We start from the raw sequence: 57,671 nt of genomic DNA on the forward strand, positions 1-57,671 counted from the left end.
ATGGAAAAACTTATAAATTATTATTGGCCTGGTAATATAAGAGAATTAGAGAACATAGTAGAATTAATTATAAATGCAGAAAGTCTTGAAATACTTGATGATATTAAGTATTGTAATAATAAAAAATTAGAAGATAATGTTGAAGAAGATATAGAAATACTTAATCTTGAGATTGTAGAGAAAAATCATATTGAAAAAGTATTAAATAAATTTGATGGGAATATATCTTCGGCTGCTAAGGTTCTTGGAATAGGAAGAAATACCCTATATAGAAAAATAAAGAAATATTCATTGTAACTATATAGAACAAAGTGTCAAAATGGAACAATGAAATGTTCTATTATAGAACAAAAGAATATAAATGACTTTCTAAATTTATATATTTAACTAACTGATAAAAAATTTAATTTATCTTTATATTTTAATATAGTGCTGTTTTTTTAGATATAGTACTGTTTAATAGCTATAGGTTATTAATTTTATAGAAAAAAATATAATCACTTTTAAAAATTCAATATTTTGGCATGTAATTTGCTATATATAATTATATATTAAATTTTTAAGGAGGATTTATTTATGTACGGTTATAATGGAAAAATTTTAAGAATTAATTTAACAAATAAGAAATGTACTTTTGAACCTTTAGATGAAGAAAAAGCTAAGAAATATATAGGATCTAGAGGACTTGGAGTTAAGACTTTATTAGAGGAAATAGATCCTAAAATAGATCCTTTATCTACGGAAAATAAACTTGTAATAGTTACAGGACCTATTACTGGAGCGCCTATGCCAACAAGTGGTAGATATATGGTAGTAACTAAGGCTCCTTTAACTGGTACTATTGGAATATCAAATTCAGGTGGAAGATGGGGAACAGAACTTAAAAATGCTGGATACGATATGATAATAGTTGAAGGAAAATCAGAAATACCTGTTTATGTAAATATAGAAGATGAAAAAATAGAAATAAAAGAAGCAAATCATTTATGGGGAAAAACTTCTCTAGATACCACTGAAGCTCTTTTAAGTGAAACAGATAAAAAATCAAAAGTTTTATGTATAGGTCCTGCAGGGGAGAAATTATCCCTTATGGCAGCTATTATGAATGATATAGATAGAGCGGCAGGTAGAGGTGGTGTTGGAGCTGTAATGGGGTCCAAAAATTTAAAAGCAATAGTTGTTAAAGGTACTGGAAAAGTTAATGTAACTGATGAAGAAAAAGCAAAAAAAGTATCTTTGGAAAAAGTTAAAAAATTAATGGCAGATCCTGTTGCCGGTGGTGGATTACCTAAATATGGTTCAGCCGTTTTAGTAAATATTATTAACGAAAATGGGGTTCATCCTGTTAGAAATTTCCAAAAATCTTATACAGATGAAGCGGATAAAATAAGTGGAGAAACACTTACAGAGGATTGTCTTGTAAGAAAAAATCCATGTTATAGATGTCCAATAGCTTGTGGAAGATGGGTAAAATTAGACGATGGTACAGAATGTGGTGGACCAGAATATGAAACTTTATGGTCTTTTGGATCAGATTGTGATGTATACGATTTAAATGCTATTAATGTAGCTAATATGCTTTGTAATGAATATGGATTAGATACAATTTCTGCTGGAGCTACTATTGCAGCTGCTATGGAATTGTATGAAAAAGGATATATAAAAGATGAGGACATAAAAGAAGATGGCTTATCCTTAAAGTGGGGAGATGCTGAAGCGGTTGTTGGATGGACAAAAAAGATGGGATTAAGAGAAGGTTTTGGAGACAAGATGGCAGATGGATCCTATAGATTATGTGAATCTTATGGTGTTCCAGAACTTTCTATGTCAGTAAAAAAACAAGAACTTCCAGCATATGACCCAAGAGGAATTCAAGGTCATGGTATAACTTATGCAGTTAATAATAGAGGTGGATGTCATATAAAAGGATATATGATAAGTCCAGAAATATTAGGTTACCCTGAAAAACTTGATAGATTCTCTTTAGAAGGAAAAGCAGCTTATGCTAGAATATTCCACGATTTAACAGCAGTAATAGATTCTTTAGGACTATGTGTATTTACAACTTTTGGGCTTGGTGTAGAAGATTATGTAGATATGTATAATGCAGTTGTAGGAGGAAAGTTACATGATGCAAAATCTATAATGGAAGCAGGAGATAGAATTTGGACATTAGAAAAAATATTTAACCTAAAGGCAGGTATAGATAGTTCTCATGATACTCTTCCAAAGAGATTACTTAAAGAACCTATTCCAGATGGACCTTCTAAAGGATATGTTCATAAACTAGATGAGTTACTTCCAGAATACTATTCAACAAGAGGTTGGGATGAAAATGGTGTACCAACAGAAGAAACATTAAAGAAATTAGGACTTGAAGAATATATATAAGCTAAAATAAAAATAAATATATTATAAATGAAAGTATATATAATATATTTATTTTAAATTAGCAAATTTATTAAAAAGCATATTTTTAATGATAAAGAAATAGAAAGACTTTCAAAATAAAAAAGAAGGTCTTTCTATTAGTATTTAAAAACCAAATAAGTTTTTATTTTATCTAGTTATCATAGGAGATATAAGAGGAGGTGATTTCTTGAAGATTGAAGTAAGATTATTTGCATATTTTAGAGAAGGTAGAAAGAAAAAATATTTTATGGAAATAGATGAAAAAATAGTTACTCCTAAAAGTATAATTGAAAGTTTGAATATAGAAGTAGAAGAGGTAGCCATACTTCTTATTAACGGAAGAGATGGAAAAGTAGATCAACTATTAAAAGATGGAGATATACTATCTATGTTTCCACCAGTAGGAGGGGGATAAATGTCTAGATATGATAGAAATATAAAGACTCTTTCTGTAGAGGAAAATGAAAAGCTTAAAGATTATAAGGTGTGTGTAGTTGGTTGTGGTGGTCTTGGTGGATATATAATTGAAATGATTGGTAGACTTGGAATAGGCCATATAACAGCAGTAGATGGAGATTATTTTAGTGAATCTAATTTAAATAGACAAATACTTAGTAATAATTTAAACTTAACAAAAAACAAGGCTGTGGAAGCTAAAAAAAGAATGGAAAAAGTAAATGATTTAATAAAAATAAATCCAATTGAAATTTTTATAAATAAGAATAATGTATTAGATATTCTAAAGGAACATGATTTGGTTATTGATGCTGTTGATAGTATAGAAACTAGATTTTTATTGCAAGATGCTTGTGAAAAACTTAAAATTCCTCTTATTCATGGTGCTATTGCAGGTTGGTATGGACAAGTAACAACAATATTTCCAGGAGATAGGACTTTAGATATTATCTATAAGAATAAAAGTGCTAAGGGGGTAGAACAAAGCCTTGGTAATCCTTCTTTTACACCAGCTTTAGTTGCATCTATAGAGGTAAGTGAAGCTCTAAAAGTTCTAATTAATAGAGGTGAAAATTTAAGAAGAAAAGTATTAATGATAGATTTATTATACCAAGATTTTGAGGTGTTAGATTTAAATCAATAACTTTAAAAAGAACCAGTTAACTACTGGTTCTTTTTAAAGTTATTGATTAAGTTTAATTTTAAATTTTAAATCTTCTCTAAATTCAATATTAGAAAAATCATTTGTATAAATATTATATTTTTTATTAGAATTTAATGGTTCAAAGCTTACTGTAAATTTATTAGGATTTTTTTCACTTCTTTTTAAGGACCTTTTTTTGTATTCAATGTTTTTTTCATTGTTATCTTTTATATAAAGTTCTTGTGCTTGAAAATAAGATGCTTTTCCAATTGCTTTAAAATTAATTGTTGTTTTGTTTTTATCTGTATTTATTTTTTCAATTATAAGTTTTCCCATTTTACCTTGAGGAAGTTCTATAGGCAATGTTTCATTTATAGGTCTGCTTATTTCTTTAGGTTTTTTAGTTTTTATAAGAAGAGGTTTTCCATCGCTTGAAACATATTCTACACTAGAAGGAATAATATTAACAGGAGCAATAGTCAAATATTTTGGAATATACTTTGAATTTTTATAATTCATATGAGTATTAAAGTTTTTATTGTTAAAACTTCCTCCTCCAAGACTTTTAGGTATAAGTTCTATCCCCTTATCATTATAAGCAATCCAGTAATCATATTTCCATATATCGTTTGCTGGTTTTTTACATTTGTTTTTAAAGATTCCACTAAGTGAAATATAAGTATCTATAGGTGAAAATACTACTTTATCTATATTTACAATACTATCCTCTAAATCTACTTTTGTATTTGGCTTAAATACAGTACTTTCTTTGCAAACCTCTTTTTTTGATGCAGTAAAAGCAAATTTCCATTTACCATGGACCTTACCAACTTCTGTGATATTTAAATCTATATTAAATTTATCACAATTTTTAGGAATTGAAGTATTTAGTTCTTCACTACCTATATAAGTATAGTCATCAATATAACTTCCACTACTAGTTCCTGAAGATGAGTTTTGAGCACCATTTATCTTTAAAAATCTACCTAGACCAAATACTTCTAAATCTTTTACATTTTTATCACTTTTTATTGTATAGCCTATAAGTATTTTTGAATCATCAGCAATAATTTCGTTTAAGGTAATAGATATTCCTTTATCGGTAACTTTTTTGTTTATTATTTTAGAATATTTAGTATAATTTGTATTAGTGCCCATTTTATCATTAAGTCGTTGTATTATAGATCCTAAAACTGGAATATTTTCTGCAAAAGCTGGAGAGGCTGTGCCAATTCCTATTAAAAGTATAAGTATAATAGCAGCTGCTGCAGATCCATATTTTAATATTTTAAATCTATTTTGACTTTTTATTTTTTTTCTTAAAGTCTTTTTTATCCTTTTCTTTTGAATGTCTGTTATATCTTCATCTATTTTATTGAATTCATTTTCATCTATTTTTATTTCGTTAAATAATTTAAATATATCTTTTTCATTTAAATTTATATTTTTCACTATAACATCTCCTCTTTTAAAAGTATAAGCTTTTCTTTTAGTAGTTTACGTCCTCTTGAAAGTCTTTTATCGATCATACTTCTATTTACTCCAAAGGTTTTTGCTATATTTTCTATGCCTTCATATAAAAAGTATCTTCTTATAAATATTTCTCTGTCTTTATCTTTCATCTCATTTATTGCATTTAAAAGTTCTTTTCTATTTTCTTTTGATATTATATTATTTTCTAGATTTTCTTTATCATATAAACTTAATTCATATTTATCTATAGATTCACAAGTACTTTCTTTGAAAAATTTTCTTTTATAGTCTATAGCTTTGTATTTAGCTATAGCAGAAATCCAATGCTTAAAATTACCTTTATTTTCATCAAAACTATCTATATTATTCCATACAGATAGGAATACATCATTTACGCATTCTTCTATGTTATGGGAATGAAAGCTTGAAGTTAATATACTATGTGTAATTTTAAATATTAAATTACTATAGTTATCAACTATAAAATCTAACCCCTTTGTATTTTTATTTTTTATTTGCTTTATAAAATTATTTTTGCCGTTATCCATCTTTGTCCTCCTTAAGAAGCTTCTCATAATATAATACGAAGGGTTATTTCATTTTCTGACAATAAACTTTTGTATATAAAAAATATATATAATTATATCAAAAAAATAAAACACCTTAATTCAAAATTATTTGAACTAAGGTGTTTTATTTAAACTGATAAATTATTAATCTCTATATTGAGATAATTGATCGCATGCTGAGTTTAATGAACTCATAGCTTCTTGAATTTTAGTTTTATTATCTTGTTTTTCTACTGAAGTCATTGCTTGTTGTAATGAATTAATAGCATTTTTTGCATCTGACATACTTTGGTCAACATATTGTTTTGCTCTTCCCATAATAAAAACCTCCTTGATTGAATGTTACAATAGTAGTATGGTTTTTATTTTAAAATATATACCTTTAAAATAGATTAATTATAATAACATTATTTTATAATTTCATGTTATGAACTTGATTTTGAACAGAAAGATATTTATACAATTTTTGTAATGATATTTTCAATTTCTGTAATATGATTGCGTAAACTTATTAAATCTTCATCTTCAAGATGAGATATTTTTTGGCTTAAAGAATCTCTAACAGATAGTTCTTGTTTTTTTATGAATTTTTTTCCGTTATCAGTTAGTTCTATTCTAAGAATTCTTCTATCATTACTATCTTCATATCTTCTAATTAAAGATTCGGAAGTTAGTTTTTCAATTATTGGGGTCATGTTAGGTTTTGATATCATAAGTTTCTTTGCTGTTTCTGAAATATAAGATGAACCATTTTTATGGAGAAAAAACATAACTTTGGCATGTGATGGTGGTACAGAAAGATTTTTCATCATTTCATCTAAATTAAAAATCTTTTTATGTAAACTTAATAACAAATTATAGAGTTCTTTAGATGTATCATTTACTTGACTTTTTTTCATATTTATCCTCCTTAAGATAAATTACTATTAAATCTTATTTATAAAAAAGTTACAATATATACATAACTATCATATAAAGAAATAATGATGTTTTTTATTTTATAGTAAGCCTTAGATTTTAATACTATATATAATATATTTATTACCTACAATCTTAAATTTTAGTATAGAAGCTTAGAATAACTTATTTAAGTAAAATTATATGCGGCTTCTTTTTCCAATTCTATTATAAAATATTTAAATCCTTAATACAATAGAAAAAGTTATTGACATATAATTTTTATTAAAATATAATGGTTATGAATTTATAATTATTTTATTTTTATAAACAAAAAATAGTTATAATTAAATTGCAAATATTATAAGGAGTGTAAAGTTAATATGCTATTTAGATAATTAATGAATGGAGAGATGGTTTAAGATGTCAAAATTAATGAAATACTTAAAGCCTTTTGTTTTTTCTATAGTGGTGATTATAGGGCTTTTATTTGTTCAAGCCATATGTAACTTATCATTACCAGACTATATGTCTAATATAGTTAATGTAGGAATTCAACAAGGTGGAATAGAAAATGCAGTTCCCACTGTTATTAGAAAAAGTGAATTTGAAAAGCTTAAGTTATTTATGAATGATAATGATGTAAAGAAAGTAGAAGATAATTATATACTTTTAGATAAAGAAAAGCTTTCTAAAGAGAAATATGATGATTATGTAAAAGATTATCCTAATCTTTCAAAAGAAAAGATTTATAAATTAGATACTAAGGATAAAGATACAATTGAAGAACTTAATAGTATTTTAGGAAAACCTATATTAGTTGTTGAAACAATTGAAAAAGGTGATGCATCTAAATTTATGCCTTCCTTGTCAAAGGGAAATATGGAAGAAGGAAAAGAAACACATAAAGATAAAAATTTAAGTGCTAAAAATGTAAGTTTAAGTAAAAATAAAATTTCTAATGAAAATGGAAAAATTGTTCAAGATAAAAATAGCGCCTCTAAAAAAAATCAAATGATAGCTAATAATAAAAAAGCTATAGAGGCTAATACAAAGAATACAGATCCATTTTTAATGTTTTCTAAAATGCCTAAAAAGCAATTTGATTCTATAAAAAATAGTATTAATGATAAGTTTAAAGAGATGCCAGAAAGTATGGTTACACAATCAGCTATTGCTTTTTTAAATAAAGAGTATAAAACTATTGGCATAGATACAGATAAACTTCAAACAAATTATATACTGGTTTCAGGCGGTAAAATGCTAGGTTTAGCTTTTATAAGTATGATAGCTACAGTTATAGTTACTTTAATAGCTTCAAAAGTTGCAGCAGCATTTTCACAAGATCTTAGAGATAGGTTATTTAAGAAAGTAACGAGATTTTCTAATTCAGAATTTGATAAATTTTCAACAGCTTCTTTAATTACAAGAAGTACAAATGATATACAACAAGTTCAAATGTTTATGGTAATGCTACTTAGAATAGTATTTTATGCACCTATATTAGGAATAGGTGGAATTATAAAAGTTCTTAATACAGATACATCAATGACATGGATTATAGGTGTTGCTGTTATATCTATACTAACTTTAGTTATTGGATTATTTAGTGTTGCTATACCTAAATTTAAAAAGATTCAAAAGCTTGTTGATAAAGTAAATCTTATAACAAGAGAATCTTTAATAGGAATGTTAGTCATTCGTGCATTTAATACTCAAAAGCATGAAGAGAAAAGATTTGAAAAAGCTAATCAAGATTTAACTAAAACAAATTTATTTATAAGTCGTTTAATGGTAACAATGATGCCAATGATGATACTTATTATGAATTTAATAACTATTTTAATTGTTTGGGTAGGAGCACATCAAGTTGATGCAGGAAATATACAAGTTGGAAATATGATGGCCTTTATGCAATATACAATGCAGATAATAATGGCATTTTTAATGATATCTATAGTATCAATTATTCTTCCTAGAGCTTCTGTATCAGCACAACGTATAGCAGAAGTTTTAAATACAGAAATAACTGTTAAAGATGCAGATGATCCTAAAGTGTTCCCTACAAATAAAAAGGGATATATTGAATTTAAAGATGTATCATTTAAATATCCAGGAGCAGAAGAAGATATACTTTCAAATATATCTTTTACAGCTAAACCAGGAGAAACTACAGCATTTATAGGAAGTACTGGCAGTGGTAAATCTACTTTAATTAATTTAATACCTAGATTTTATGATGCAACTGATGGACAAATTTTAATAGATGATGTTGATATTAAAGAAGTTTCTCAAAAAGATTTAAGATCTAAAATAGGGTATGCTCCTCAAAAGGGAATCTTATTTTCAGGAACTGTAGAAAGTAATATAAAATATGGAAATGAAAATTTAAATGAAGAGGAAATAGAAAATATAGCAGAAATTTCTCAAGCTATGGAATTTATAAATTCTAAAGAGGAGAAATTTAAGACAGAAATATCTCAAGGTGGTAATAATGTTTCAGGAGGACAAAAACAAAGACTATCTATTGCTCGTGCTATTGCTAAAAAACCTGAAATATATATATTTGACGATAGTTTTTCAGCACTTGATTTTAAAACAGATGCAGCTCTTAGAAAGGCGTTAAAAAGTGAAACATTAGAGAGTACAGTTTTAATAGTTGCACAAAGAATAAGTACAATAATGAATGCGGATAAAATAATCGTACTTGAAGAAGGTAAAATGGTAGGTGTAGGTACACACAAAGAACTTATTAAAAATTGTGAAGTTTATAAACAAATTGCTTTATCACAATTTTCAAAGGAGGAAATTTTAGCATGAGCCATAAAAAAGTAGAGCAGAAAAGACATGGTGGATTTGGCGGAGGCCCTATGGGTGGAATGAAAAACGTTGAAAAAGCTAAAGACTTTAAAGGTACTATGAAAAAATTAGGCTCTTACCTAAAAGGTTATAAAATAGCTATAGTAAGTGTAATTATATTTGCAATAGGAAGTGCCGCTTTTTCTATAGTAGGTCCTAAAATTTTAGGTAAAGCTACTACAAAGATATTTGAAGGATTAGTAAGTAAAGTAATGAGAGTAAAAGGTGCTGGAATTGACTTTGAATATATAGGTAATATAGCAATTTGGCTTTTAGTCTTATATGCAGTAAGTGCATTACTATCTTTTATACAAGGATATATAATTTCAGGAGTAGCACAAGATGTATCTTATAAATTCAGAAAAGAAATTGATGAAAAAATAAATAGAATGCCTCTTAAATATTTTGATAAGCAGAGCTATGGAGATGTATTATCAAGAGTTACAAATGATGTAGATACTGTAAGTCAAACTTTAAATCAAAGTATGTCACAGATGATAACTTCAGTTGTTACCATTATAGGTGTTCTTATAATGATGTTATCTATAAGTGTAACTATGACTTTAGTTGCAGTGCTTATACTTCCAGTGTCAATGGCTCTTATAATGGCTGTAATTAAGAAATCACAAAAATATTTTAAATCTCAACAAAAATATTTAGGAAGTATAAATGGTCATGTAGAAGAAGTATATGGTGGACATAATATAGTAAAAGCTTTTAATAGAGAAGATGAAGTTATAGAGAAATTCGAAGAATATAACGATACTTTATATTCTTCAGCTTGGAAATCACAGTTTTTATCTGGTATGATGATGCCTATTATGACTTTTATAGGAAATATTGGATATGTAGGAGTTTCAATACTTGGTGGTTGGCTTGCAATAAAGAAAACTATTGAAGTTGGAGATATATTGTCTTTTATACAATATGTTAGAAATTTTACTCAACCTATAGCTCAAGTTGCTCAAATAACTAATGTACTTCAATCAACAGCAGCTGCCGCAGAAAGAGTTTTTGAATTTTTAGAAGAAGAAGAAGAAATAGCTGACCCAGAAAATCCAGTGAAACTTGAAAAAGTAAATGGAGAAGTTAACTTTGAAAATGTTCATTTTGGTTATGATGAAGATAAAATTATAATAAATGATTTTTCAGCTCATGTTAAACCAGGACAAAAGATAGCTATTGTAGGACCAACAGGGGCTGGTAAAACAACTATGATTAAGCTTTTAATGCGTTTTTACGATGTTAATAGTGGAGATATAACTATAGATCACCATAGCATAAAAGATTTTACAAGAGAAAATCTTAGAAGTATGTTTGGAATGGTACTTCAAGATACATGGTTATTTAATGGTCCAGTAATAGAAAATATTCGTTATGGTAAATTAGACGCTACAGATGAAGAAGTAATTAAAGCTGCTAAAGCAGCTCATGCTCATCATTTTGTAAAAGCTTTACCAAATGGATATAATATGGAGTTAAACGAAGAATCAAGTAATATATCACAGGGACAAAAGCAACTATTGACAATTGCTCGTGCAATTTTATCTGATCCTAAGATATTAATACTTGATGAGGCAACAAGTTCTGTTGATACTCGTACAGAAATTCTTATTCAAAAGGCAATGGAAAACTTAATGGAAGGAAGAACAAGTTTTATTATTGCTCATAGACTGTCAACAATAAAAAATGCAGATTTAATACTAGTTATGAAAGATGGAGATATTGTAGAACAAGGAACCCACAGAGAATTGCTTGAAGCAAAAGGATTTTACCATTCTTTATATAACAGTCAATTTGAAACTGCAGATGCATCATAGATAGAAAAATAAAATTATGTCTAAGTATATAGCCTTAAAAGTTTTTAACTTTTAAGGCTATATTTTTGTTTGGATTTAAAGTTTTATATTTATTTATGTTTTACTTTATAAGTTTATATAATTTAAATAAATTTATAAATTTTTAGCTAAGTAAAATATTTTTATTTTATATTTTATTAACTAATGTAAAACCACTTATATACTAATGAGTACCGTTTATTTATAAAGTATTGTTTAATTTTTATATAGATACTAATATATACATATACAAAATAAATAAGCAGAGAAGGTGAGATTAAATGAATGTTGAAATTATAATAAAATCAGAACTTAAAGAGCCCCAGGTAGTTATATATACAAATGAGGTTACCGATGAAATACAAAATATAGCTCATAGAATTTCTAGTTTTCAAAATAAAGTACTTACAGGAACTAAAAACAAAAAAGTGTTTTTAATTAAAAATGAGGATATATATTGTTTTTATAGTGAAAATCAAAAGATATATGCTAAAACCGATAAGGACAATTTAGAAGTGAAATTAAGGCTTTATGAGATAGAAAAAATATATGAAGGTACTTCTTTTATTAGAATATCTAAATCATGTATAGTAAACATTGATAAAGTAAAAAGCTTAGATATATCATATGCAGGAACTATAGAAATAATATTTAAAAATGGATATAAAGAGTTTGTTTCAAGACGTTTTATATCTAAAATAAAAAAATATTTAGGAATTTAAGAGGTGATTTTATGTTATTTAAAAAATCAATTTTAAGAGGTTTTCTAGGAATTCCAATAGGAGTTTTTATAAGTACAACAATATCTATTATATATTCTTTAGCTTTTGGAGAAATTATGGCTATTCCTTATGGAATGGAAAGTTCTAATTCTCTAACAGTATATATAGCTCAGTATTTTGTAAGTATAATTATAGGTTTTGTTTTTTCTGCTTCTTCAGTTATATTTGAAATAGATGAATGGAGCCTTTTAAAGCAAACAGTGGTACATTTTTTTATTACAACTTTAGTATTCTTTCCATGTTCTATAAAAGTAGGGTGGATAGATGTAAATCCAATGTCAATATTGATTTATATAGGAGTATTTATATTTATTTATTTATTAGTTTGGATAAGTATATATTTTACCTGGAAATCAAAAATAAAAAAATTGAATAACAAGCTAGAAGAAAGACAATAAGGAAATAAAAAGCATCCCATAAAGTATTATATATGTACTTTAAGGGGTGCAGTTTAACAATGAAAAAGCATCCTATTTATAGGCAGTTGCAGCTACTTCTATTTTACAATCTTTTGGTAAAGAGCTTACACCGATACAAGTTCTTACTGCTTTACAGTTTTGAAATTCTTCATTAAAGGCTTTGTTAACTTCATCTAAGTTTTCTAGTTCAGTTAAGTATAATTCAACTTTAATAAGGTTTTCTACAGCATATCCAGCGTCATTAAGTATATGAGTTATGTTTTTAAATACGTACTTTGCTTGAGTTTTTATATCATCATTTATAGGCTCTGTTGTATTTAAATAAAAAGGTAATTGACCGGATATATATAAATGTCTATCAACTTCTAAAGCTTGAGAATAATCTGCTAAAGGCTTAGGTGATTTTTCAGTTAAATATATTTTACTCATAACCATTACTCCTTAAATATTTGTTGATTTATAATAAACCTAAAAGTTTATTTATACACTTATTTTAGGAATTAAATGAATAAAATATACAGGGATTTATAAAGTTTGTTTAAATGTTTTTTAGTATTAAGATATAAAAAAAGTCACTAACTTTAAAATAAGTTAGTGACTTTACTATAAAATTTTAAAATATTGATTTTATCAGTATAAGAAATCCTAACAAGACTATAGGAATTCCAATAATTGAGCCGATAATTGTAAGAGTAATACATAATCCTAATATCATCAGAACTAATCCTAAGCCTATTCCAATTAAGCTTCCAGTTATACTTAGTATAAAACTTATCAACATAAAAATTAGCTTAAAAGGTAATAAAAGCAATTTCATTATTTAAACTCCTTTAAATAATAGTTATTAGAATAAATTTGAAAAGAAATTTCCAATTCCATTCCATAATTTTTTCAAAAATCCTTGAGTTTCATCAGATTTAATAAATTTATCTAATTTTTGTCCCATTGAATTTAGTTGGTCCTTTAATTGATCAATATTTAAATCTAATTTACTTATATTATTCATTAAATCAGTAAGTTTATTAATATCTTGGTCATCAAGGTTGTAATTATAATTGTTAGTTACTTTTTTTACTATTTTCTCAGTTTCTTTTTTAGTTTCTGGTTTTTTCTCTACCACTTCTTTTTTTACTTCATTTACAAGACCTGCTGCTTTATCTTTACCTATTTTATCACCTAAGTTTCCTGTTACTACAATTTCTTCATTTGCGGCTTTCTTTTTATCTTCATCTATTTTTTCACCACTTTTAGTATTTTCAAAAGCTTTAAGTATTCCAGTTAATGCAGCTGTTCCAGATACTCTAAAAGGTGCAGCTGCTTTTACATTAGCATTTTTTATACCAGCAGTAATAAGAGCATTTTTTATCATATTCTCATTAACCCAATATATATTATGAAGAGTTACATTAAGACCACCTTTATCAGTAGGTTCTACATAAGAACAGGATATAGATTTTGATCCTAGTTGACTTTTAGATGCCACTTTACCTAAATATTTAAATTCTTCTTCTATGGTTACTTTTTCAATATTTGCTTCATTTTTATTTACATTAAAATATTTAAGCATGTCTTCTTTTTGTTTTTCATTTAAATTCCCACCTAGTGTAACAGTTTTAAATGCATCAGCATGAGCAATATTTCCAAGTGGTGATATTAACATACCTGCTGTAAGTAGTGAAATCATAAGTTTACTTGCTATTTTTTTAAAGTTCATATTCAAATCTCCTTTGTCCTACCTTAATTAGTAATATTTTATATATTATACTACATTTTAATACATAATATAATTATACTTATAATTATAAACTATTTAAAGTGGATAAGATGTAACAAAACATTATAATTATATTAAAATTTGCTTACAAAAATATTAATATAAAGTGAAAAATAAAAATTTTAATAGAAAAAATAGAGGATATATGAATTAAAGAAATAAATTTATAAATAGGTGGCAAAATAATAATATTATTTGTATTTATAAAGGGGTGTAATATGTGAAAGATGATAATATAAAAGTTATTCCTTTAGGAGGATTAGGACAAATAGGTAAAAATATTACAGCATTTCAATATAAAGATGAAATTATAGTTATAGATTGCGGCATATCATTTCCAGATGAAGAAATGTATGGAGTAGATTTAGTTATACCAGATGTAAGTTATTTAGTTAAAAATAAAGAGAAGGTAAAAGGATTTTTTTTAACTCATGGACATGAAGATCACATAGGAGCACTACCATACATATTGAAGCAAATTAACGTTCCAGTTTATGGAACTAGGTTAACTTTAGGATTGGTAGAAAATAAATTAGAAGAACACAAAATAAAATGTGAGTTAAATACAGTAGAAGCAGGGGATAAAATAGATTTAGAAAATTTTCAGGTTGAATTTATAAGAAATACCCATAGTATAGCGGATTCTTGTTCAATTGCTATTCATACAGAGGAAGGTATAATACTTCATACAGGAGATTTTAAGATAGATTATACTCCTATAGATGGATTGGTTATGGATTTAGAACGTATTTCTGAATTAGGTAGTGAAGGTATATTATTACTTATGGCAGATAGTACAAATGTAAATCGTCCAGGGCATACTATGCCAGAAAAAAATATAGGAAAGACCTTTGATAGAATATTTTCTAAAGCGGTAGGAAGAGTAATTGTAGCTACATTTGCATCTAATATTCACAGAATGCAGCAAATAGCAGATTCTTCTATTAAATATGGAAGAAAGATAACTTTTAGTGGAAGAAGCATGGAAAACATGTCTAAAGTAGCTATGGAGTTAGGATATCTTAATATACCAGAAGAACATGTTATAACACTTGATGAAATAAATAATTACAATAATGAAAACGTAACAATTATAACTACAGGAAGTCAAGGAGAATCAATGGCAGGACTTTCTAGGATAGCTTTTTCTAATCACAGAAAAATTAAAATTGAACCTAAGGATTTATTTATAATATCTGCATCTCCTATACCAGGCAATGGTAAACTTATTGCTAAAGTAATAAATGAATTGTTTAAAAAAGGTGCAGAAGTTATATACGAAGATTTAGAAGAAGTTCATGTATCTGGGCATGCCTATGAAGAAGAGTTAGAGCTTATTCATACTTTAGCTCACCCTAAGTTTTTTATGCCAGTCCATGGAGAATACAGACATTTAAAACACCATGCAGATTTAGCCTGCAGGCTTGGAATGGATAGAAAAAACGTATTTATTTTGGAAACAGGTAACGTTTTAGAAATTTCTAAAAATAGTGCTAGAATAAATGGAAAAGTTAGAACTGGGGATATATTTGTAGATGGATTAGGTGTAGGAGATGTAGGAAATATTGTGCTAAGAGATAGAAGGCATTTAGCTCAAGATGGAATGGTAACAATAGTAGTTACCTTAGAAAAACAATCTTATAGTATTATAGCAGGACCAGATGTTATAACTAGAGGGTTTGTTTATGCTAAACAGTCAGAAGAGTTAATAGGTGAAGTGAAAAAATTAGTAGAAGAAGAATTAAATAAGTGTTTAGAGAAAGAAATTATAGAATGGAATGTATTAAAATCTAATATAAAAAAGACTATAGAAAGATTTTTATATAATAAGATTAAAAGAAGGCCTGTAGTATTACCTATAATAATGGAAATTTAGTTTATATATAAAGTATATTATAATAAATAATTAGTCAATTGGTATGACAGTTTATTTTGTGAATTATTTTTTAGTGCCTATTAATAGAAACCCTATTAGTATATTTAAGTAGTTGTTTTTTAAAGAATAAACTTCTTATCTTTGACTTTTTATTTATTTTTATATTATTAAATTAAAAGTATTCTTGATTTTTCTATATATATACTTTATTATTGTTTCAGTGTACTAAATTAATATATGAAATATTTTATATAGTTTTATATTAAAAACAACTAATGATAAAGAGGTATATAAAAAATGAGGTGATAAATATGTCTAAAATTGCAGGGAAAGGATGTGACATCCTAGTTCCTTTTAATGAAAGAAAGCCGCTTGAAGAAATAGAACGAAGTATTACTAAAAAATATAGAAAATATATATGGACAAAATTTGTTAAGGCTATAAAAAATTATGAATTAGTAAAAGATGGAGATAAGATTGCAGTAGCGGTTTCAGGCGGAAAAGATAGTTTACTTATGGCTAAATTATTTCAACAATTAAAAAGAACTAGACAAATAAGTTTTGAATTAGAATTTTTAGTAGCAGACCCAGGGTATCATGAAGATATTAAAAAACTTCTTATTGATAATTGTGAGTATTTAAACATTTCAATTAAAATTTTCGATTCTAAGATATTTGAGGTAGTAGACAAAATAGCAAAAGATTATCCTTGTTATATGTGTGCAAAGATGAGAAGGGGTGCTCTTTATTCAAAAGCCCAAGAATTAGGGTGCAATAAACTTGCACTAGGTCATCATTTTAATGATGTCATTGAAACTACAATGCTTAATGTTTTATACTCTGGTAATTTTAAAACTATGATGCCTAAACTAAAATCTAAAAATTTTAAGGGGCTTGAACTTATAAGACCGATGTATTACATAGAAGAAAAATCTATTAAAAAATTTATACAAAATGCTGGAATATGGCCATTAAATTGTGCTTGTATGGTAGCTGCTAAAAAAATTGGAAATAAGAGATATGAGATTAAAGATTTAATTGAAGAATTAAAGAAAAATTTTAAAGATGTAGATAAATCTATTTTTAAGGCTGCTGAAAATGTTAATATGGAAGCTATATTAGGTTGGGAAGAAGATGGAAAAAAACATTCTTTTTTAGATTACTTTGATGAAGATTAGTACTACTATATTTATAATGAACGATTAAATTTTATAAATACTATAGTTTAAGGACAAAAGCATATGTTTTTATGTAACATATGCTTTTTAAATTTTAAATATAGGATTTATAAATCATAGCCTAGTTTTTTAGCTCTATAATAACAGGAGACTAAGGCAGCTACATCGTATCTGGCATCATGAAAATCTACATCATCGCATCCAAATAATCTTTTAGCACCTTTTAAAACAGTATTTTTATCTATCTTTAAAAAATCCATTGTTTCTTCTAATCTTGGCTTTTTTATTCTTCCACCTCTTCCTTTAGCTTGTACTATAGGTTTAAAATATTCCATAGTACAAAAGAACTTTTGTGGGTTCCAATTACAGTTAGATAACCTATCAAATTCTGCTTTAACAAATTTTTTATCAAATTTTACATTATGAGCTACAAACATGCTATCTTTTAAATCTTCTTTTACTTCTAAATATATATCTTTAAAAGTTTGTCCTTTAGATAATAGCTTTAATCTATCTACACTAAAACCATGAACAGCTTCTGCAGAAGGTTCTACGTAATCTGTATGTAAAAAGAAATTTTTACTAGAGCACACTCTTTCTCTTCCAGAAGTATCTATATCACATATACAGTATGTAAGTTGTATAATTTCTCCTGGATTTAATCCAGTAGTTTCTGTATCTATGAAAACTTTCTTCATAATTTAGTCCTCCTTATTTTGTATTATATGTTATATAAGTTATATTTTATTTAAAATAGTACATCATATAAATATACATATTTATTCTATCATTATATTATATTTTTCAATAATATGTCTATTGTAGATTTAAAATAGTGAAATCTATAGAATTTGATGAAATTTTTTGTAAATATTATATTAATGTGATATAATATAAATATTAACATTAATAATGTAAGTTAATATATTAGGAGGCCTATTAATGAAAACAGGAACAGTTAAGTGGTTTAATTCTGAAAAAGGATACGGATTTATCCAAGTTGAAGGAGAAAATGATGTATTCGTACATTATACAGCAATTCAAAGTGATGCTGCAAGAAAGAACCTTGAAGAGGGTGAAAAAGTACAGTTTGAAGTAGAAAAAGGACCTAAAGGACTTCAAGCAGTTAATGTTGTAAAAATGTAATAAACTTTGTATTATGTAAAATTTAAATATATTAAGAAATTTTACCACCTTCCAAAAGGTGGTTTTTTATGTAAGTAATTTCAGTTTTGAAATTTATAATAAAAGGGAGGCTATTCATAATGAAAAAAGTTTATAAAATGAAAAGAACTCTTTCAATAAAGAGTTTTATTTCACAGTTTGGTAAGAGTTTCTCTGAACATATGAAAGATAGACTATCAGATTTAGAAGTACGTTCTGTTTTAACAAGAAAAGATGTTAAAAATCAATTTGATTTAAAACATGTAGAGCATATTAAATATGATGAAACTACTGACAGTGGATCATCTTCAGAGAAAGAATATTCCTATGGACAATTCATAGTAGAAGATGAAGTCTTATATTTTTCAGAAAAATGTTTAGAAGACAAACAAGTAAAAGAATCACCAATAGTAGAAACTATATATAATAATTTAAGTGGTGATGATATGATTTCTCTAGAAGAACCTTTTGAATGCTGTGCAAAAAAAGTAGATGATAGCAATATAGATTACATTGTAGATACTATATTAACAGTATTTCCAGATGTATCACAAAAATATTTAGATATAGTAAAGGATATGACTTATAGAGCTAAAAATAAAAAGGATAATTATTTCTTTACTCATTAATTTAAATATAGTGTAGCTACTGTATAGTTAATATTAACATTAGTTCACATTAAAAATAACACCTATAATTTTATAGGTGTTATTTTTCGTTATTTATTTAATCTTTTTTTACATTTTATTAAGTAAGTCAGAAGCTTTTATTAAATCTCCTGTCATAGCATCTCTAAAGCTGTCACTCATATTAATTAACCAATTGTTATCTTTTTCATTTTTAGATAGCTTTATTTCTATTTCTTTTGAAATAGTTTTTACTTTAGGATCTTTAATATGTTTTATTAAAGCATTTGCAAAAATAGTTTCAGCATCATTTTTTTTATCATTGGAGCTATTCATTATAGTTGGTATAGCTTCTTTAATTGATATTTTTGTTAAAGCTACTGAATCTGGAGCAGTTACTTTAACTTTAGCTGTAGCGGTATCACCTTCTACTTTTGAAGATAAGATTTCACACTTAGCTTTTGATAAAAGTTCTAAAGTTGTATTATTTACATTATTTTTCTTAGTAAATTCATCTATAGAACCGGCATCTTTTAAATAAATTGAAGCAGTTTTAAGATCTTTTTTCTCCATTGCAGTAAAGAACGATTTTATACTTTCATCTGGTTTAGGATATGAAGAGCCACATCCTACAAAAGATAATGTTAATAAAAATAATAATGATATAATTGTAATATTTTTTAAGTGTTTCATTTTTATGTTTCATCCCCCATATAATGTATTTGTAAACAAATATATTATATACTGATATGCTTTTAAAGTAAAGTAAAAAGACATAATATGATGTTTTATGCAAAATAACATTGATATATAGAATTATATGAAATTTTTTGTAATTAAATGTTTAATATTATATAAGATAGAAGAAAATAAAGATGGTAAATTTCATAAATATTAATACCATTAAGATTAAAAAAATTAATTTGTTTTTTAATTGTATGATTTTTAGGAAGAGTAAGTGTATAAATTATACTATGTTTAAAAACATTTTCTTAATAATAAAATATAAAGTTATAATTTATTTCATGTATTTTAAATTTAAAGGAAAAAAGCTACTTTTTAAAGTAGCTTTTTTCCTTTAATAATTTATATTAGTTTTTATTTTCATTTGTTTTATTAAATTTGTCAATAGCCTTTCTTAAGTTTCCAGTAAGGGCATTTTCTAAATTTTCATCTTTTATGATTAACCAGTCGTTATTTTTTTTATTTTTAATTAAAGATATTTCAGTTTCATTAGAAGCAAGTTTTACTTTAGGATCGTTAATATGTTTTTTTATAGAATTAATTATGTCTTCATAATTTTCATCTATTAATGCTTTACTATCAAAGGATTTTTTTACAAGAGTAGGCATTAAATCGTACATAGCTTTAGTTACAATATCCATAGAGTCAGGAGTAGTTATTTTAACTTTAACTTTAGCTTTATCTCCTTCAGTAGTGGAGGATAAAATTTTATAGCTTAGTTTAGATAAAAAATCATTAGAGGCATCTATTAAATATTTATCTTTAGTATACTTTTTAAAATCATCTCCGTTTTTTACATATGTTAGTGATTTTTCAAAATCTTTATTTTGCATTGCAGTAAAAAAAGACTTAACAGTTTCTTCTGCTTTAGGATAAGATTGTTCTTTAGTAGATTCTTTGTTTTCTATTTTTTTAGGTGTGGATTTACATGCTGATAATGATAAAGATAGAATAAGAGTAACTATCATAAGTAAAATACTAAATTTCTTTTTAGAATGGTTCATTTAAATTCCTCCTAATTTACAAATATAGCTATATATTAATTATATAAACCCTTTATATATATGTAAAGAATCTTTGTAACATTATATAAATATCTTTTTATGTAAAAGGATCTTTAATTATAAATAGTATAAATAATTATTATTAAATTTATTAGTAATTTTACTACTAAATATTGATTTTTGCAAAGATATTTATTAAGGAGTTATTAAAGTTACATAAATATAATTATGTAATTAATATTAAATGTAAATTAAAATATAATTTAATTAAAAAGTTATATCCAATATTTAATTGAAAGAATTAAATAAAGTATTATATATGTAATATAGAATCTCTTTTTATTAAAATAAAAGGATAGCAAACTTTGCCATCCTTTTCTATATTTCTATATTCTAAATAATTTTAAATAATAAATAAATCCTAGTGTTAAGGGATATTTTATTTATATAAGTGTAGAGAGTAAATATAATACTAAATTTATTTTATATATAATATTATTATTTTGAATTTTTTTGATTATTAATTTTTTCAGCTAATTCATTTAAATATTCCCATCTTTCATAGAGAGTTTCTAAATTTTCTTCTAATTCTTTTTTCTTTTCTAATAGTTCTTCAAGTTTTAGGTAGTCGCTTCCAGATTCTGCGATTTGTTCTTCTATTTTTTCTACTTCACTTTCAGTTTGTGAAATTACTTCATCTATTTTTTCATATTCTAGCTTTTCTTTATAAGAAAATTTTAAAGAAGAAGTGTTTTTTCCAGTGTTTTTCTTTTTTTGTACAGTTTTATTTAAGTCTGATTTATTATTTGAACTTTTTAATTTCGTAGATTCATTATATTTATCAATATATTCAGTATAATTTCCAACATGAGTTTTTATAACTCCATTTCCTTTGAAAACTAATAATTTTTCACAAGTTTTATCAAGAAAATATCTATCATGAGATACTGAAATTACAGTTCCAGAAAAGTTTTCTATATAATCTTCAAGTATAGTTAATGTTTCTATATCAAGATCATTAGTAGGTTCGTCTAATATAAGTACATTTGGACTTTCCATAAGAATTTTTAGTAATTGAAGTCTTTTTCTTTCACCGCCGGATAGTTTGGATATAAATGTCCATTGCATTTCTTTGGTAAATAGAAATTGTTCTAACATAGAACTAGCACTTATAAGTTTATCATCTGCACTTTTTATGAATTCTGCTGTTTCTTTTATGTATTCAATTACTCTCATTGATTCATCTAATTCTTCATTTTCCTGAGAAAAATAGCCTATTTTAACTGTATCACCAATATTTACTTCACCAGAATCAGCTTTTATCTTTCCAATTATAATATTTAATAAGGTAGACTTACCAATACCATTAGATCCTATTATACCAATTCGATCATAGGGTGATATTATAAAATCAAAATTATTTAATATAATTTTATTTTTATAAGTTTTAACTAGGGAGTCTATTTCTATTACTTTTTTACCAAGTCTAGTGGAACCTGTTGAAATCTCCACTTTATCAGTTGAAAGATCTTTTTTAGAATTTTTTATATCTTCAAATCTTTTAATCCTAGCTTTTTGTTTTGTACTTCTAGCCTTACATCCTCTTTTTATCCATGCAAGTTCACGTCTAAAAAGATTTTTACGTTTACTTTCTTCAGATTTTTCTCTTTCTTCTCTTTCTGCTTTTTTTTCTAAAAAAATACTATAGTTACCTGTATAAGTGTATAAGTTACCTTTATGCAGTTCTATGGTTTTATTAGTTACTCTGTCTAAGAAGTATCTATCATGAGTAATCATTAATAGAGCTCCTTTTCTATTGTTTAAATATTCTTCAAGCCAGGAAACAGTTTCATTATCTATATGGTTTGTAGGTTCATCTAAAATTAATAGATTACAAGGCTTTATAAGAGCAGAACCTAAAGCTATTCTTTTTTTCTGTCCACCAGATAAGTTTCCTACTTTTTCATTAAAATTATTAATTCCAAGTTTAGTTAATATTATTTTAGCTTCATGTTCTAAGTTCCATATATCAAAAGTATCCATTTTTGTAGTAAGTTTTAATAATTTTTCTTGGAGCTTAGTATTTGTAGGATTTTCTTCTATAGATTTTAAAGTTGATTCATAATCTCTTAAAGTTTTCATAGTTTCTGAATTGCCTTTAAAAACTTGTTCTATAACTGTAGCATTGTTGTCAAATTTTGTGTTTTGAGATAAATAACTTAAAGATAAATCATTAGAAGTTATAATATTACCTTTATCAAAGCTTTCAATTCCAGCTACTATTTTTAGTAGGGTAGATTTTCCAGTACCATTTACACCAATTATACCTATTTTTTCAGAACTATCTATATTAAGATTAGCATCTTTTAATAAAATTTTTTCTCCATAAGTTTTACATATATTTTCAAGACAAATTAAATTCATATTGTTATAATTCCTTTCTGCAAATATTGTTAAGTTTAACTATTAATAAAAATTATATCATATTTTAAAAATTATTTATTATATATAGCAAAATTATATATTATCTAATGTATATTGAAATAAATAATTAGTTATAATAGTAGCTTTTTTAAATTATTCTTTTGTTCAAATCTATTTATAATTAAATATTAGTACAGTTTAAGTCAGCTCATTCTATAAAAATAATATGTGAATTATTTTTATAGTATAGTGAAAAAATAACGTAAACAGTATGTTTTGATTGAGATTATAGGGAATAAATGAAATTTTTCATTCAAAAATATAAAAACATGAATAAATATAATGAATATATAGACATTTGAAGAAAATCTATTATAAGTAGTAATAAAAGAGAAAGTAAATTATCAAATTATTAAATTTTACTATAGATAAGGTTATATGTAGTAATTATAGTCGGTTGATAATAATGGTAATAAGTGTTACCATGGCCTTGTAATTGGGAGGATAGTGTAATTCAAAGTTAATTTCATTTATACTGTTTTAAACAAAAATTAATATAAAAAGAGGTATGATTATGAATAAACTTAATATAACAGAGACAGTATTAAGGGATGGAAATCAGTCTCTTATTGCTACCAGACTAAAAATTGAAGATATGATGCCTATATTAGATGTAATGGATAAAGTTGGGTATAATTCTATGGAAGTATGGGGTGGAGCTACTTTTGATACTTGTCTTAGATATTTAAATGAAGATCCATGGGAGAGGCTTAGAAAGATCAGAAAAAAGGTGAAAAATACTAAGCTCCAAATGCTTTTAAGAGGTCAAAACATATTAGGCTATAAGCATTATCCAGATGATATAGTAGAGAAATTTATTAAAAAATCAGTTGAAAACGGTATAGATATAATCCGTACATTTGATGCTTTAAATGACCCTAGAAATTTAAAGACGTCAATTGATGCAATAAAAAAATCAGGAGCCCATTGTCAATGTGCTATTTCTTATACCACAAGTAAAATTCATAATATTGAATACTATACAAATTTAATAAAAGAGCTAGAAAAAATGGGAGCAGATTCTATATGCATAAAAGATATGGCAGGAATATTACTTCCAGACATAGCTTATAATTTAATATCTAAAGTAAAAGAAAAGATAAATATACCAATACAACTTCATACTCATTGTACTAGTGGAATAGCAGCTATGACCTATATGAAAGCAATAGAAGCAGGAGTAGATGTTGTAGACACAGCTATATCTCCATTCTCCGGAGGAACATCACAACCGCCAACAGAATCCTTAGCATTAGCAATGGAAAATACTAATAGACCTACAGGGTTAAACATCAGTTATTTAAGTGAAATAGCAGAATATTTTAAAGATATAAAGAAAAAATATATAAGTAGGGGGCTTTTAAATTCAAAAATTATGGAAGTTCAGCCTAAAACCTTAACTTATCAAGTACCAGGTGGAATGCTTTCTAATCTTTTGTCACAGCTTAAAACTCAAAATGCAGAAGATAAATTTGAAGAAGTTTTAAAAGAGATTCCAAGTGTACGAGAAGACTTAGGATATCCGCCACTTGTAACACCACTTAGTCAAATGGTAGGTACTCAGTCAGTATTTAATGTTTTAACTGGAGTGAGATATAAAGTGATTCCTAAGGAAATAAAAGATTATGTTAGAGGTCTTTATGGAAAGTCACCAGCTCCTATAGATGAAAATATAAGAGAAAAAATAATAGGAAAAGATAAAGTTATAACAGTTAGGCCAGCAGATTTAATTGAACCAGGTTTTGATAAAGCCAAAAAAGAGTGCGAAAGTTTTTGTAATAGTGAAGAAGATGTACTGTCTTATGTATTATTTCCAGTTGTAGCTAAAGCGTTTTTAGAAAAGAAAAATGTAGATTATAGGTGCATAGATGTAATAACTTAATTATAGCATATGAAATATTTTGTTATGCTAGTTAAAAAGGAGAAGAAATATATGTTTAATGACAATATAACTATTCTACAAGCTCTAAATATTAGTGGAATATGCATTATAATAGTTTTTTCTATATTAATATTTATTGCACTTGTATTAAATTGCTTTAAGTTTGTATTCAAAAAAGAGAGCACTAATAATGAATTTAATAATAATAGTTTTATAAGTGAAAATAATATTAATGAAAAACAAAGTACAAATGATAAAACTATAGATATTAAAAATTTAAAAGATGAAGAAGATATTGTTGCAGTAATTTCTGCAGTTGTAAAGGCGAGTAAAGATAAAGAGAATTCTAAGATTAGAGTTAAAAGCTTAAAAAGAATAAAATAGGTTAATCTTTATGTATCTGATTAAAAAGATTATATAGGAGAGGATTATATGGAAAAATATAAGATTAAATTAAATGAAAGAATATATGAAGTTGAAGTAGAAGAGGTTTTAGATGAGAATGAAGAATGTAGTACAACAAGTGACTTTGAAGAAGAAAAAGTAAGTAGTTCAAAAGTAAAAAATAATGTTGAAAAGAAACCAAAAGATAAAATAGAAAATGAGGAAACTATAAGTGCTCCTATGCCTGGAGATATAGTAGATGTAAAAGTAAGAGAAGGAGAAAAGATAAAAAAAGGCGAAGTTCTTATGATTTTAGAAGCTATGAAAATGGAAAATGAAATAGTATCTCCTACAGATGGAAATGTATCTAGAATTAATGTTAACAAAGGTGATTCTGTAAATTTAGGAGATAGACTTGTTTTAATACAATAGAATAGATTCAGGAGGAAGTAGCATGCTTGAAATACTAAATACTTTTTTTAAAAATTCAGGTTTTTCAGCTTTAACCTATAAACAAGTAATAATGATAGTAATATCTTGTATATTTTTATATTTAGCTATAAAGAAAAAGTACGAACCTTATTTACTATTACCAATAGCTTTTGGAATGCTTCTTGTTAATTTACCTTTAAATGGACTTATGGAAAAAAACGGATTACTTCATTATCTATATTATGGAGTAGATTTAGGAATTTATCCACCACTTATATTTTTATGCGTAGGTGCAAGTACTGATTTTGGTCCACTTATTGCTAATCCTAAAAGTTTGCTTTTAGGAGCGGCAGCACAATTTGGTATATTTTTCGCGTTTATAGGTGCAATTTTATTAGGATTTAAGGGACCAGCAGCAGCATCTATTGGAATAATAGGGGGAGCAGACGGACCAACAGCTATATATTTAACTTCAAAACTAGCACCAAAATTATTAGGACCAATAGCTCTAGCGGCTTATTCATATATGGCACTGGTTCCAATAATTCAACCACCAATAATAAGACTTTTAACTACAGAAAAAGAAAGAAAAATAAAAATGACACAATTAAGAGATGTTTCTAAGAAAGAAAAAATAATATTTCCAATTGTAGTTACAATACTTGTTATATTATTATTACCATCTTGTGCAGCTTTAATTGGAATGCTTATGCTTGGAAATTTAATAAAGGAATCCGGTGTAGTTCCAAGACTTACTGATACTGCTACTAATTCATTAATGTATATAATAACTATTTTACTTGGAATTACAGTAGGAGCTAAAGCAAATGCAGAAACATTTTTAACATTAAGTACTATAAAGATAGTTATATTAGGCTTATTGGCTTTCTCTTTTGGAACAACCTTTGGAGTTTTATTTGGTAGAATAATGTGTAAAGTTACAAAAGGTAAAATTAATCCTATAATAGGAGCAGCTGGAGTGTCAGCAGTCCCTATGGCAGCTAGAGTAGTACAAAAGGAAGGGCAAAGAGCTAATCCTTCAAACTTCTTATTAATGCATGCTATGGGTCCTAATGTAGCAGGAGTAATAGGATCTGCTGTAGTTGCAGGAATACTTTTAAATTTGTTTTAAATTAATAAAATAAAAACAAGTTATCACTTAATTTTAGTGATAACTTGTTTTTACTTTATGGGAAATAGTTAGATGTTAATTAATTGAATGTTATATACTTAAATGGTATAATATGCATATTATTTAATTGTATTAGAATAATATTAGCTTTAGTATTGAAGAGAAATATTTATGTCATTAAGATTCTTACATTTATCTGATATACATTTTAACTTTGAAAATTATGATAGTAAAAGAATTACAAAATTACTATTGAAGTATTTAAAAGAAAATTTTTGAATATTGGATATAGCATATTGAAATAAAAGTTTTATATGATATACAATTTATTTTGTTTGAAAAAGGTGATTTTTGAATACAGTAACATAAGAATTGAAATATTGGGGAGGACAATTTTATAATGAAAGAATTTATTTTGTGTTCTGATTGTTTTTTTGATCAAGGGTTAAAACTTGATTCTTTCTACTTAGGAGTAGATGATAATAATATTTGTCCAAATTGCAGGTCAAGAAAAGGGAAAAAATTAGATAAAAAGACATTGTTACAGCTTGTTGATCGTTTTTTTGTAAGGGGGACTATTATTAAACCTGAATATGGTGCTTATCCTATTATTCAATTTAATGAATATCAAAATACATCAATTAAAGTTTCTAATGGGTTGAAGAAGGATATAGAATTAATTGAAAAAATATTAAAAATAGGATTTTTTTATTATGGACCACGATTATGGATGACTGGAGAAATAGAGCCATTAAAATTGTTACAGAACAATTTAGAAAGAGAAGGTATTATTAAAAGAATTATTAAGGAATATCCTGATAAATTAATAAAAGCTGGAGAGATATTTTATCGTTTGAGAAAGAAACCTAACCAGCCTTCAAAATTTCATGAATATGATAGTCCTCCAGATAAGTCTTGTGGAAATGGTAGATTAGATTCAAAGGTATTACCAATATTATATGGGTCTAAGGATTTACAAGTATGTATTCATGAATGTAGAGTAACAATTGAAGATGAATTATATATAGCAACTCTTTCTCCGACAAGAAATCTTAAGTTATTAGATTTAACAGAATTATTAAATGAAGAAAGTACTGAGTTTGAAAGTTTAGATATGGCAATTCATATGTTATTTTTGGCAGGTAAGCACTCATATGAAATATCACGAGACATTGCTTTACATGTTTTTAGCGCTGGATATGATGGAATAATTTATCCTTCATATTTTAGTTTAGTGAGAACAGGGTCAAGACTTATAGAAACTGTATATGGTATTTCAATACGAAAACTTCCAGATGTAAAAAACTATGCAAAATCACAAACAATACAAAATATTGCATTGTTTGGAAGACCAATAAAAAATGGAGATGTTTCAGTAAAATGCATAAATCGATTAGTTTTAAATACAGTAAATTATGATGTTAATTTTGGTCCTGTAGAATACTAAAAATGACATATAATAATTGTTTAATGCTTATTTAGTATTTAAATATAGTTTAATCGTATAGTTTAGTAAACAAGAGTAAATATATTGATTATATATGTAGTATAAATAATTATAATAAAAGGTGGTAATCTTAATGAAGAGCACCCCATTAAGTAGACAGAGTTAAAAAGACTGTTGTAAAATCTACTTAGTGGGGTGATTTTATGTCTAAAAAAACTAAAACATACTCTTTAGAAACTAAATTAAAAGCTGTGAAAATGTATTTAGAGGATGGTATTGGAAGTACTACAATTGTCAAAGAGCTACAGTTATCTGATGAAAACCGTGTGTTACTATGGGTTAAAAGATTTCGGGAATTTGGAGAAGAGGGACTCAAAGAACAACGTGGAAAGTATAAAGGGGCTAATAAGGGAAGCCCAAGAAAACAAGAGTTAACCCTTGAGCAAGAGAATGAAAAACTTAGAGCTGAGGTTGAATATCTAAAAAAATTGCTGCAAATAGGAAGGTTGTGATAAAAACCAAAGATAAGTATAAAATCATACTACAGTTGACACAGACTTATTCAGTTAAATTACTTTGTGAAATTTCTCAGGTATCAAGAAGTGGATACTATAAGTGGATTAGCCGAAAGGCTTTGCCTAATAAAGATTATTAAATTGAAGCAAAAATACTAAATGTCTATACTAAATCTAAAAAAGTTTATGGATATAGATGTATTAAAATCGCCCTTAAACGGACTTTTGGACTTAATGTGAATCATAAGAAAGTTATAAGATTAATGAAAAAACTTAATATAAAATCAGTTATTAGAAGAAAGAAATTTAAATATATTAATCCCCTAAATTTATTAGATCAAGGAAAAATTGAACAAAACTTGATCAATAGAGACTTTAAAGCAGCCACAGTCAACGAAAAATGGGTTACAGATATAACATATTTATATTATGGTCCTACTCGTAAGATGATGTATTTATCAGCACTTATGGACCTCTATAATAACGAAATTATTTCTTATAAATTAGATATGGTTTTTGTTGAAGAAACTCTTTATGAAGCTTTTAAGAGAAATAAAAAAGTATAACTTAAGCAATTTAATCATTCACAGTTACCAAGGCTGTCATTATAAATTACACATATACAAAAAAATTCTACAAGAAAATGATATTATACAAAGTATGTCTAGAAAAGGAAATTGTTATGATAATGCTTGTATTGAAAATTTTTTCGGTCATTTAAAATGTGAATTAGTTTATCAAACTTATTTTCATACAAAAGAAGATTTAATCAATGCAATAGAAGTATACATTTATTGGTGTAACAATGAAAGATTTCAACATAAATTAAATAACCGCACACCAATTGAATTTAGGTGTACGGCTTAGTAAAAGACAGCTTTTTTTATAATGTCTACTTAATTGGGTTCAGTTCATAAGGTTTACCACCTTTTATTATAATTATTTTATAGTATTTAAGTTAATACTGTAGTTTCCGTTTGGACTGCCAGTTCTATAAACTAATAAATAATATTTACCTGGTTTTAAAGTACATGTATTTTCTAATTTATCACCTTTTTTATTTGCATAGGTTACTCTTGTTGTTTTATCAGCTCCATATAAAATCCAATTAACTTTTAAGTTGTCTAAGTTATCTAAACTTATTTTTACATTTTTATTTGATTTTACATCAAATGAATAAATATCTTTATTATCTCCTTTAGTTAAATTACCATCTATAATATTCTTATCTAATAAAACATTATTAGCTTTTTCAAAAGAGTCATTTGGTTCTTTTTCATATTTTATAACAGGAAGATCTTTGTCAGGTCTTTCTATGTTCCCAGATACTTTTAAAGTATATTTACTAAGGTTTGGAGAATTATTATAAACTGTTAAATAATAATCACCAGCTTCTTTAATATCTACAGTTTTTTTATTGTACTGTGAAGACTTTATAGAATCATAATTAAAGTGTTTATTTAAGTCTTTTGAATTATATATTACCCAGTTAATCTTATCATTAGATAAATTATTTATTGATATATTTATTTTTGAAGGGTCTTTAACTTTAAAACAATATACATCTTTAGAGTCAGTTTTGTTATTTACAGTAGCATTAACTACAGTATTTGAAAGGGATATTTCATTAGCATCTTTAAAGTCATTATTAGGTTCTTGTTCAGTTATTTTTTTAGATATATTTTCTTTAACTTCAATATTACAAGTTTTTTCATTAAATCCTTTTCTATTGTCTATTACTTTTAAAGTTACTTTATATTTACCAGGAATTTTATATGTGTGATTAGGATTAGCTTCACTACTTTTTGTGCCATCTCCAAAATCCCATAGGTATGATGTTATTTTACCATCAGGATCTTTTGAACCATTACTTGAAAAACTAACTTCTTTATCCTCATAGATATTAGAAGGAGCAGTTAAATTAGCTGTTGGCAATTTATTTGGTACGAAATTTTTTATACCTTGTTTACCATGGAATACTACATTAAATTTAACTTTTTTAGTTACAGGGTCAACTTTATAGTCTGTAAAATAGCAATTAATTGTTTTATAACCTTTCCAATCTAATTTAGATAAATCATTTAGTATATCATTACATTTTTTATTCATTTCTTTCCAATCAATATTTTCTCCTTTAGAAGTAGCTCCTTCAAAGGATTGTTTTACAGTAAATGTATCAAAAAAGTCAGATTTACCTGTAGATGTAGAGGTAGTTTTAAATTTAGATATAGAAGAAATATCTTTATTTATATCTGATATATTTTTATATGAATATTCTTTTAGATAGTTATCTGATACTAAAGGTGTTGTTAAGTTATCATAATTACTAGCTAATTTCTCCATATGATTACTGTAATTTCTAGATAAGTTCAAATTACTTCCTAATTCATTCATATATTTGTCATATCCAGCAGCGTCGTTATTTCTTACATATTTAGTTATGTTTAATAAAGTATCTAAATCATTATTATATAAATAGTCATAAAGAGCAAAACTATATTTGTAAAATTCAAAATTACCAGGAGCATATTTTGAATGTAAAGTTTTATTTAAAGTGAATCTAGGAGTACTTCTTAATCCATCTACCATAGATTTTCTTGATAAAACGTTTTGAGTCCTAGTAGATCCTGCGAAAAATTCTGCACCACCTTCATCATACCAAGTTAATCTATCATTATTGTATAATGGGTTTTGAGTGAAGCTTCCAGGGACTACATAGCGTCCTTGAAGATAATGAGTATATTCGTGTCTGAAAAGTTCTTCTAATGTATATCTACTTTGAGCCTTAGTTCTTTCATAAGTAAAGAAAGAACCTGTTTCTTCTATATACATACCACCATTATTAGTATCATAATTAAATACTAATGAGTTTATTTTTTGATAATCATCAGGGCAATTATAAAGATACATTGTTAGTGTATCATCAGGATTCCCTTTTTCTATAGCTTTGTCATTTCCAAAGACTCTAAAGAACTGTGAACGAACTTCACGAGAAGCAAAATACAATCTTTGAATCTTTTCTTTTGTTACTTTATTGCCAGCTCTAATTACCATTTTTCCGTTATCAAATTTATAAGTGTTTGGTAAATATCTATTTATGGTATCTTTCTTTAATTGATCAAAATTAACAGAATTTCCTTCTGCATCTATTCCTTTAAAAGAATCATTAATTCTTTTGGCAGCTTCAAAATAGGGTTTTGATTCTTTAGAATGATTTTTTAAAACTTTAGTTAAAATCTTTAAAGGGCGGTCTTTTGGAGTACAAACTTTCTTTAATCTAGAAACTTCATAGATAGCTCTATTTATAAGCCAAACGTTATCATTACTATAACCTTTTACTAAAGAAAGTTTTTCTAATCTGTCGAAATATGAGTTTATTTTTCCATACCAAGGAGAATTTTTAGGATTTTCAGTGTAATTATCACATAAGTAGCTTTGAATATCATATCCTACACCATCCATAATTTTAAAAAGGGCATTGTTTTTACTTTTAGAATTTTTGTATTTATCATAATTAGATATATATTGATCAAAAATTTTATTAAAACCGTTAACAATTGTACTATCACAGGAAGCATTACCAATAAGCATGCCTATGGAAGTAACTACATTATCTTGCTTTTCAGTTCCTAATTTGAAATATAAATTGTTTTGAGCAGCTTTTATAGCAGGCATACATTTTGAATGAAAACTTCTTTCATTTAGATATTTTAATTGAGAATTGTTATATCCTAAGTAAAAACCAGCTCTAAGTACTTCAACTAAAGTAGGAATTCCTTCATCATTAGTATCTGTGAATTTGTATGAACTCTTATAAAGTTCATCTATTATAGCTTGTACACGATCTTTGTTATTAAAAAAAGCATAGGAATCTTGAGAATATTCAAATAGTCCCTCTATGTCTCTCCAACTACAATCTTTTATTAAAGATACTAGGTTATTATAACTTAATGAGTTTAAATATCTAAATGTATATTTTTTAGAGTTTTCTTTTGTTTGTTTTTGTGAAATAGATGTTATGTTTTTTGCAGGCCCTTTAACTAACTCCTTTGCAAAAACTAAGTTAGTGCTAGTAGTTAACATAGCTATTAAAGTAGTAGTGGAAACAATTTTTTTAAGTTTTTTTGTCGCAAAATAACTTTTACCTTTTTTCAATACATTACCTCCCTAAATTTTGATAAAATACTAAATATTCATAAAATGTTAAATATTTATATATAGATTATAGATTATTTTCAGTATATTATCAATTATTTATATATTTAGAAAATATATAATATTTTGTATATTATCGTTGTAAAATAAATTAAATTATTGTTTTTAGTCTAAAATTTCAGCTAAAAAGAATAAAATTTATCATATATGTGCAATATATGTATATAAAAATATATAGAGGATGATTTTATGCCATATAGAGATGGAAAATTAGTATTTGAAGATGAACTAATAAAAAAGAGAAAAAAAGATAAAACTAAAGCTGATAGAAATAAAAAAGAAAACAAAAATAAATAAAAACTTTAGTAGTAACTTATAATATTTAAAATAATTTTATTTTAAAGGAGAAATGATATATGTCAAAATCAGATAGAAAAGAAAAAGGAATAGGATCATTTATATTAAGACTTGTTTTAGTATCTGTAATATTAACTATAACATCATATTTAACACCAGGATTTAGTATAACAGGTTTATGGATGATATTGTTAGCTGGTGTTGTTATAATAGTTATTGATTATTTTGTAGAGTCAGTTATGAAAGTAGATGCATCTCCTTTTGGAAGAGGTTTTAAAGGATTTGTAATAGCTGCTATTATATTATATTTAACTCAATTTATAGTTCCAACTATGCATGTTTCTGTAATGGGAGCTATTATAGCAGCAGTAGTTATAGGAATATTAGATGCTATAATTCCAGGTAGATTTATGTAAATATTAAATAATAGGTAATTTTTTAGAGAAACAGAATAGTATAATAAAGAGAGAGTCTTTCCTATAGGAAGTTACTGATTTAAAAGAGATCAGAGTTTACCTAAAAGTTAAGACTCTTTCTATTATTTAATTTGTTTTTTTATTTAAAAGAAATAATGTTAGATTTAACAACATAAAATAATATAAAGATATCCATTATATATGAATTTATTGGGGGATGTTTAAATGAAGATAGGTATAGATATGGGGCATACTTTAGTTGGACCGGATTATGGTGAAGTAGGTTATAAGAATGAGTTTACATTAACTAGAGATTTAGGTAATGTAGTTATTAATGAATTAAAAAGGCTAGGAAATACTGTAATAAATTGTACTGTAAATCAATCTAATTCTATAGAAAAATCCTTATCAGATAGGGTAGATAAGGCTAATTCTAATGATATAGATATATTTGTATCTATTCATTTTAATGTGGGATCAGAAAATGGATCACAAATATATACTCTTAATGGCTCAAAATTTCCAGAGGCTAATAATGTTTTAAATAGATTAGTTTCTTTAGGGTTTAGAAATAAAGGGATAAAAGATGGTAGTGATTTGTATTTACTTAAAAATATAAAAAGTAAATCTATGATTATAGAAGTTGCTTTTTTAGACAGTAAAGAAGATATGTCAAGATATAATAATTATGGGCCTATGATAATTGGAAAGGCTATAGCTAAGGGATTAACATTTAAATAAAAATAAATAATATAGGATAATAAAAAACTGCAGTTGTTAGAAGGAGATATAATTCTAATAACTGCAGTTTTTAAATTAAAAAAATATATAAATTTAGTTCATAATCTATTTTATAAAATATGATAATATATTTTTGTTTAAAATTAAAGTTAAATAGTTAATGTAAATAAATACCAAAGTTAAGGTTAAGTATATTAAATATATAAAATACTAATTAACATAGTTTTCATAAAAAACCATATGTAAGACTAATTCCCAGTGTTTTAATATTTAATATAAAAACCCTCTTTTTTATACTCAAAGGGGAGGGATAAAAATGTCAGAAATAAAAGAAATAATCAAAAACATTGAGCATCTTAGGAAACATATGGACAGCCTTATAAAAGAAGGTAAAGACTTATTAGATCCAGAAGTTATAGTAGCAAGTCAACAACTTGATGCTATATTAAACAAGTACAATAAGTTATTAAATGAAAAATTAGAAAAGTAAATTTTAATTTTTGGGGAGAGCTTAGAAACTCTCCTTTTTTTTAAATATTAAACGTTTAAGTAGTAATTTTATAATAAACTATTATAAAATTAAGTATTTATCAAATATAGATATTATAATAGGTAGTCTTATTTACATAAATATAATTATGTAAACATAATCAAATGTAAACTAAACATAAGTTTTATTTAAATTTTAAAATATATAAAATAATAGGAAACTCAGATTCATTCTTCATCTGACTAAATAAATCAATTTTGTTAATTAAAAGTAGAAAAGATACTAGTAATCATATAGTTAGATGTTTTTATATAATGTCTTAAAAAGTGTATAAAAACCTTAATTGTCATATAAAGCGAATATATATAAGTTTCATATTGTATTTAAGAAAATGTCATTATTTTATATGAAAAACCCCTAACAATACTTAAGATTGTAGAGGTTTTGTTTTACTTAATATATGATTTTTAAAAGTCTAAATCTAGAATTTATAAATTATTATTGTGTAATTTCACATAGTATTCTTATTTATTAACCTACTTATTTTTAACATAATAAATTTATTTAAGTTAAAATTGTCTTATTAATGAAAAATAGCATATAACAAGATTTGAACTTATTACATAAATAATACTTAGCCGATTCCTCCATAAATTGATCCTAAAATGATTATAACAAAAGTTGTAGGTACAAAAATATATTTACCAAATTTCATAAACCAAATACCAAGTTTATGGTTTGCTCCTAAATTTACTTGATCTAATGTTTTAAATGGATCTAGTATATAAAAGAATATAAATGCTACTATTAAAGCACCTATTGGAGACAATATTATAGTAATAAAGTTAGTAAAACTATTAAAAAAAGAACTATTAATTGCAAGTGGAATAGCTAAAACAAATGCTGCAATAGCAGTTATAAAGGCAGTTTTTTTTCTATTCCAATTAGTAATGTTCATAAGAGCTTCAACAGGTCCTTCAAGCATTGCAATAGAAGAGGAGATTGAAGCAAATATTATTCCTAAGAAAAACAATACACTTAAAAGTTGTCCAAATTTCATTGTTTGAAATATGCTAGGTACAGTAACAAATAAAAGTGCAGGGCCAGCTGAAGGTTTAAATCCTAATGCAAATACAGCAGGTATAATCATAAATGCTGCTAAAAGTGCACTTAAAGTGTCAAATAAAGCTGTGTTCATTGCGCTATTAGGTATATCAAAGCTTTTATCAGTATAGCTACCATATAAAACCATACAACATCCAGTTAAAGAAACTGTAAAAAAAGCCTGTCCTAAAGCCATAACCCATGTTTTAGGTTTTAATAAATAAGACCAATCAGGAATAAGAAGATATTTTACACCTTCTATAGAATTAGGAAGGCTTAAAGATTTAATTATTAAAGCTATAAAAATAATAAACAATAAAGGAATAATAATCTTATTTATTTTTTCTATACCTTTAGACACACCAAAGCTAACTATAAGTAGAGTTATTAATACAGCAAGAAATTGCCAAAATACAGTGCTTTTGCTACTAGTAAATTGAGCAAAATAGTTTGCTGTATCAATACTAGTAATTTTACCAGTCACACTTATATAAAAATATTTTAATACCCAACCAATAACAACTGTATAAAACATAAATATACCTGTAAGAGCTAGTGTTGGAAGGATAGATATAATAGAGCCACCTTTTAGATTTTTTTCTTTTAAAACTTTTTTTATAGATACCATAGATCCGATTTTAAATTGTCTACCAAAAGTAAATTCAGTTATTAAACCTACTATTCCAAGTAATATTACAAATAGAAAATAAGGAATTAAAAATGCTGCACCTCCATTTTCACCAAGTTTGTAAGGAAACATCCATATGTTTCCTAAGCCGATAGCGGCACCAACGCAAGAAAGGATGAAGCCTACCTTGCTAGAAAATAATTCTCTTTTTTTTGATTTTGTCATTTGATTTACCTCCTATGTAAGTGAATTATTAAAAGTCCTATATTTCTAGAAAAACCATTAAGTTAGCTAGGAAATATATGATTTTTAAATCTTAAATGTATAAATATATAATTATATAAATAAAAGAAGCCTCATAGTTCTTACTATAAGACCTCTAAACATAGAAGAAAGCCTCATAGTATTATCTATGAGGCTTATTATTTCGTTGATAAAAACTTTAGCCATCATAGATACAAAACACAAACTTGGTGTTTGGTTTGTATCTATGATAAATATCTATACAATAGACACAAACCTATCTAAAAAAGCTAAAGAAAAAGCTAGTATTTAATTTTAAGTTAGAAAGGCTTGCTTTTAAATTCATAATAAAATCTCCTTGAAATAATTTATGTTTATCATAATAGCATCATATGGATTTATTGTCAATAATTAATTTAAATTTTAAATTTAGTTATATTACTTTTTCCTGTTACCGTCTTCGTCAAAATTTCTTTTTAAGGCCTTTTCCGTTGGAATTATAGATATAACTAAGAAAACAGTTTGAATACAACAAACTATTCCTCCCAAAATTCCTACAGAATTTTTATCTTTTCCAATTATAAATAACATTGGTATAAGAGAAAGAGGAAGCATAATCCATCCTATAGTTACCCATAGCTTTCCAGAGTATTTGTGAGCAAATTCCCAAGTGTCTTTGTTTTTCATAGACATTTTTGTTCTATATCCAAAAACTCCATTGATTTCTTTCGGCGGATTTTTTATAAATAGTTTGCCGAATATAATCATTGTAAAGGGAATTAATAAGCTACAAATCATCATAAAAACCCAAAATCCCATCTTTACCACTCCTTTAGTAAAAGGTTATGTTGTTATATTATATAATTATAATATAAACATTAATAATTATAGTATATCATTCTAATTAATTTTTTTATGATAAATTTTATGGTCTGTAAATAAAATGGTTATGTAATTAAATTGTATAATTAAAAAACTTATAAATTTTATACAATAAGTTGTACTTAATTATTAGTATTGTAAAAGGATTTTTTATGAGTAATGTTTGTAAGTTATATATTATAAAATTAAAAACCTATGTAAAGCACTTGAATATAAGGCCTTACATAGTTTTTTGAAAATCTCATAATTATAATTTAGATTTAGTTTTTTTTATTTTTTCTATGAATAGTTTAGCTTTTTCTGTTATATCTTTTTTAGATCCATTAGTTAAAAAGCTACCTACACCAACAGCTATACAACCGTTTTCTATCCACTCAGTAACATTATCTAAATTAACACCTCCAGTGGGCATTATAATAGTTTGAGGAAGAGGGCCTTTTATAGATTTAATAAATGAGGGGCCAAATATGCCACCAGGGAAAAGCTTTATAACATCAGTTCCAGCTTCCATTGCTTTTATTATTTCATTTATTGTCATACAACCAGCCATATAAGGTATTTGATATCTATTACATAACTTAGCTGTTTCTAAATCAAAACTAGGGCTTACTATATATTTAGCTCCAGAAAGTATTGCAATTCTAGCAGTTTCACTATCAAGTATAGTACCAGCACCAATTAATATAGTATCATTGAATTCATTATCTAAATCTTCTATTATTTTGTGAGCTTTTGGGATTGTAAAAGTTATTTCTATAGAAGATATTCCACCATTTATACAGGCACTAGTAATTTCTATAGCTTTCTTTGAGTTTTCAGCTCTAATTACAGCTACTATACCGGTATTTTCAATTTGCTTTAAAACTTCATATTTTTTCATTAGAATCCTCCCATGATAAATTAGTTTACACTGTAAATTTAAAAAATTATTTTAAACTTATATTAATTATAAAAACAATAAATAATTTAATCAATAGAAAATTTAAAATATTCTGAAAAGATAGCATGGTTTAATTTTCAAGTAAAAAAAATACAAAAATAATGTTATTATTTATAATATAAAGATACAATACATTTCTTTACTTGTAATCACTAAGTTATAGATAAAAACATAGAAACTCTTTTCATAATCTATATTCAACCATAGTATTTTAATAAATAATATAAAAAATGATAGTAAGTTATTGTAAGGATTAATCACTGTATTTAGTAAATCTATTATGATTTTAAAGGTTACTTTTTAGTATTTTTGAATACAAAGATAGCCCTTTATTTATTATTCAGAAAATTCTAAAATTATTATAAAGGAGGATTTAAGTTGATACAGATAGGATATAAAGAACTTCAAATAGTTGAAATTCTATTAGAAAAAAAGGATACATTAATTCTTGAAGAAATAGCTAAAAATTTAAATCTTTCACAAAGAGCTATAAAATATTCTCTAATGAATTTGATTAATTTTTTAAAAGAAAACAAATTAGGAAAATGTATTAGATATAATAATGAAAATATTACATTAAAGGATCAACAAGGGAAAGTCATTAAACTTTTAAAAAACTTAACTAGAAACCAGTATTATTTGTCTAGGGATGAAAGGATTGAAATATTACATTTTAAATACCTTTTAGATAAAGATTTAACTTTAGATGAAATAGCTAAATTTTTAAAAGTTAGTAGAAGTACCATAAAACAAGATATTCATATATTTAGAAGTATACTTGATGAATACGATTTAACTTTAGTTTCAGTAGCAAAGTTAGGATTAAAAGTATATGGAAAGGAAGAAGATATAAGAAAAGTATTACTAGAAATTATATATGCAAATGTAAATTTAAATTTTATAGATAACCAAGAAAATATAGGAGCTTTATCTTTCAATCCTTTTATGAAAAACATAATTGATAAAATAGTGAGTAAAAGTCCTATAAAAAAATTAAATTGTATAGTAAGAAGTTATGAAAAAGAGTTTTCTCAAATTGTAAGTGATGAAGTTTATAAAATAGTATTAATATATTTGATAATACTTTATAACAGAAATCTAAATGGATTTAAAATAGGTAGACACTTAGAGTTTGGAAAGATTATAAATATAGACGTTAAGAAGTTTTTTAAAGATAAATTTAAAGAAAAATTAAATATGGATGTTGACTTAATTGAATTTAGTGACCTTGGAAGCTGTTTAATATCTAAAGAAGAAAGGAAATATGGCTATAAAACTAAATGTGAATTTATAGGTTTAAGTATTTTAAGTCATAGGATGATAATGAATATTGTAAAGAACAATATTACAGCTAAAAACGTTATCTGGGCTAACGAAGAGGTAAAAAGAAGTATGGATGTTTTTTATAGACATTTTTATTTAGCTGTTGAAAGAACAGAAAACAGAATATTAATAAAAAATCCAGTGTTAAATGAAATAAAAAAAATTAATTTAAAACTTTTTGAAGATATAAAAGAAGGATCAAAAGAGATAGAAAAGTATATAGGTGAAAAATTTAGTGAGGATGAAATTGCATATTTTACAATACTTATAACAAACATTATTGAAAAAATAGAACAGTTAAATAATAAGGTTAGAAATGTTGTTATAGTCTGTGGTATGGGCAATGGTACATCAAGAATAATAGAAGAAAAAATTTATAAAAATTTTGAAGTAAATATAAAACATGTACTTTCCCATCGTATGTTAAATTCATTAAAAGATAAAGAAGATATTGACCTAATAATATCTACAGTACCTTTAAAAAATGATGGATTTGTTAAAACAATATATGTAAATCCTTTGCTTACAGCAAAAGATATTAAAAATCTTAAAAATGCTGGTGTTAAAGAAAAAAATCCTATAAATATAAATTCAGTAATAGAAACAATTAATAAATACAGTGATATAAATGATGAGGAAAAATTAAAGAAAGAACTTTCAGACAAATTTTCATGTTCTTATAGTTATGATGAAAAAGAAGATAAAAAAAGAATTTATAATCTGTTATCTAAAGATAGAATTTCATTTGAAAAAGATATTTTAGATTGGGAAGAGGCTATAAGAAAATCAGGAGAATTACTTTTAAAAGATAACTGTATAGATGAAAGTTATATTGATAGAATGATTAAAATTGTAAAGAAATACCATGGATATGTAACAATTGGTGAAGGCATAGCAATCCCCCATGCTGAAAACAAAGATGATGTATATAAAACAGCAATGAGTTTATTAAGATTAGATAGTCCTGTGATATTTAATAATGGTAAAAAAGTTAATACCATAATTTCATTTTGTAGTATAGATGGAATAGAGCATATAGCTGCATTAATTGATTTATTAGATTTAGTTGAAAAGAAGAAATTTATTAAGCATATTAATATGTTTAAAGAAGCTGAAGAGCTTTATGAATATATAAGAAATTTTAACAATCTGAAAGGAGATACACTATGAGCATGATAGATTTAAAAAGAATTGAATTGAGTGTTGATTGTAAAAATCCTGAAGAGGCTATTAAAATGGCTGGTAAGCTTCTACTATATGATGATTTTATTAAGGAAAGTTATATAAAAGGAGCTATTGAAAACTTTAGAAAAAATGGAGCTTATTTTGTAATAGCGCCAGGCATTGCTATTCCTCATTCAAGACCTGAAGATGGAGTAAATAAAACAGGAATTTCATTAGTAGTATTAAAAAATCCATTGGAATTTGGAAACAAAATAAACGATCCAGTAAAAATTATAATATTTTTGGCTACTAAGGGAAATGATGAACATGTTAAGTATATAAGTAGGCTAGCAAGAATATTTGGAGAAGAAGAAAATATTAGCATAATACTGAATGCAAAATTAAAAAAAGAAATTATTCAAATATTTGAATAAATTGAAAACTATAAACTTTCATTATAAATTTATAAAAATAAATTTAAATGTTCTTAGTAAGTGAATAGTTTTTGAAAAATAAATATCCTTATTTTAACTTATATTTCTAAAAATTATATTAGGTAAAAAGGCTAAAAATAATAGTATGTACCGCTGTTTTAAAGATAATAAAAACTTTATTTAAAAGGAGGATGTAAGAAATGAAAATTTTAACTGTATGTGGATTAGGAATGGGGACAAGCTTAATTTTAAGGATGAATGTTGAAGAAGTTATAAAGGAAGCAGGGAAAAATTATGAAGTAGAACACAGTGATGTATCAGCAGCTACAACAATGCCTTGTGATTATATAGCAACTACTAGCGAACTTGCAGAAGTATTAAAAGAAACTGGTAAGAAAATAATTATAATTAATAATTATTTTGATAAAAAAGAAATAGAAAAACAACTAGGGGAGGCAGGTATTATTTAAAATAAAAATTATTTTATAAGGAGGTAATAGTTATGACTGTTTTAAATTGGATTGCTACAAATATGTTTGGCCAACCATCTATTTTAATAGGATTAGTAGTTTTTGTTGGATTAGCATTACAAAAGAAAAACTTAAGTAACATAATCCAAGGTTCATTTAAATCTATAATGGGATTTCTAATTATAGGTATAGGTTCAGGAGTAATTGTTGAATCATTAGTATTATTTGAACCAATGTGGGCAGAAGTATTTGGTCTTAAAACTCAAACCTTCGCAAACTTTATGGGACAAGAAGGATTTATAGCTAAGTATGGTTCAGTAGTAACTATGGCTATGACAATAGGATTCTTAATTAATTTATTATTAGCTAGATTTACAAAGATGAAATACATTTATTTAACAGGTCATATGATGTTTTGGACAACATTAATACTTGCAGGAGTAATAATTCATACTAATCCAAATGTAAGTAATACCTTTTTATTAACATTTCTCTCTATATTCATGGGAATTTATTGGACAGTTCAGCCAGCTCTGGTTCAGCCACTGCTTAGGAAAATAACTAATATGGATTCTATAGCATTAGGACATACATCAGCTTCTGTTGCAATAATTGGTTCTTTTGCTGGAAAACTATTAGGAAATGAGAAAAAGAATGCTGAAGAATTAAAAGTTTCTCCTAAGTGGGCATTTATAAGAGATTCAAACATTGTTACAGGTCTTACTATGGCAACATTATTTATTGTAGGAGCAATACTTTTATCCCTAAAAAATACTGGTGCTGCAAATGAAATATTAGCAAAGTCAGGAGATACTAATTTTTATGTTCACTCAATAATAATGTCATTAAAATTTGCCGGTGGTATAGCTATAGTTTTATTTGGAGTAAGAATGTTTATTGGAGAATTAGTACCAGCATTTAAAGGAATTGCAACTAAATTAGTACCAAATGCTAAACCGGCATTAGATTGTCCTATAGTATTCACATATGCACCAAATTCAGTAATATTAGGTTTTTTAGGTTCTTTCATAGGAGCAATATTCTGGCTTTTAATCTTAGGGAAATTCGTAGGATATGTATTTGTACCAACTATGATAGTTTTATTCTTCCACTCAGCTACAGCAGGGGTATTTGGTAATAAAACAGGAGGGGTAAGAGGAGCCTTAATTGCAGGATTTTTAACATCAACAGTTGTTGCAGTAGGACAATATTTAATGATTACATTCTTCTTAACATCAACTATACCAGATACAGCAATGTGGGCAGCAGATTCAGATATGTTTATACTAGCTCCAATAGTAAGATTTATAACATCATTGTTCATGTAGATATAAATACTTTGTTTATATTATAAAACTGAAGATTTAATCTTTTACTTATTAATATTTATTTTACTTAAAATGTAGGTATTTCAGTAGTAATTGTTCTATTCAATCTAATAGTTTTTGTAAAAAAGTATTAAACTTTATTATTAATTTATATTTGAATTTGACTAAAATCAAAAAACATTTGATTTTAAAATTTATATAGTTAAAAAGATATATAATATATTTTTAAATTTAGTTTGGAAGGGAAGGTCTTAAATTATATAACAGTAACTAAATAAGAAGAATTTTAATGTTAGATTTATAAAATATATAGATTTTAAATTACTATAGTAAAACAAGGAAGGAGAATAAACATGTCATTTATAAGAACCCTACTAAAAGATATAGAACCTAATGAATTAGGATATACCTATTCTCATGAGCATATAGTTTGTAGACCACTGTACTGGATAGAAAAAAATGCTGACGATCTCCTTTTAGATTCTCCTGAAAAATCTAAGAAAGATTTAATTGAATTTAAAAACCTAGGAGGTAATTCTATAGTAGATGCTACAGCAATTGACTATGGAAGAGATGTAGATGCAGTAGCAAAACTTGCAAAAGAAACAGGACTAAATATTGTAGGAACTGCTGGATTTAATAAAGCCTTTCTATGGAAAAGCAGGTTAACTTCAAGACTTAAAAAGATAGTAGGTGATTTTGAAACTTATGAGGATTGGATAGAGAAAAGTTCAATTGATAATTTGGTAAATCATGTAGTTAGGGAAGTTGAAGTTGGTCTTGAAAACACAAATTATAAGGCTGGACAAGTTAAATTTGGTACAGGATATAATTCAATTACACCTCTTGAAATAAAAACAATAAGAGTTGTTTCTAGAGCTCATCATAAAACAAAAGCTCCTGTTCATGCACATACAGAAGCTGGAACTATGGCTCTTCAGCAAATAAATATTCTTAAAGAAGAAGGAGTGAATTTAGAAAATGTATCCTTTGGACATATGGATAGAAATCTAGATAATTATTATTACAATAAAATTTTAGAAACAGGAGCTTACCTTTGTTTTGACGGAATAGGAAAAATAAAATATGCTCCAGAAAGTCACAGAATAGAAGAGATTATAAAGCTATGTAAACAAGGGTATAAAGATAAAATTCTTATAAGCGGAGATATGGCAAGAAAATCCTATTATAAAAATTACAGTTATGGACTTGGACTTAGTTTTATAATAAAGGACTGGAGTGAAAGATTTATAGATGAAGCAGAAAATGCTGGCTTAGATGGACAAAAGCTTTTAAATAAATTTTTTATAGAAAATCCAATGAAATGTTTTACATTTAAAAAATAAAGAGGTGTGAATAAGATGAAATTTGATCATATAAATTCACAAGACATTAGTAAAGTTATAAAGGAAAAAAAAGTTGCCCTACTTCCCATAGGGGCAGTAGAAGCACATGGTCCCCACTTACCATTGGGAACAGATTCAATTCTTGCAGAAAATTTATCATATAAAGTTTGTAAAAAGATTAATGGTTTAGTACTTCCAACATTATATTATTCACAAGTTTGGAGTCTAGGTAATTTTAAAGGAACCATAGGAATATCCACAACTACTTTAAAGGTATTAATTAAAGAAATAATAAAAGAAGTTCATAGAAATGAATTTAAGATAGTAGCAATAATAAATACACATCTAGGTAATCTTACAGCTATAAAAGAGGCAGCAAGGGAAGCTATGAAAGAATTACCAGAAGATTTCAAAATATTTTATTTCACTTATCCTGGTGCAGATAAAGTTATAAGTGAAGTTATGGATAGTAGTAAATTTCATAAAGGATTTTTCCATGCAGATGAAATAGAAACTTCATATATGCTTTATTTAGCTAAAGAGTATGTAGATATGGATAAGGCTGTTAATGGGAATCCAAAAGTATCAGAAAATATGGAATTTACTCCTATGAGATGGGATTTGTTTACTGAAACAGCAGTAATGGGAGATGCTACATTAGCTACTGAGAAAAAAGGTGAAATTGTAATCGAAAATGTAATAAACAATATAACTAAAGTGCTTAATAAATATATTTAAAAGGTGGATAATTATGGATTATATAGATAGATATTTTGATACCATAAAAAACATTTTAGATAATATATTAAAAAATGAAAAAGAAAATATAGATATGGCAGCTAAAGCAATGGTTGACTCAATAGAAAAAGGAAATGCCTTATTTGTCTTTGGATGCTCTCACGCAGGAATTTTAGCAGAAGAACTTTTCTATAGAGCAGGGGGCCTTGCTCTTATGAATCCCATATTTAATCCAACAATGATGTTAAATACTAGACCAGTTACATTAACTAGTAAAATGGAGAGGTTACATGAGTTTGGAAAAATAATAATAGATGAGAGCCCTCTTAAAAAAGGAGATGTAATATTGATTCATTCAGTGTCTGGAAGAAATTCTGCAACTATAGATGCTGCATTAAGAGCTAAAGAAAAAGGAGCTAAAGTAATAGGGTTAACCAATTTAAATTATTCTAAAAACGTTTCTTCAAGACACAACAGCGGAAAAAATTTATATGAAATATGCGATATTGTTATAGATAATTGTGGTGATTTTGAAGATGCTTCAATAAAATTTGATGAAATGGGACAAAAGGTAGGTCCAACATCTACAGCAGTAGGAGCAACTATAGTAAACTCAATTATTATAAGAGTATGCGAAATAATTTTGGAAAAAGGAAACAAACCACCAGTATTTCACAGTGCAAATGTTGATGGAGGAGACGAATTTAATAAAACTATATTTAAGCTATATAAAAACAGTATTCACTATCTTTAGTCACAGGAGAAAACTTCTAAGTTTTTTAAGAGAGATAAATAAAAAACTAAAATTATATAAAAACAAAAGTCTTAGAAAAGTCTAAGGCTTTTGTTTTTTAGAAACTAAAATTAAAACTTTTATTGAGTTTTATTGCTAATATTGCTGTCAATATAGTAGCTAATAAATCAGCCACTGCTTGTGTAAATACTATTCCATTTATGCCTACTATATGGGGGAGAATAAATATAGTTGGTATAAAGAAGATTCCTTGCCTTGCAATACCTAGAATTCCACCTTCTTTAATTTTACCTATAGCAACAAACAATGTTGTATAAATGCATTGAAATCCAAAGAAAATAAACATTATTATATTTGCCTTTAAAGCCTTAATACTTAAATTAATAACTTTATAATCCTTACTAAATATTGAAATAACAGGGCTGGAGAATGTTATTAATAGAATTGTTATTATTATGCAGAAAATTGTGGTCCATTTTAAAGATATGTTAATAGTTTCTTTAAATCTACTCCAATTTTTTGCACCATAATTATATCCAACTATAGCTTGAAAACCCTTAGAGTATCCAAATACAACATAAGATACAAAAGTAGTTATTCTAGTTACAATTCCCATTGAAGCTACTGCATAATCACCATAAATACTAGCTTTTGAATTTAATAATCCTATAGATATGCTAACTAATAATTGAAAGAAAAAGCTTACAAATCCTACTTTTAAAATAGGAAAATGTATTTTTTTATTAAAGGAAAAGTTTTGATAGGATATTTTTAAACTGTTTTTACCTTTTAAAAGATATATTATATAAAGAATTGTTGTAATACTTTGAGCGATTACAGTAGCAGTAGCGGCTCCTTTTATTCCTAAATTAAGGGAATATATAAAAATGGGATCTAAAATTATATTTAAAACTCCACTTATGAGCATGGCCGACATACTTATTTTTGAAGCACCTTCTGCAGTTGTGATATTATTAAGAGTTACATTTATTATATTTAAGATTGAACCAGAAACAAAAATTATAGCGTATTTTTTTGCATAAGGGAGTATTGTACTAGTTGCTCCGAAGAGTATTAATATTTTATCAATAAAAATTAAAGTTAATATTACAAGTATTATTCCACATAATAGACTATTAAAAAATGCTGTAGAAGATATCTCATTAGCTTTTTTTATGTTTTTTTCTCCTAAAAATCTTGAAACATAAGGAGCAGCACCACAACCAAAAATTAAGCCTATTCCAATGATTAATTGAGATATAGGAAAGGTTACAGAAACTGCTGCAATTTGACTTGTTCCTAGTCCTCCTACAAACATTGCATCTATAACATTATTAAAAGCTGTTACAAGCATTCCTATAATTACTGGGAGACCAAGTTTTAATAGTGCTTTAGAAATTTTTTCTTCACTCATTATCTTTATATTTTTATTTGTTGTACTCATTTATGTCATTCCTTTCAAATTTTATTATTATGTTTATATAGTTTTACTATAAGTAAGAGAAGGGTATATGTACTATACACTATGGATAAAAAATACTTATAGAAAGTATAATTTAAAAGAGTATATAATCTTAGTTTTTAATTAATTTATATCTTACCAAATTGGATAATTAAAAATTTTTTATAATTAACGAAACTAATAAAAGAGTATAGGTGCTATACACATTCTTTAAAAAATTAGCTATTTATATATTGTTATTTGTACAATATGTATTAAATAGCCTAATGTTTTAATATTTATTTTATTTCTTCTTCAAAATTTTCTAATATATCTTCTGTATTTATTAAGAATTCTTTTATAAATAGTATATTTTCAGTGGATGCATCCTGTAATATCTTATTTATTAAAGAATCAAATTTATTGTGTAATTTCTCATGATTTTCATATGCTATGTGCCCTTTATCTGTCAATTTTAATGTAAGCTTTGATTGATTATATAAGCTTTTTTCTTTTTTTATCATCCCTTTCTTTTCAAGCTTAATTATAATTTGAGATACGGCACCTTTAGTAACTCCTATTTTGTCTGCTAGACCTGTTACGTGTATTCCTTCATTTTCTTTAATAGCTTTAATCATATGAATTTCTGAGCTAAACAATTGTTTGTCTGTTCCATAGTAACGTGTTTTTTTATCAATATTAGAAAATTTATTTATTACTCTTAATAGAGAATAGCTTATTTTATTTTTATTGGTTTCATTAATATTCATCATATAAAAAAGTATATAGCTGCTATACTCTTTTGTCAATATACAATAATATATTAATAATGGTTTTTAATATTAATACTTTTTATAAAAATTAAAGTACGAGGTTTAGACACATTGAAATAAATAACTAGCTAGATAGTATATTATTTATTTTCACATTACTTAAGATCAATTTTGCAATCTTTTTTATATTACAGTGAAATTTATATTGAAGTAATAAAAAAATTTGGATAAAATATAAAAAAGATAGTAAAAATTTTTACGAATAAGATTGTATTTAATTATAATTAAGTTATACAGAATTTAAATGTGAAGGAAGGTTGATAAAATGAAATTTCAAGTGTTAATAAAACAATATCTTAATTGCTTGCAAATTGGAGACCTTGAAAAGCTATTGTCCATTTTTGAAGGAAATGCTATAGTTTTTTCACCACTTTATGGGAAATTATCTGCTAAACAATTTTATTCTGATTTATTTAATGATACAACTCAATCAAAAATAACATTACTTAATACATTTCAAAGCAATGAGAATGAAGATACATGTTCAGGTCACTTTCAATATGATTGGACAATGAAGGATGGTTCATTAGTGACTTTTGAATGCGTTGATGTTTTTAAAATTTCTAAAAATAATAAAATTGAGAAATTGACAATAATTTATGATACATTTGGAGTTAGAGATAGCTATAATCAATTTAACGACTGTTTTAGCTTCTAATCCAGTTAGATTTAATATCCCTACTGATAAATTTTCTATTTATCAGTTTATCTTAATTTATTTATATAATAGAAACTTTTTATTATATAAGTAAATTGAATTTTTAATAAACTAATATTTATTATTGTTTTTGAAATGATATTATGATACAATTCACATAATTAAATAATAATATGCTTGTTTTTATCCCCGGGTAAAAACAATTAAGAGCATTGGATTTCACTCCGTTAGGGCCTATTTAGGAGGAGTGGGATTCAATGCTCTATTGTTTTTTTAGGGGAAATATCAAAAAGTGGAGGAAGATAAATTTGTTAATTTAAAATAAAAGAAGAAAAAATTATAAGCATTTTAATGAAATTAAAGGAGGTAAAAGTTATGTTTGAAATTCGAGTTTTAAGCAAAGAGGACATTTCTTCTGTAATAGAAATGCAACAAGTAATTGATGTAGTTGAAGCTGTATATAAAGCAAGAAGTGAGGGGATGACAGAGATATGGCCTACAGTATTTTATGACTTTATTTCAGGTAAAGCAGATATGGATATTAAATCTGGATATTTAAAAAAAGAGAAACTTTTCGGTCATAAAACAGTAACGTGGTTTGAAGATAACGCTAAGAAAGGACTTCCTACTTTAATGGGGATGATTTCTGTATTTGATGCAGAAACAGGACAACCTATAGGAATTATGGATGCTTCTTATATCACTGGAATAAGAACAGGAGCTGCAGGTGCATTAGGGGCAAAATATTTGGCTAAAAAGAATTCAGAAAACTTGTTGATTTTAGGAGTAGGAAATCAAGCACTATTTCAAATTGCAGCTACTTTAAAGGCATTTCCAAATTTAAGAAAAGTACAAGTAGCTGCTATGCACATAGAAAAAGCAAAAAGCTTTATAGATAATATTAATGAAAAACTTGAAAGTAAATTTGGAATAAATACTGAAAGTGTAACATTTAAAGCTGTAGAAAATTTAGAAAGTGCAGTAAAAGATAGTCAAATTATTATAACTGTAACGCCTTCAAGAAAACCAATTATAAAAAAAGAGTGGGTTCAAAAAGGAACGCATATTTCTTGTATAGGTGCAGATATGGAAGGAAAACAAGAAATAGATTCAAAACTAATGTCTTCCTCTCTTATATTTGTAGATGATAAGGAACATTGCAAACAAGTGGGAGAGATAGAAATTCCTCTTAAGAAAGGGATGATTAGTGACAAAGATATCGCTGGTGAGATAGGGGATTTAATATTAGGAAAAGTTGAAGGAAGAACAAGTGAAGATCAAATTACAATATTTGATGCTACAGGAATGGCACTTTTAGACATAGCTATAGCTAAAATTGTACTTCAGCTTGCAGAAAAAAAAGGACTAGGAACTAAAGTGAATTTTTAAAAGATGGAGAGTGATAAAATTATGAGTTTTAATTATAAGGAAGTAAAGAATGCATATGAACGCATCAAAAACTATATTAGAAAAACACCATTAGATGAATCTTATTATTTAGGAAATGAAAATAAAAAGTATTTTTTCAAACTAGAATCCTTTCAAAAGGCTAAAAGCTTCAAAGTTCGTGGAGCATTAAATAAAATGATGACTTTGACAAATGAAGAAAAAGAATGTGGAATTGCAACAATATCATCAGGAAATCATGGTAGTTCTGTTAGTTATGCAGCTTCAATTCTTGGAATAAAAAATTCAAAAGTTATTGTACCAGAAAATACACCACAGAGCAAAATTGATAAAATTGAATATTTTGGTGCAGATGTAATGCTTATGGGTAAGAACTATGATAAAGCACATTCACTTGGAATGACATATATAAAAGAAAATGGCATGACTTATATTGATGCATACTATAGTGATCCTAAAATATATGGTGGTCAGGGAACCATTGGTATTGAAATACTTGAGCAAAATAAAGATATTGATACTATAGTAGTGCCAATCGGTGGAGGGGGATTAATTACAGGTATTGCTGTTGCTGCAAAAGTAATAAAGCCAGAAATTCGTATTATTGGTGTGCAGACAGAAGCTTGTCCTGCTATGGTAAAGGCCTATGAAGATAATGTGTTTTATGAACAATATCCTTCAGAAGAATCATTATGTGATGCTCTTCTTGGTGGTATAGGAAAATTGAGCTATGAAATGGCAAAGGATTATGTAGATGACTTCATTGTTGTGACAGAAGAATCTATTGCTAAAGCAGTAAGTTTTATGGCTAAGAATGAAAAATACATTGTGGAAGCAGGTAGTTGTACAACAGTAGCTGCAGTCATGGAGCATAAAGAAAGAATTGGTGGGAAAAACATTGCCCTTGTTTTGTCAGGTGGTAATATAGATGGAGAGACTTTAACTGATATTTTAAAAAAATATTAATTAGTTCAAATTAACTTATTTATTATAAAATTTTCATATTAAAATATGAAAACACCGTAAAATTCATTTGAATAGTACGGTGTTTTTATAATTCATTTTTAAAATTGTTTCATTAAAGTTATCTTTAAAGTTTCTCTTTTATTGTTTCCGAAGAACCATCCTTTCATGAGTCCACAAAAGAATTAATATATTAAAGTTCTAAATTAAATTTATGATTTTCAAATTTAATTTAAAATCCTTATGAATTCCTTATAAATTCCTAGTAATTTATATTTTGTAAGGCAAAGGTAAATAGTTTTAGAAAAATTATTTATCTTACTAAAAAAATTCAGCTTGTTTTTAGACATATTCTAAAAGCATTAATTATTATAGGAAAAGAAAGGATAAGTTTATGGGAAAGTATATTTTAAAAACAGAAAATTTATGTAAAAAATTTAAAGGTGATATGGCAGTAAATAATATTTCACTTTCAGTTGAAGAAAACTCAATATATGGTCTTTTAGGACCAAATGGAGCAGGTAAATCTACTACATTAAAGATGATTACAGGAATACTTAAGCCTACCTCTGGTGGAATTGCTTTTAACGGTCATCCATGGAATAGGAAGGATCTTTTAAATATTGGATCTTTAATTGAATCACCTCCATTATATGAAAATCTTACAGCCAGGGAAAATTTAAAAGTTCGTACTACCTTGTTTGGACTCCCTGATTCTCGAATAGATGAAGTACTTGAAATTGTAGAGCTAACTAATACAGGCAGAAAACGTTCTGGTCAGTTTTCTATGGGAATGAAACAGCGTCTTGGTATAGCAATTGCTCTTTTAAATCATCCTAAATTATTAATATTAGACGAACCGACTAATGGGTTAGATCCAATGGGAATTCAGGATTTGCGTAAACTAATTCGATCTTTTAAAGGTAAAGGAATAACAGTTATACTATCCAGCCATTATTTATCAGAAGTTGAACAAATAGCAGATCATATTGGTATTATTTCAAATGGAATTTTAGGATACGAACAAAAAATTGATCCTAAAGAGGACCTTGAAAAATTGTTTATGAAAGTAGTAAGTAAAAACAGAAAGGTTGGCTAAAGTTATGTTTAATTGTATAGTATCAGAATACATGAAATTTAAAAATACATTTATAAAAAAAATTGCTTTATTTATGCCTGTAATTACAATATTAATTAGTTTTGTACTAACACCTGGAGAATCATTTCAACTAGGTAGTTATAATTATTGGTATGCTGCAATATTACCAGGAACCCTTACGCTCATTTCAGCAGGAATGATCAATAAAGACATAAAAAAATTAAGAGGGCGTGCTATTTTAGAACTTCCTGTTGACCCAGCTAAATTGTGGATTAGTAAGATTTGTGTGTGTATATTATATTATTTTATATCTTCTATAATTTTTTCAATTTTAATAAATATTTGTAGTGGTGTATGGGGAAGATCTATTTCATTTACTAGTAGTATATATGGAAGTAGTCTTATTTTCATTACATTTTTATGGCAAATACCATTGTGTCTTTTTTTAACCTATAAAATTGGTACAATTGGAGCATTATTAATTAATTTTCCATGCAATGTAGTAGGAGTAATTTTAGCTGTAGAACCTTTTAAATGGATTGTTTTTCCTTATGGAATTACAAGTAGATTAATGTGTCCTACAATAGGCGTACTTCCAAGTGCATTAAAGGTTCCAGCAAATAGCCCACTAAAAAATAGTAGTGTAATTATACCTGGAGTTATAGTGTCTATTATACTTTTTATACTCCTTTCATTATTAACTGCATTATGGTTTAGAAAAAGGGAGGAAAGATAAATGACATATTTATTTCGATCTATTAGATCAGATTTTACTAAAATAAAAAGACAGCCTGTATTAATTATGCATACTTTATTACCTATTTTAGGAATAATAATATTTCTTTTGTATTTTTCTTATACTCCATGGAAGAATTCTTCTAAAGTATTTGTGTTTTTACAAATGGTAGCTTTTATATTACCAATAATAATTGCACTTGTTTGTTCTATGGCCTTAGAACAAGAAGCTTTAGCAGGTAATTTTCATGAAATGCTTACTTCAGATATAAAATTAATGCCCTTTTTCAGTAAATTATTAGTTACTTTTTTACTTGGATTTACTTCTATGTTAGTTCTTATAGGTGGTTTTGGGGCAGGATTTTCATATATTTTAAAGCAAAGTCCCTTTGCATTTAAGTATTATATATATGCTGCATGTATTTTATTTTTTAGTAGCATCTTTATTTATATTTTACACAGTATCATTAGTATGAAATTTGGTAATACATTGTCTATAGGTATTGGAATTATTGAAAGTCTATTAACTGCTATTTTAGCTACAGATTTAGGCCTAGGTAAGTGGGAGTTTATACCTTGTACATGGCCAATGAGATTTATCATGGGTTTTCATAAGTTTATGGTGAAAAATCAAAGTTTTTTAGAGGAAAGTCAAGAGATTCACTTAGGTATTTTTATTTGTATATTAGCTACAATTGTTATTTTTATATTTTCATCTTTATGGTTTTCAAAATGGGAAGGAAGAAAAAATTTATGATTATGTTTTTTAGATTTATAAAATCAGATTTTATAAAAGTTAAGAGACGTCCTATAATATTTATACATTTTATAATTCCAATTATAGGTATGATAATGTTTTTTCAGTGTTTTAGCTATAGAATATCTAGTCCAACTTCTAAAATAATAGGACTCTTTGAGTTAGCAGCTTGTGTTTTCCCAGCATTAACTGGAATTGTTTGCGCTATGGTATCAAGACAAGAATATTCTGCAGGTGGATTTCAACAAATGTTAACATCCCATGTAAGATATATGTCATTTTTAAGTAAAATTATAGTAGTTAGTATATTAGGTCTTTTTTCTAGTATATTGCTTGCATGTGGATCTGGAATTATATTTAAGTATTTATTACATCAATCTATTTTTGGGTTTGGATATTATTTATATCTTGCAGGTATTTTATTTATTAGTAATATATTTTTTTACGTTTTTAATTTTATTATTAGTTTAAAATTTGGAGCTATACAATCTATAGTTATTGGTGTAATAGAAACACTTATGTCTCCTATATTTACTTCAACACTGTTTAACGGGAAATGGTTACCCTTGCCATCTATTGTTCTACTAACTATAGTTATTGGAATTTCATGTAAATGGTTTTCAAAGTGGGAAGGGAGAGAAAATAAATAATTTCTTTATATAATTTAAGCAAAAACAGATTGATTATATTGTACCTAGTAATAAATTGGTTGTTTTACAATATTTGCATGAATTTTACGTTTAACTTATACTGAAATAGTAATGAAACACTATATTGTATTTATGTATTTTAATCACAAAATAGAGGATTTAAAAAGATTTACTATTAATATCAATATATAAATAAAGTATATTGTATTAATAGAATACCTAAAATTATTAGACTTAATAGAAGGTGATAAAGTATGGCAAAAATATTAGCTGTTGATGATGATAAGGCACTTCTAATTCTTATAAAGAATATACTTAAAAAAGATGGACATTTAGTTACTATAGTATCTGATCCAACTACAGTTTTAGAAGAGGATCTTGGCAAATTTCAATTGATTTTACTAGATATTATGATGAACAAAATTGATGGTTTTACTTTATGCAAAAATATCCGTAGTAAGGTAGATTGTCCAATACTATTTCTTACAGCAAAATCTATGGAAAATGATATTATGTATGGATTAGGGATAGGTGGAGATGATTATATATTAAAACCTTTTGGTAAAGGAGAATTAAGGGCAAGAATTAGTGCTCACCTAAGACGTGAAAATCGTGAAAAGAGAAATGTAATTTATCTTGGGAATATTGAATTGAATTTATCTGGCAAGGAGATAACAGTTCATGATGAAAAAATTTCACTTACAAGAAGTGAATATGAAATTTGTGAATTTTTAGTTAGAAATAGAGGGCAAGTATTTTCGAAAGAGAGATTATATGAAGGTATTTTTGGCTTTGATGGAAAAAGTGATAATTTAGTTGTAGTAGAACACATTAAAAATATAAGAGCAAAGTTTTCAAAGTTTAAAGTTTCTCCTATTGAAACGGTTTGGGGGATTGGATATAAGTGGGCGTAAAAAATAAAACAAAACTTAGAACTATATTTATTAAATACTTATGTGTATTTTGTATAAGTACAGTTGTAATTATTATTTTATTATTAGGATTTTATTCTATATTATTTTCAAAAATAGATATAATTCCTTCTAATTATGCTGAAAATAAACTTATGAAAAATAAGAGTGAAATTGCACTAAGTAAAAAGGTTACTGAAAGTTTAATTCCAGATACTTGTGAGTATGGAGTTTATACAAATAAAGGAAAGTTTATCTCAGGGGATTTTAGTTTAAAAGAAGCAAAAAAAGCATGGAGAGCAGTTAAAAATAGCGAAAAAGGTAGCGATTTTTTTAATTATTATCTAAAAATACCTAGAGAAAATCAAGTATGCATTGTAAAATATCATTTATCTAGCCAATATGCTTCTCCAAAACTTCGTAAGTTTTTGCCAAGTCCAGATTTGTTTTTAATATTTTTATTTTGTATTGCTTTTATATTAGAAGTTATATTTTTAGCTTATACTTTTGGTAAGAGATTGACGAAAAAGATGGATTTACTTCAAGATGCAGCAGATAAAATACAAAATCAAAACTTAGATTTTAAGGGAGAATATAGCAGCGTAGTAGAAATAGATAACGTACTTTCTTCAATGTATGAAATGAAAGAAGAATTAAAAATATCTAAGAAAAAACAGTGGGATTTAGAAGAGAAAAGAAAAGAACAAATATCTTCTCTTGCCCATGATATAAAAACTCCACTAACCATTATAAGAGGAAATGGAGAACTTTTAGAGGAAACAAATCAAACTGATGAACAAAAAGAATATACAAGCTATATTGTCCATAGCGCAAAGGATATGCAACAGTATGTTAAAACATTAATTGAAATTTCAAAGGCACAGATGGGATATACTCTTAAGATAGAAGAAATAAATACTAAAAAATATATAGAGGAAATATTAAGTCATATAAAGGCTTTAACATCTATAAAAAGAATAAATTTAGATTCAAAAATTGGGAAAGTTCCAAATAGCTTTAAAGCTGATTTTATATTACTTAAAAGGGCAATTATGAATGTAGTTTCAAATGCTATTGATTATACAAAAGAAAATGGAAGAATAATATTTTCTGTAGATCAAATTGAAAAATATATTAGATTTAAAATTGTAGATAGTGGAAAAGGATTTTCAAAAGAATCCCTTCTAAAAGCAAAGGACCAATTTTATATGGATGATTCAAGCCGAGGGGGAAAATCACACTATGGAATGGGACTTTATATAACAAACACTATAGTAAAAAAGCATAATGGCAAAATGGAACTTTTAAATTCAAAAACTACAAAGGGAGCAGAAATAAACATATATATTCTTTTACCTATGAACAAATTTTAGAAACCCTTATTTGTTTTTGTGATATATACGTTTAGAAAAATATTTGTTTGAGCATTATGGAATTAATATTTTTCGGATATATCTAAAAAAATAAATTAGGATTTTTTAGTGAAGTGAGTAGTTTTTCTAGAAAAATATAAAGAAATATTTAAAAGGTAGGACGATATTTGTTCTACCTTTACATAATGGAATTATGAAACTGCATATTTTACAAATATGTTTCTATCTTACTTGAATTATTTCTATATTAATAAAAAATATGTTTATAATATTCTAAATTTTTTATTGAAATTGTTTTCTACATGTGATATTATTTATTTAAAGCAAAATACAAAATATCG

Annotated in this window: 57 protein-coding genes (1 of these 57 cut by a window edge); 40 read left to right on the forward strand and 17 right to left on the reverse strand. The window is 26.1% G+C overall.

What is annotated here, in order from left to right:
- From ABDZ71_RS01050 to ABDZ71_RS01065, 4 genes are all read left to right on the forward strand, one after another.
- On the forward strand, positions 1-297 hold the 3' end of the coding sequence (locus ABDZ71_RS01050; RefSeq protein ID WP_343757955.1) for a sigma-54-dependent Fis family transcriptional regulator. Its footprint begins 1,599 nt before the window's first position; the window shows 297 of its 1,896 coding nt (coding positions 1,600-1,896); its start codon lies off the left edge, out of view; it ends in the stop codon at positions 295-297.
- 279 nt (positions 298-576) lie between these two features.
- Complete coding sequence (locus tag ABDZ71_RS01055) at positions 577-2,391, forward strand: aldehyde ferredoxin oxidoreductase family protein (RefSeq protein WP_343757956.1); 1,815 nt, start codon at positions 577-579, stop codon at positions 2,389-2,391.
- A gap of 208 nt (positions 2,392-2,599) precedes the next feature.
- Positions 2,600-2,827 (forward strand): MoaD/ThiS family protein, encoded by a 228-nt coding sequence (locus tag ABDZ71_RS01060; RefSeq protein WP_343757957.1) that lies wholly within the window; start codon positions 2,600-2,602, stop codon positions 2,825-2,827.
- Positions 2,828-3,511, forward strand: a complete 684-nt coding sequence (locus tag ABDZ71_RS01065; RefSeq protein WP_343757959.1) for a HesA/MoeB/ThiF family protein — start codon at positions 2,828-2,830, stop codon at positions 3,509-3,511.
- Positions 3,512-3,550: 39 nt separating this feature from the next.
- Here ABDZ71_RS01065 and ABDZ71_RS01070 read toward each other — a convergent pair whose 3' ends face one another.
- The 4 genes from ABDZ71_RS01070 to ABDZ71_RS01085 form a co-directional block, all read right to left on the reverse strand.
- On the reverse strand, positions 3,551-4,963 hold the full coding sequence (locus ABDZ71_RS01070; RefSeq protein WP_343757961.1) for a DUF4179 domain-containing protein: 1,413 nt from the start codon (positions 4,961-4,963) through the stop codon (positions 3,551-3,553).
- On the reverse strand, positions 4,963-5,532 hold the full coding sequence (locus ABDZ71_RS01075) for a sigma-70 family RNA polymerase sigma factor (RefSeq protein WP_343757963.1): 570 nt from the start codon (positions 5,530-5,532) through the stop codon (positions 4,963-4,965). Before ABDZ71_RS01075 ends, ABDZ71_RS01070 begins: the two co-directional genes overlap by 1 nt.
- 165 nt (positions 5,533-5,697) lie before the next feature.
- Positions 5,698-5,871, reverse strand: a complete 174-nt coding sequence (locus ABDZ71_RS01080) for a hypothetical protein (protein ID WP_343757965.1) — start codon at positions 5,869-5,871, stop codon at positions 5,698-5,700.
- A 137-nt stretch (positions 5,872-6,008) separates the two neighbouring features.
- On the reverse strand, positions 6,009-6,452 hold the full coding sequence (locus tag ABDZ71_RS01085; RefSeq protein WP_343757967.1) for a MarR family winged helix-turn-helix transcriptional regulator: 444 nt from the start codon (positions 6,450-6,452) through the stop codon (positions 6,009-6,011).
- A gap of 421 nt (positions 6,453-6,873) precedes the next feature.
- On the opposite strand from ABDZ71_RS01085, the gene ABDZ71_RS01090 reads away from it, so the two are divergent.
- From ABDZ71_RS01090 to ABDZ71_RS01105, 4 genes are all read left to right on the forward strand, one after another.
- On the forward strand, positions 6,874-9,270 hold the full coding sequence (locus ABDZ71_RS01090) for an ABC transporter ATP-binding protein (protein WP_343757969.1): 2,397 nt from the start codon (positions 6,874-6,876) through the stop codon (positions 9,268-9,270).
- Positions 9,267-11,129: an ABC transporter ATP-binding protein gene (locus tag ABDZ71_RS01095; RefSeq protein WP_343757971.1), complete on the forward strand. Its 1,863-nt coding sequence runs from the start codon at positions 9,267-9,269 to the stop codon at positions 11,127-11,129. The genes ABDZ71_RS01090 and ABDZ71_RS01095 overlap by 4 nt, the downstream gene beginning before the upstream one ends.
- A 299-nt stretch (positions 11,130-11,428) precedes the next feature.
- Complete coding sequence (locus ABDZ71_RS01100; protein WP_343757973.1) at positions 11,429-11,869, forward strand: LytTR family DNA-binding domain-containing protein; 441 nt, start codon at positions 11,429-11,431, stop codon at positions 11,867-11,869.
- A gap of 11 nt (positions 11,870-11,880) precedes the next feature.
- A complete protein-coding gene (locus ABDZ71_RS01105; protein WP_343757975.1) occupies positions 11,881-12,327 on the forward strand; it encodes a DUF3021 domain-containing protein in 447 nt (148 codons plus the stop codon).
- Between the two features lie 72 nt (positions 12,328-12,399).
- Here ABDZ71_RS01105 and ABDZ71_RS01110 read toward each other — a convergent pair whose 3' ends face one another.
- The 3 genes from ABDZ71_RS01110 to ABDZ71_RS01120 form a co-directional block, all read right to left on the reverse strand.
- Positions 12,400-12,777, reverse strand: a complete 378-nt coding sequence (locus tag ABDZ71_RS01110; RefSeq protein WP_343757977.1) for a RidA family protein — start codon at positions 12,775-12,777, stop codon at positions 12,400-12,402.
- 184 nt (positions 12,778-12,961) lie between these two features.
- On the reverse strand, positions 12,962-13,165 hold the full coding sequence (locus ABDZ71_RS01115; protein WP_343757979.1) for a hypothetical protein: 204 nt from the start codon (positions 13,163-13,165) through the stop codon (positions 12,962-12,964).
- A gap of 27 nt (positions 13,166-13,192) precedes the next feature.
- Positions 13,193-14,062, reverse strand: coding sequence for a DUF1002 domain-containing protein (locus ABDZ71_RS01120; RefSeq protein WP_343757981.1), 870 nt, complete (start codon positions 14,060-14,062; stop codon positions 13,193-13,195).
- Positions 14,063-14,342: 280 nt separating this feature from the next.
- On the opposite strand from ABDZ71_RS01120, the gene ABDZ71_RS01125 reads away from it, so the two are divergent.
- Both ABDZ71_RS01125 and ABDZ71_RS01130 read left to right on the forward strand, forming a co-directional pair.
- Positions 14,343-15,998 carry a ribonuclease J gene (locus ABDZ71_RS01125; RefSeq protein ID WP_343757983.1) on the forward strand — a complete coding sequence of 552 codons (1,656 nt, stop codon included), beginning with the start codon at positions 14,343-14,345 and terminating at the stop codon, positions 15,996-15,998.
- 311 nt (positions 15,999-16,309) lie between these two features.
- Positions 16,310-17,176: a tRNA 2-thiocytidine biosynthesis TtcA family protein gene (locus tag ABDZ71_RS01130; RefSeq protein ID WP_343757985.1), complete on the forward strand. Its 867-nt coding sequence runs from the start codon at positions 16,310-16,312 to the stop codon at positions 17,174-17,176.
- Positions 17,177-17,283: 107 nt separating this feature from the next.
- Here the strand turns inward: ABDZ71_RS01130 and ABDZ71_RS01135 are convergent, their stop codons facing one another.
- Positions 17,284-17,874 carry a 3'-5' exonuclease gene (locus ABDZ71_RS01135; protein ID WP_343757987.1) on the reverse strand — a complete coding sequence of 197 codons (591 nt, stop codon included), beginning with the start codon at positions 17,872-17,874 and terminating at the stop codon, positions 17,284-17,286.
- Positions 17,875-18,118: 244 nt separating this feature from the next.
- Here ABDZ71_RS01135 and ABDZ71_RS01140 point away from each other — a divergent pair, with 244 nt between their 5' ends.
- A complete protein-coding gene (locus tag ABDZ71_RS01140; RefSeq protein ID WP_343757989.1) occupies positions 18,119-18,322 on the forward strand; it encodes a cold-shock protein in 204 nt (67 codons plus the stop codon).
- A 119-nt stretch (positions 18,323-18,441) separates the two neighbouring features.
- Positions 18,442-18,969 (forward strand): hypothetical protein, encoded by a 528-nt coding sequence (locus ABDZ71_RS01145; protein ID WP_343757991.1) that lies wholly within the window; start codon positions 18,442-18,444, stop codon positions 18,967-18,969.
- Between the two features lie 108 nt (positions 18,970-19,077).
- Here ABDZ71_RS01145 and ABDZ71_RS01150 read toward each other — a convergent pair whose 3' ends face one another.
- The 3 genes from ABDZ71_RS01150 to ABDZ71_RS01160 form a co-directional block, all read right to left on the reverse strand.
- Positions 19,078-19,659 (reverse strand): hypothetical protein, encoded by a 582-nt coding sequence (locus ABDZ71_RS01150; protein WP_343757994.1) that lies wholly within the window; start codon positions 19,657-19,659, stop codon positions 19,078-19,080.
- A gap of 398 nt (positions 19,660-20,057) precedes the next feature.
- Positions 20,058-20,714, reverse strand: a complete 657-nt coding sequence (locus ABDZ71_RS01155) for a hypothetical protein (protein WP_343757997.1) — start codon at positions 20,712-20,714, stop codon at positions 20,058-20,060.
- A 498-nt stretch (positions 20,715-21,212) separates the two neighbouring features.
- Positions 21,213-23,138 carry an ABC-F family ATP-binding cassette domain-containing protein gene (locus ABDZ71_RS01160; protein ID WP_343757999.1) on the reverse strand — a complete coding sequence of 642 codons (1,926 nt, stop codon included), beginning with the start codon at positions 23,136-23,138 and terminating at the stop codon, positions 21,213-21,215.
- A 574-nt stretch (positions 23,139-23,712) separates the two neighbouring features.
- On the opposite strand from ABDZ71_RS01160, the gene ABDZ71_RS01165 reads away from it, so the two are divergent.
- The 8 genes from ABDZ71_RS01165 (at position 23,713) to ABDZ71_RS01200 (ending at position 29,857) form a co-directional block, all read left to right on the forward strand.
- On the forward strand, positions 23,713-25,080 hold the full coding sequence (locus ABDZ71_RS01165) for an oxaloacetate decarboxylase subunit alpha (RefSeq protein ID WP_343758001.1): 1,368 nt from the start codon (positions 23,713-23,715) through the stop codon (positions 25,078-25,080).
- A 51-nt stretch (positions 25,081-25,131) separates the two neighbouring features.
- Positions 25,132-25,464 carry an OadG family protein gene (locus ABDZ71_RS01170; protein WP_343758003.1) on the forward strand — a complete coding sequence of 111 codons (333 nt, stop codon included), beginning with the start codon at positions 25,132-25,134 and terminating at the stop codon, positions 25,462-25,464.
- A gap of 48 nt (positions 25,465-25,512) precedes the next feature.
- The gene (locus ABDZ71_RS01175; protein WP_343758004.1) at positions 25,513-25,896 is read left to right on the forward strand and encodes a biotin/lipoyl-containing protein; all 384 of its coding nucleotides are present in this window, start codon (positions 25,513-25,515) and stop codon (positions 25,894-25,896) included.
- A 22-nt stretch (positions 25,897-25,918) separates the two neighbouring features.
- On the forward strand, positions 25,919-27,028 hold the full coding sequence (locus ABDZ71_RS01180) for a sodium ion-translocating decarboxylase subunit beta (RefSeq protein ID WP_343758006.1): 1,110 nt from the start codon (positions 25,919-25,921) through the stop codon (positions 27,026-27,028).
- A gap of 400 nt (positions 27,029-27,428) precedes the next feature.
- A complete protein-coding gene (locus ABDZ71_RS01185; protein ID WP_343758008.1) occupies positions 27,429-28,475 on the forward strand; it encodes an RES family NAD+ phosphorylase in 1,047 nt (348 codons plus the stop codon).
- A gap of 203 nt (positions 28,476-28,678) precedes the next feature.
- Positions 28,679-28,987, forward strand: coding sequence for a helix-turn-helix domain-containing protein (locus tag ABDZ71_RS01190; protein WP_343758011.1), 309 nt, complete (start codon positions 28,679-28,681; stop codon positions 28,985-28,987).
- 155 nt (positions 28,988-29,142) lie between these two features.
- A complete protein-coding gene (locus ABDZ71_RS01195; protein ID WP_343758239.1) occupies positions 29,143-29,556 on the forward strand; it encodes an IS3 family transposase in 414 nt (137 codons plus the stop codon).
- The gene (locus tag ABDZ71_RS01200) at positions 29,525-29,857 is read left to right on the forward strand and encodes an IS3 family transposase (protein ID WP_343758013.1); all 333 of its coding nucleotides are present in this window, start codon (positions 29,525-29,527) and stop codon (positions 29,855-29,857) included. Before ABDZ71_RS01195 ends, ABDZ71_RS01200 begins: the two co-directional genes overlap by 32 nt.
- Positions 29,858-29,929: 72 nt before the next feature.
- Here ABDZ71_RS01200 and ABDZ71_RS01205 read toward each other — a convergent pair whose 3' ends face one another.
- On the reverse strand, positions 29,930-33,145 hold the full coding sequence (locus tag ABDZ71_RS01205; RefSeq protein WP_343758015.1) for a collagenase: 3,216 nt from the start codon (positions 33,143-33,145) through the stop codon (positions 29,930-29,932).
- 416 nt (positions 33,146-33,561) lie between these two features.
- Between ABDZ71_RS01205 and ABDZ71_RS01210 the strand changes: the two genes are divergently transcribed.
- The 3 genes from ABDZ71_RS01210 (at position 33,562) to ABDZ71_RS01220 (ending at position 35,149) form a co-directional block, all read left to right on the forward strand.
- Positions 33,562-33,918 (forward strand): phage holin family protein, encoded by a 357-nt coding sequence (locus tag ABDZ71_RS01210; RefSeq protein ID WP_343758017.1) that lies wholly within the window; start codon positions 33,562-33,564, stop codon positions 33,916-33,918.
- 225 nt (positions 33,919-34,143) lie between these two features.
- Positions 34,144-34,659 (forward strand): N-acetylmuramoyl-L-alanine amidase, encoded by a 516-nt coding sequence (locus ABDZ71_RS01215; RefSeq protein WP_343758019.1) that lies wholly within the window; start codon positions 34,144-34,146, stop codon positions 34,657-34,659.
- Between the two features lie 316 nt (positions 34,660-34,975).
- Positions 34,976-35,149, forward strand: a complete 174-nt coding sequence (locus ABDZ71_RS01220) for a Spo0E family sporulation regulatory protein-aspartic acid phosphatase (protein ID WP_343758021.1) — start codon at positions 34,976-34,978, stop codon at positions 35,147-35,149.
- Positions 35,150-35,783: 634 nt separating this feature from the next.
- Here ABDZ71_RS01220 and ABDZ71_RS01225 read toward each other — a convergent pair.
- The gene (locus tag ABDZ71_RS01225) at positions 35,784-37,106 is read right to left on the reverse strand and encodes a sodium-dependent transporter (RefSeq protein WP_343758023.1); all 1,323 of its coding nucleotides are present in this window, start codon (positions 37,104-37,106) and stop codon (positions 35,784-35,786) included.
- Between the two features lie 205 nt (positions 37,107-37,311).
- Here ABDZ71_RS01225 and ABDZ71_RS01230 point away from each other — a divergent pair, with 205 nt between their 5' ends.
- The gene (locus tag ABDZ71_RS01230; RefSeq protein WP_343758025.1) at positions 37,312-37,437 is read left to right on the forward strand and encodes a hypothetical protein; all 126 of its coding nucleotides are present in this window, start codon (positions 37,312-37,314) and stop codon (positions 37,435-37,437) included.
- Between the two features lie 125 nt (positions 37,438-37,562).
- On the opposite strand, the gene ABDZ71_RS01235 is transcribed toward ABDZ71_RS01230, so the two are convergent.
- Entirely contained in the window at positions 37,563-37,943 is a 381-nt protein-coding gene (locus ABDZ71_RS01235) for an SdpI family protein (RefSeq protein WP_343758027.1), read from the reverse strand.
- Positions 37,944-38,253: 310 nt separating this feature from the next.
- Entirely contained in the window at positions 38,254-38,886 is a 633-nt protein-coding gene (locus tag ABDZ71_RS01240) for a bifunctional 2-keto-4-hydroxyglutarate aldolase/2-keto-3-deoxy-6-phosphogluconate aldolase (RefSeq protein ID WP_343758029.1), read from the reverse strand.
- A gap of 438 nt (positions 38,887-39,324) precedes the next feature.
- On the opposite strand from ABDZ71_RS01240, the gene ABDZ71_RS01245 reads away from it, so the two are divergent.
- From ABDZ71_RS01245 to ABDZ71_RS01275, 7 genes are all read left to right on the forward strand, one after another.
- Positions 39,325-41,439: a BglG family transcription antiterminator gene (locus ABDZ71_RS01245; protein ID WP_343758031.1), complete on the forward strand. Its 2,115-nt coding sequence runs from the start codon at positions 39,325-39,327 to the stop codon at positions 41,437-41,439.
- Positions 41,436-41,867, forward strand: a complete 432-nt coding sequence (locus tag ABDZ71_RS01250) for a PTS sugar transporter subunit IIA (RefSeq protein ID WP_343758033.1) — start codon at positions 41,436-41,438, stop codon at positions 41,865-41,867. Before ABDZ71_RS01245 ends, ABDZ71_RS01250 begins: the two co-directional genes overlap by 4 nt.
- 200 nt (positions 41,868-42,067) lie before the next feature.
- Positions 42,068-42,337, forward strand: coding sequence for a PTS sugar transporter subunit IIB (locus ABDZ71_RS01255; protein WP_343758035.1), 270 nt, complete (start codon positions 42,068-42,070; stop codon positions 42,335-42,337).
- Positions 42,338-42,369: 32 nt separating this feature from the next.
- On the forward strand, positions 42,370-43,665 hold the full coding sequence (gene ulaA / locus ABDZ71_RS01260; RefSeq protein WP_343758037.1) for a PTS ascorbate transporter subunit IIC: 1,296 nt from the start codon (positions 42,370-42,372) through the stop codon (positions 43,663-43,665).
- Positions 43,666-44,018: 353 nt separating this feature from the next.
- On the forward strand, positions 44,019-45,011 hold the full coding sequence (locus tag ABDZ71_RS01265) for a phosphotriesterase family protein (RefSeq protein ID WP_343758039.1): 993 nt from the start codon (positions 44,019-44,021) through the stop codon (positions 45,009-45,011).
- Between the two features lie 15 nt (positions 45,012-45,026).
- Positions 45,027-45,749 (forward strand): creatininase family protein, encoded by a 723-nt coding sequence (locus ABDZ71_RS01270; protein WP_343758040.1) that lies wholly within the window; start codon positions 45,027-45,029, stop codon positions 45,747-45,749.
- 13 nt (positions 45,750-45,762) lie between these two features.
- On the forward strand, positions 45,763-46,503 hold the full coding sequence (locus ABDZ71_RS01275) for a sugar isomerase domain-containing protein (RefSeq protein WP_343758042.1): 741 nt from the start codon (positions 45,763-45,765) through the stop codon (positions 46,501-46,503).
- A 97-nt stretch (positions 46,504-46,600) separates the two neighbouring features.
- Here the strand turns inward: ABDZ71_RS01275 and ABDZ71_RS01280 are convergent, their stop codons facing one another.
- Together ABDZ71_RS01280 and ABDZ71_RS01285 are read right to left on the reverse strand one after the other, a co-directional pair.
- On the reverse strand, positions 46,601-47,947 hold the full coding sequence (locus ABDZ71_RS01280; protein WP_343758045.1) for an MATE family efflux transporter: 1,347 nt from the start codon (positions 47,945-47,947) through the stop codon (positions 46,601-46,603).
- Between the two features lie 296 nt (positions 47,948-48,243).
- Positions 48,244-48,717: a MarR family winged helix-turn-helix transcriptional regulator gene (locus tag ABDZ71_RS01285; protein WP_343758047.1), complete on the reverse strand. Its 474-nt coding sequence runs from the start codon at positions 48,715-48,717 to the stop codon at positions 48,244-48,246.
- 325 nt (positions 48,718-49,042) lie between these two features.
- Between ABDZ71_RS01285 and ABDZ71_RS01290 the strand changes: the two genes are divergently transcribed.
- From ABDZ71_RS01290 to ABDZ71_RS01330, 9 genes are all read left to right on the forward strand, one after another.
- Positions 49,043-49,435, forward strand: a complete 393-nt coding sequence (locus ABDZ71_RS01290) for a hypothetical protein (protein WP_343758049.1) — start codon at positions 49,043-49,045, stop codon at positions 49,433-49,435.
- 375 nt (positions 49,436-49,810) lie between these two features.
- Positions 49,811-50,824, forward strand: coding sequence for an ornithine cyclodeaminase family protein (locus ABDZ71_RS01295; protein WP_343758051.1), 1,014 nt, complete (start codon positions 49,811-49,813; stop codon positions 50,822-50,824).
- Positions 50,825-50,845: 21 nt separating this feature from the next.
- A complete protein-coding gene (locus ABDZ71_RS01300; protein WP_343758053.1) occupies positions 50,846-51,808 on the forward strand; it encodes a threonine ammonia-lyase in 963 nt (320 codons plus the stop codon).
- 391 nt (positions 51,809-52,199) lie between these two features.
- The gene (locus ABDZ71_RS01305; RefSeq protein ID WP_343758055.1) at positions 52,200-52,904 is read left to right on the forward strand and encodes a lantibiotic protection ABC transporter ATP-binding protein; all 705 of its coding nucleotides are present in this window, start codon (positions 52,200-52,202) and stop codon (positions 52,902-52,904) included.
- Positions 52,905-52,908: 4 nt separating this feature from the next.
- The gene (locus tag ABDZ71_RS01310) at positions 52,909-53,640 is read left to right on the forward strand and encodes a lantibiotic immunity ABC transporter MutE/EpiE family permease subunit (protein ID WP_343758057.1); all 732 of its coding nucleotides are present in this window, start codon (positions 52,909-52,911) and stop codon (positions 53,638-53,640) included.
- Positions 53,641-54,396: a lantibiotic immunity ABC transporter MutG family permease subunit gene (locus ABDZ71_RS01315; RefSeq protein ID WP_343758059.1), complete on the forward strand. Its 756-nt coding sequence runs from the start codon at positions 53,641-53,643 to the stop codon at positions 54,394-54,396.
- Positions 54,393-55,046 (forward strand): lantibiotic immunity ABC transporter MutG family permease subunit, encoded by a 654-nt coding sequence (locus tag ABDZ71_RS01320; protein ID WP_343758061.1) that lies wholly within the window; start codon positions 54,393-54,395, stop codon positions 55,044-55,046. Before ABDZ71_RS01315 ends, ABDZ71_RS01320 begins: the two co-directional genes overlap by 4 nt.
- Positions 55,047-55,300: 254 nt before the next feature.
- The gene (locus tag ABDZ71_RS01325) at positions 55,301-55,960 is read left to right on the forward strand and encodes a response regulator transcription factor (RefSeq protein ID WP_343758062.1); all 660 of its coding nucleotides are present in this window, start codon (positions 55,301-55,303) and stop codon (positions 55,958-55,960) included.
- Positions 55,951-57,330 carry a HAMP domain-containing sensor histidine kinase gene (locus ABDZ71_RS01330; RefSeq protein WP_343758064.1) on the forward strand — a complete coding sequence of 460 codons (1,380 nt, stop codon included), beginning with the start codon at positions 55,951-55,953 and terminating at the stop codon, positions 57,328-57,330. The genes ABDZ71_RS01325 and ABDZ71_RS01330 overlap by 10 nt, the downstream gene beginning before the upstream one ends.
- The last annotated feature ends 341 nt before the right edge of the window (positions 57,331-57,671 follow it).

Source organism: Clostridium oceanicum (genome assembly GCF_039521385.1).
GTDB lineage: Bacteria > Bacillota > Clostridia > Clostridiales > Clostridiaceae > Clostridium_F > Clostridium_F oceanicum.

Coding starts and splice junctions, on each gene's coding strand:
- ABDZ71_RS01155 (WP_343757997.1), bottom strand. CDS start 20,714: ATGAACCATTCTAAAAAGAAATTTAGTATTTTACTTATGATAGTTACT.
- ABDZ71_RS01190 (WP_343758011.1), top strand. CDS start 28,679: ATGTCTAAAAAAACTAAAACATACTCTTTAGAAACTAAATTAAAAGCT.
- ABDZ71_RS01275 (WP_343758042.1), top strand. CDS start 45,763: ATGGATTATATAGATAGATATTTTGATACCATAAAAAACATTTTAGAT.
- ABDZ71_RS01085 (WP_343757967.1), bottom strand. CDS start 6,452: ATGAAAAAAAGTCAAGTAAATGATACATCTAAAGAACTCTATAATTTG.
- ABDZ71_RS01320 (WP_343758061.1), top strand. CDS start 54,393: ATGATTATGTTTTTTAGATTTATAAAATCAGATTTTATAAAAGTTAAG.
- ABDZ71_RS01065 (WP_343757959.1), top strand. CDS start 2,828: ATGTCTAGATATGATAGAAATATAAAGACTCTTTCTGTAGAGGAAAAT.
- ABDZ71_RS01185 (WP_343758008.1), top strand. CDS start 27,429: ATGAAAGAATTTATTTTGTGTTCTGATTGTTTTTTTGATCAAGGGTTA.
- ABDZ71_RS01095 (WP_343757971.1), top strand. CDS start 9,267: ATGAGCCATAAAAAAGTAGAGCAGAAAAGACATGGTGGATTTGGCGGA.
- ABDZ71_RS01225 (WP_343758023.1), bottom strand. CDS start 37,106: ATGACAAAATCAAAAAAAAGAGAATTATTTTCTAGCAAGGTAGGCTTC.
- ABDZ71_RS01310 (WP_343758057.1), top strand. CDS start 52,909: ATGTTTAATTGTATAGTATCAGAATACATGAAATTTAAAAATACATTT.
- ABDZ71_RS01295 (WP_343758051.1), top strand. CDS start 49,811: ATGTTTGAAATTCGAGTTTTAAGCAAAGAGGACATTTCTTCTGTAATA.
- ABDZ71_RS01285 (WP_343758047.1), bottom strand. CDS start 48,717: ATGATGAATATTAATGAAACCAATAAAAATAAAATAAGCTATTCTCTA.
- ABDZ71_RS01215 (WP_343758019.1), top strand. CDS start 34,144: ATGAAGATAGGTATAGATATGGGGCATACTTTAGTTGGACCGGATTAT.
- ABDZ71_RS01135 (WP_343757987.1), bottom strand. CDS start 17,874: ATGAAGAAAGTTTTCATAGATACAGAAACTACTGGATTAAATCCAGGA.
- ABDZ71_RS01105 (WP_343757975.1), top strand. CDS start 11,881: ATGTTATTTAAAAAATCAATTTTAAGAGGTTTTCTAGGAATTCCAATA.
- ABDZ71_RS01235 (WP_343758027.1), bottom strand. CDS start 37,943: ATGGGATTTTGGGTTTTTATGATGATTTGTAGCTTATTAATTCCCTTT.
- ABDZ71_RS01165 (WP_343758001.1), top strand. CDS start 23,713: ATGAATAAACTTAATATAACAGAGACAGTATTAAGGGATGGAAATCAG.
- ABDZ71_RS01115 (WP_343757979.1), bottom strand. CDS start 13,165: ATGAAATTGCTTTTATTACCTTTTAAGCTAATTTTTATGTTGATAAGT.
- ABDZ71_RS01240 (WP_343758029.1), bottom strand. CDS start 38,886: ATGAAAAAATATGAAGTTTTAAAGCAAATTGAAAATACCGGTATAGTA.
- ABDZ71_RS01325 (WP_343758062.1), top strand. CDS start 55,301: ATGGCAAAAATATTAGCTGTTGATGATGATAAGGCACTTCTAATTCTT.
- ABDZ71_RS01290 (WP_343758049.1), top strand. CDS start 49,043: ATGAAATTTCAAGTGTTAATAAAACAATATCTTAATTGCTTGCAAATT.
- ABDZ71_RS01145 (WP_343757991.1), top strand. CDS start 18,442: ATGAAAAAAGTTTATAAAATGAAAAGAACTCTTTCAATAAAGAGTTTT.
- ABDZ71_RS01255 (WP_343758035.1), top strand. CDS start 42,068: ATGAAAATTTTAACTGTATGTGGATTAGGAATGGGGACAAGCTTAATT.
- ABDZ71_RS01150 (WP_343757994.1), bottom strand. CDS start 19,659: ATGAAACACTTAAAAAATATTACAATTATATCATTATTATTTTTATTA.
- ABDZ71_RS01100 (WP_343757973.1), top strand. CDS start 11,429: ATGAATGTTGAAATTATAATAAAATCAGAACTTAAAGAGCCCCAGGTA.
- ABDZ71_RS01270 (WP_343758040.1), top strand. CDS start 45,027: ATGAAATTTGATCATATAAATTCACAAGACATTAGTAAAGTTATAAAG.
- ABDZ71_RS01160 (WP_343757999.1), bottom strand. CDS start 23,138: ATGAATTTAATTTGTCTTGAAAATATATGTAAAACTTATGGAGAAAAA.
- ABDZ71_RS01140 (WP_343757989.1), top strand. CDS start 18,119: ATGAAAACAGGAACAGTTAAGTGGTTTAATTCTGAAAAAGGATACGGA.
- ABDZ71_RS01265 (WP_343758039.1), top strand. CDS start 44,019: ATGTCATTTATAAGAACCCTACTAAAAGATATAGAACCTAATGAATTA.
- ABDZ71_RS01200 (WP_343758013.1), top strand. CDS start 29,525: ATGAAGCTTTTAAGAGAAATAAAAAAGTATAACTTAAGCAATTTAATC.
- ABDZ71_RS01130 (WP_343757985.1), top strand. CDS start 16,310: ATGTCTAAAATTGCAGGGAAAGGATGTGACATCCTAGTTCCTTTTAAT.
- ABDZ71_RS01315 (WP_343758059.1), top strand. CDS start 53,641: ATGACATATTTATTTCGATCTATTAGATCAGATTTTACTAAAATAAAA.
- ABDZ71_RS01220 (WP_343758021.1), top strand. CDS start 34,976: ATGTCAGAAATAAAAGAAATAATCAAAAACATTGAGCATCTTAGGAAA.
- ABDZ71_RS01180 (WP_343758006.1), top strand. CDS start 25,919: ATGCTTGAAATACTAAATACTTTTTTTAAAAATTCAGGTTTTTCAGCT.
- ABDZ71_RS01280 (WP_343758045.1), bottom strand. CDS start 47,947: ATGAGTACAACAAATAAAAATATAAAGATAATGAGTGAAGAAAAAATT.
- ABDZ71_RS01170 (WP_343758003.1), top strand. CDS start 25,132: ATGTTTAATGACAATATAACTATTCTACAAGCTCTAAATATTAGTGGA.
- ABDZ71_RS01210 (WP_343758017.1), top strand. CDS start 33,562: ATGTCAAAATCAGATAGAAAAGAAAAAGGAATAGGATCATTTATATTA.
- ABDZ71_RS01120 (WP_343757981.1), bottom strand. CDS start 14,062: ATGAACTTTAAAAAAATAGCAAGTAAACTTATGATTTCACTACTTACA.
- ulaA (WP_343758037.1), top strand. CDS start 42,370: ATGACTGTTTTAAATTGGATTGCTACAAATATGTTTGGCCAACCATCT.
- ABDZ71_RS01110 (WP_343757977.1), bottom strand. CDS start 12,777: ATGAGTAAAATATATTTAACTGAAAAATCACCTAAGCCTTTAGCAGAT.
- ABDZ71_RS01175 (WP_343758004.1), top strand. CDS start 25,513: ATGGAAAAATATAAGATTAAATTAAATGAAAGAATATATGAAGTTGAA.
- ABDZ71_RS01300 (WP_343758053.1), top strand. CDS start 50,846: ATGAGTTTTAATTATAAGGAAGTAAAGAATGCATATGAACGCATCAAA.
- ABDZ71_RS01075 (WP_343757963.1), bottom strand. CDS start 5,532: ATGGATAACGGCAAAAATAATTTTATAAAGCAAATAAAAAATAAAAAT.
- ABDZ71_RS01250 (WP_343758033.1), top strand. CDS start 41,436: ATGAGCATGATAGATTTAAAAAGAATTGAATTGAGTGTTGATTGTAAA.
- ABDZ71_RS01080 (WP_343757965.1), bottom strand. CDS start 5,871: ATGGGAAGAGCAAAACAATATGTTGACCAAAGTATGTCAGATGCAAAA.
- ABDZ71_RS01090 (WP_343757969.1), top strand. CDS start 6,874: ATGTCAAAATTAATGAAATACTTAAAGCCTTTTGTTTTTTCTATAGTG.
- ABDZ71_RS01305 (WP_343758055.1), top strand. CDS start 52,200: ATGGGAAAGTATATTTTAAAAACAGAAAATTTATGTAAAAAATTTAAA.
- ABDZ71_RS01055 (WP_343757956.1), top strand. CDS start 577: ATGTACGGTTATAATGGAAAAATTTTAAGAATTAATTTAACAAATAAG.